This window comes from Ferdinandcohnia sp. SAFN-114, from assembly GCF_059415045.1.
Genome location: NZ_JBPFDQ010000048.1, coordinates 1 through 42,094, shown reverse-complemented (window position 1 = coordinate 42,094; position 42,094 = coordinate 1). Strand labels below are relative to the sequence as shown.

36 protein-coding genes and 1 pseudogene are annotated in these 42,094 nt (G+C 36.6%); all 37 read right to left on the bottom strand.

Annotated elements, in window-relative coordinates; translation table 11 throughout:
- Positions 1-104 precede the first annotated feature (104 nt).
- On the bottom strand, positions 105-1,052 hold the full coding sequence (gene spoVK, locus ACR65M_RS15925; RefSeq protein ID WP_341331830.1) for a stage V sporulation protein K: 948 nt from the start codon (positions 1,050-1,052) through the stop codon (positions 105-107).
- A 434-nt stretch (positions 1,053-1,486) separates the two neighbouring features.
- Positions 1,487-1,711 carry an RNA chaperone Hfq gene (gene hfq / locus ACR65M_RS15920; protein ID WP_057999880.1) on the bottom strand — a complete coding sequence of 75 codons (225 nt, stop codon included), beginning with the start codon at positions 1,709-1,711 and terminating at the stop codon, positions 1,487-1,489.
- Between the two features lie 93 nt (positions 1,712-1,804).
- Positions 1,805-2,752, bottom strand: coding sequence for a tRNA (adenosine(37)-N6)-dimethylallyltransferase MiaA (miaA, locus tag ACR65M_RS15915; protein WP_440273783.1), 948 nt, complete (start codon positions 2,750-2,752; stop codon positions 1,805-1,807).
- 194 nt (positions 2,753-2,946) lie between these two features.
- Positions 2,947-4,842 carry a DNA mismatch repair endonuclease MutL gene (gene mutL / locus ACR65M_RS15910; RefSeq protein WP_341331832.1) on the bottom strand — a complete coding sequence of 632 codons (1,896 nt, stop codon included), beginning with the start codon at positions 4,840-4,842 and terminating at the stop codon, positions 2,947-2,949.
- A gap of 53 nt (positions 4,843-4,895) precedes the next feature.
- Positions 4,896-7,493, bottom strand: coding sequence for a DNA mismatch repair protein MutS (mutS, locus tag ACR65M_RS15905; RefSeq protein WP_440273782.1), 2,598 nt, complete (start codon positions 7,491-7,493; stop codon positions 4,896-4,898).
- Between the two features lie 248 nt (positions 7,494-7,741).
- A complete protein-coding gene (locus tag ACR65M_RS15900) occupies positions 7,742-8,284 on the bottom strand; it encodes an outer spore coat protein CotE (RefSeq protein WP_121446652.1) in 543 nt (180 codons plus the stop codon).
- A gap of 343 nt (positions 8,285-8,627) precedes the next feature.
- A complete protein-coding gene (locus tag ACR65M_RS15895) occupies positions 8,628-9,059 on the bottom strand; it encodes a YlbF/YmcA family competence regulator (RefSeq protein WP_341331834.1) in 432 nt (143 codons plus the stop codon).
- Between the two features lies 1 nt (position 9,060).
- Positions 9,061-10,590, bottom strand: coding sequence for a tRNA (N6-isopentenyl adenosine(37)-C2)-methylthiotransferase MiaB (miaB, locus tag ACR65M_RS15890; RefSeq protein ID WP_440273781.1), 1,530 nt, complete (start codon positions 10,588-10,590; stop codon positions 9,061-9,063).
- A 303-nt stretch (positions 10,591-10,893) separates the two neighbouring features.
- Entirely contained in the window at positions 10,894-11,760 is an 867-nt protein-coding gene (locus ACR65M_RS15885) for a 2-oxoacid:ferredoxin oxidoreductase subunit beta (protein ID WP_121446649.1), read from the bottom strand.
- Positions 11,747-13,498 (bottom strand): 2-oxoacid:acceptor oxidoreductase subunit alpha, encoded by a 1,752-nt coding sequence (locus tag ACR65M_RS15880; RefSeq protein WP_440273780.1) that lies wholly within the window; start codon positions 13,496-13,498, stop codon positions 11,747-11,749. The genes ACR65M_RS15885 and ACR65M_RS15880 overlap by 14 nt, the downstream gene beginning before the upstream one ends.
- A gap of 325 nt (positions 13,499-13,823) precedes the next feature.
- Entirely contained in the window at positions 13,824-14,747 is a 924-nt protein-coding gene (locus ACR65M_RS15875; protein WP_341331838.1) for a dipeptidase, read from the bottom strand.
- A 108-nt stretch (positions 14,748-14,855) separates the two neighbouring features.
- A complete protein-coding gene (gene spoVS, locus ACR65M_RS15870) occupies positions 14,856-15,116 on the bottom strand; it encodes a stage V sporulation protein SpoVS (protein ID WP_003211281.1) in 261 nt (86 codons plus the stop codon).
- Positions 15,117-15,437: 321 nt separating this feature from the next.
- Positions 15,438-16,232: a 2',3'-cyclic-nucleotide 2'-phosphodiesterase gene (gene ymdB / locus ACR65M_RS15865; RefSeq protein ID WP_341331839.1), complete on the bottom strand. Its 795-nt coding sequence runs from the start codon at positions 16,230-16,232 to the stop codon at positions 15,438-15,440.
- Positions 16,233-16,363: 131 nt separating this feature from the next.
- A complete protein-coding gene (rny, locus tag ACR65M_RS15860; protein WP_121446645.1) occupies positions 16,364-17,926 on the bottom strand; it encodes a ribonuclease Y in 1,563 nt (520 codons plus the stop codon).
- A 409-nt stretch (positions 17,927-18,335) separates the two neighbouring features.
- A complete protein-coding gene (recA, locus tag ACR65M_RS15855) occupies positions 18,336-19,376 on the bottom strand; it encodes a recombinase RecA (protein WP_121446644.1) in 1,041 nt (346 codons plus the stop codon).
- 269 nt (positions 19,377-19,645) lie between these two features.
- On the bottom strand, positions 19,646-20,293 hold the full coding sequence (locus ACR65M_RS15850) for a DsbA family oxidoreductase (protein ID WP_341331840.1): 648 nt from the start codon (positions 20,291-20,293) through the stop codon (positions 19,646-19,648).
- On the bottom strand, positions 20,290-20,481 hold the full coding sequence (locus ACR65M_RS15845; protein ID WP_341331841.1) for a hypothetical protein: 192 nt from the start codon (positions 20,479-20,481) through the stop codon (positions 20,290-20,292). Before ACR65M_RS15845 ends, ACR65M_RS15850 begins: the two co-directional genes overlap by 4 nt.
- Before the next feature lie 136 nt (positions 20,482-20,617).
- Positions 20,618-21,532, bottom strand: coding sequence for a VOC family protein (locus ACR65M_RS15840; protein ID WP_440273779.1), 915 nt, complete (start codon positions 21,530-21,532; stop codon positions 20,618-20,620).
- 93 nt (positions 21,533-21,625) lie between these two features.
- Positions 21,626-22,873 carry a competence/damage-inducible protein A gene (locus ACR65M_RS15835; RefSeq protein WP_341331843.1) on the bottom strand — a complete coding sequence of 416 codons (1,248 nt, stop codon included), beginning with the start codon at positions 22,871-22,873 and terminating at the stop codon, positions 21,626-21,628.
- Between the two features lie 17 nt (positions 22,874-22,890).
- Complete coding sequence (pgsA, locus tag ACR65M_RS15830) at positions 22,891-23,469, bottom strand: CDP-diacylglycerol--glycerol-3-phosphate 3-phosphatidyltransferase (protein WP_121446639.1); 579 nt, start codon at positions 23,467-23,469, stop codon at positions 22,891-22,893.
- 89 nt (positions 23,470-23,558) lie between these two features.
- Complete coding sequence (locus ACR65M_RS15825) at positions 23,559-24,467, bottom strand: RodZ domain-containing protein (protein ID WP_121446638.1); 909 nt, start codon at positions 24,465-24,467, stop codon at positions 23,559-23,561.
- Between the two features lie 98 nt (positions 24,468-24,565).
- Complete coding sequence (locus ACR65M_RS15820; RefSeq protein ID WP_121446637.1) at positions 24,566-25,351, bottom strand: DUF3388 domain-containing protein; 786 nt, start codon at positions 25,349-25,351, stop codon at positions 24,566-24,568.
- A gap of 175 nt (positions 25,352-25,526) precedes the next feature.
- Positions 25,527-25,769: a DUF3243 family protein gene (locus tag ACR65M_RS15815; protein WP_121446636.1), complete on the bottom strand. Its 243-nt coding sequence runs from the start codon at positions 25,767-25,769 to the stop codon at positions 25,527-25,529.
- A gap of 98 nt (positions 25,770-25,867) precedes the next feature.
- Entirely contained in the window at positions 25,868-26,593 is a 726-nt protein-coding gene (gene ymfI, locus ACR65M_RS15810) for an elongation factor P 5-aminopentanone reductase (RefSeq protein ID WP_341331844.1), read from the bottom strand.
- A 50-nt stretch (positions 26,594-26,643) separates the two neighbouring features.
- Entirely contained in the window at positions 26,644-27,933 is a 1,290-nt protein-coding gene (yfmH, locus tag ACR65M_RS15805; protein WP_341331845.1) for an EF-P 5-aminopentanol modification-associated protein YfmH, read from the bottom strand.
- Positions 27,933-29,213: an EF-P 5-aminopentanol modification-associated protein YfmF gene (gene yfmF, locus ACR65M_RS15800; protein ID WP_341333546.1), complete on the bottom strand. Its 1,281-nt coding sequence runs from the start codon at positions 29,211-29,213 to the stop codon at positions 27,933-27,935. The genes yfmH and yfmF overlap by 1 nt, the downstream gene beginning before the upstream one ends.
- A 179-nt stretch (positions 29,214-29,392) precedes the next feature.
- Entirely contained in the window at positions 29,393-30,862 is a 1,470-nt protein-coding gene (locus ACR65M_RS15795) for a sodium:solute symporter family protein (RefSeq protein ID WP_440273778.1), read from the bottom strand.
- 251 nt (positions 30,863-31,113) lie between these two features.
- Positions 31,114-32,067 carry an ABC transporter permease subunit gene (locus tag ACR65M_RS15790; RefSeq protein WP_121446630.1) on the bottom strand — a complete coding sequence of 318 codons (954 nt, stop codon included), beginning with the start codon at positions 32,065-32,067 and terminating at the stop codon, positions 31,114-31,116.
- A gap of 1 nt (position 32,068) precedes the next feature.
- On the bottom strand, positions 32,069-33,133 hold the full coding sequence (locus ACR65M_RS15785) for an ABC transporter permease (RefSeq protein WP_341331847.1): 1,065 nt from the start codon (positions 33,131-33,133) through the stop codon (positions 32,069-32,071).
- Complete coding sequence (locus ACR65M_RS15780) at positions 33,130-34,656, bottom strand: ABC transporter ATP-binding protein (protein WP_121446628.1); 1,527 nt, start codon at positions 34,654-34,656, stop codon at positions 33,130-33,132. Before ACR65M_RS15780 ends, ACR65M_RS15785 begins: the two co-directional genes overlap by 4 nt.
- 136 nt (positions 34,657-34,792) lie before the next feature.
- Entirely contained in the window at positions 34,793-35,896 is a 1,104-nt protein-coding gene (locus tag ACR65M_RS15775) for a BMP family lipoprotein (protein ID WP_341331849.1), read from the bottom strand.
- Positions 35,897-36,001: 105 nt separating this feature from the next.
- On the bottom strand, positions 36,002-36,727 hold the full coding sequence (locus tag ACR65M_RS15770; protein WP_440273777.1) for a GntR family transcriptional regulator: 726 nt from the start codon (positions 36,725-36,727) through the stop codon (positions 36,002-36,004).
- Between the two features lie 203 nt (positions 36,728-36,930).
- Entirely contained in the window at positions 36,931-39,261 is a 2,331-nt protein-coding gene (locus ACR65M_RS15765) for a DNA translocase FtsK (protein ID WP_440273776.1), read from the bottom strand.
- Positions 39,262-39,551: 290 nt separating this feature from the next.
- Positions 39,552-39,761 carry a YlzJ-like family protein gene (locus tag ACR65M_RS15760; protein ID WP_341331852.1) on the bottom strand — a complete coding sequence of 70 codons (210 nt, stop codon included), beginning with the start codon at positions 39,759-39,761 and terminating at the stop codon, positions 39,552-39,554.
- Positions 39,758-40,513 (bottom strand): ClpP family protease, encoded by a 756-nt coding sequence (locus tag ACR65M_RS15755; protein ID WP_341331853.1) that lies wholly within the window; start codon positions 40,511-40,513, stop codon positions 39,758-39,760. The genes ACR65M_RS15760 and ACR65M_RS15755 overlap by 4 nt, the downstream gene beginning before the upstream one ends.
- Positions 40,514-40,628: 115 nt before the next feature.
- On the bottom strand, positions 40,629-41,498 hold the full coding sequence (gene dapA, locus ACR65M_RS15750) for a 4-hydroxy-tetrahydrodipicolinate synthase (protein ID WP_440273775.1): 870 nt from the start codon (positions 41,496-41,498) through the stop codon (positions 40,629-40,631).
- A 139-nt stretch (positions 41,499-41,637) separates the two neighbouring features.
- A pseudogene (locus tag ACR65M_RS15745) lies at positions 41,638-42,036 on the bottom strand (ACT domain-containing protein); the annotation flags it as partial.
- Between the last annotated feature and the right edge of the window lie 58 nt (positions 42,037-42,094).

Genomic DNA, 42,094 nt, shown 5'->3' with positions numbered 1-42,094 from the left:
TTTTTGTCTTCTGGTACGACTCTATAAGTTTCGTTTGCACACACGCAGAGCGTGTGGTTTAAAAAGACTAATTAAAATAAACCGCCTAATAATAGGCGGCACGTTTATTCTTTGAAAATCAAGTCTTGTGTTCTTATTGTCTGAAGGTCCTGTTTACTGTAAGTATCGTCGATTAATAATCTCATTGCTTGACTTCGAATTGATTTTTCGATGATATTCCGAACGTAACGCCCATTACTAAATTTTCCGGGGTAAGAATCCATTTTAACAGCAAGTAAATGCTCACGTAATTTTCTTTCTGCCTCTGGACTGAATTCATATTCACGTTCCACCATCATTTTTGCTGAAATTTCCATTAACTGTTCAACGGTATAATCCGGAAAATCAATTACAAGTGGAAAACGAGAATATAATCCTGGATTTAAAGATAAGAAATGGTCCATTTCTTTTGAGTATCCCGCTAAAATCAAAACAAATTCGTGCTGCTTATCTTCCATATGTTTAACTAACGTATCTATAGCTTCTTTTCCGAAGTCCTTTTCTCCACCTCTAGCTAGGGAATACGCCTCATCAATGAATAATATGCCACCAATAGCCTTTTTAATTAAATCCCGTGTCTTTTGTGCGGTATGACCAATATATTCCCCGACCAGGTCAGCTCTTTCTGCTTCAATGAGATGCCCTTTTGATAGGACATTCATTTGCAGAAATAATTTCCCTAATAATCGTGCAACAGTCGTCTTACCTGTTCCAGGGTTTCCTTTAAACATCATGTGTAATGCTTGTTTTCCTACCTTTAAACCCTGTTCTTCTCGCTTTTTATTAATATAAATCCAAGCATAGATTTCCTTTACCATTTTCTTCATTTCATCCATACCTACAAGAGCGCTCATTTCTTCCTCTATTTCTTTTAGAGCTGTATGTTTTGTTTGGATTTTCGTTGAAATAGCTTCTCTAGATGTAGAGTGCAGTACTTTTAATTTCTTTTTTTCTCCATTCAGAACGACATTTATTTGTCCATTGTTCTTCATTGTAATGGGTTGTTGATCCAAGAGCTCTCACCTCTCATTTCAGTACATTATACGTTGTTGGGTTAAATTCGTGACAAAAGCCCAAGGAAAAAACAAAAGTGCAAGCCTATAATATCTGAACATCGATGTCAACACATCATGTGCAAGTCCGACAAGCATAAGACGATTTAGAATGGATGGCGCTCTTTGCCTTCAATCTAAAGTGGCTTATGACCTCGACGGGCTAGGCGCTGGAACTAGTCGTAAATCGCAAGACTTTTCCTTTTCCCTTTTATTTCTACAATTTTCTCACTTTTATTACAAAAGACTCTTGCTTTTTGTCAAAGATTGCGCTTTCCCGGAAAATATTCCATAACACTATATGTATATGAGCCAATTTACAAATCTTGAAGAAAAATTAGACAAGATGAAAAAAACAACCTTACTTATCAAAGTAAGGTTGTTTTTTCGGTAATTTATTCAAGCTCTAGTTTAATGTTTTTTTGTGGAGCGAAAGTAGAAATTGCGTGCTTATAAATAAGTTGCTGCTTCCCTTCAGTTTCTAATAGAACTGTAAAGTTATCAAAGCCTTTCACTAATCCTCGTAATTGGTATCCATTTAATAAGAATACTGTTACAAATGTCCCATCCTTACGTAGAGTGTTTAAAATTTGGTCTTGGATATTGATTGCTTGTTTCATGAAATGTCCTCCTCTAGAATCTACGGCACAAAATGCCGAAACTGTCATTGCCCAATTTTGAACAATCGAATACATCTTATATTATCTATTCTCTTAAATTCCTAGCTTTCCTGCTATATATTTATAAATTTCATTAAATTTTTCTTTAAACTCATTATTTGCTGACATATCAAACCATTTTACATCGATTTTATTTCGAAACCATGTTAATTGTCGCTTTGCATATCTGCGTGTATTTTGTTTTAATTGTTGGATTGCTTCGTCTAGGGATGATGCCCCATCTAAATAACTATAAAGTTCTTTATAGCCAATTGCTTGGATGGATTGGCAATCTCGTAAACCTTGAGAATGGAATTTTGTTACCTCTTCAAGCAGTCCCGACTCTATCATCAAGTCAACCCTATGGTTAATGCGATCATACAATTTCTCTCGTTCCATTGTTAATCCAATTAGGGCAACATCATAGATAAGTTCATGCTTCTGTCCCTCCAAATATTCGGTCATCGTTTTCCCAGTTGTTTTGTAAATCTCTAAGGCTCGAATGACTCTTCTTACATTGTTGGGGTGAATCCGTTCTGCACTCTCCGGATCTATTTTTTTTAGTTCCTGATAAAGAGGTTCAACTCCCCTTTCAGCAACTTTTTTTTCAAGTATATTCCGATATTCAGGGTTTGAGGCATCATCTGTAAATTGATAATCATATAATACAGATTGAATATAAAGCCCTGTCCCCCCAACAATCATCGGTAATTTACCACGATTATGTATTTCCGTTATTAACTTTCTTACAACCTCTTGAAACTCTGCTACCGAAAAACTCTCATGTGGTTCCTTAATATCAATGAGATGGTGGGGTATCCCTTCCATTTCATCTTTAGTGATTTTGGCAGTACCGATGTCCATCCCTTTATAAATTTGCATGGAATCTCCACTTATAATTTCAGCATTAAGCTTTTTGGCAAGTTCTATGCTTAGTTTCGTCTTTCCAACTGCGGTTGGACCAATTAGAACGACAAGTTTTTCTTTTTTCAATTCTTCCAATCAATCACTACCTTTACCTCAATTCATACTATTATCGTAACATAGATAATAAGACGAATACTAAATTATTATAACCAAATTGACTTAGAAAATAACAATTTTCTTGAACCTTATCATAGTTTCCTACTACTTTTGTCTTATATAGGGAAAACTCGCCTATTTAGCGAGTTTTCCGCACTTTTTATATCGTTTATTTACATGACTCGTTTGAACATCTTTTCCATTTCATAGGTCGAATGGTGTATGATGATTGGTCGACCGTGAGGACATGTAAATGGATCACTTGTTTTACGGAGCGTTTCAAGTAATGCAAATATTTCATCGTTACGTAAATGGTGGTTCGCTTTTATAGAAGCTTTACAGCTCATCATAATCGCTGCTGCCTCTCTTAATTTCTTAATATCTATTTTCTTATCATTAAGCACTTGCTCGATAATTTCCTCAATGACTTCTTTTTCATCACCTTTTGGAAACCATTGGGGATGTGAACGTACAATGTAACTGTTATGGCCGAATGGTTCCAAGTAGATTCCAACCTGTTCTAAATCTTGCTTATGCGCATTTATGTTGATACATTCATCAGTTGAATATTCCAATGTAATCGGAAGAAGAAGTTCCTGAAGATCAGAAATATTTTCTCCTACTTTTTCTCTGAAATATTCATATTTAATTCGCTCCTGAGCTGCATGTTGATCGATAATATATAAACCTTTCTCATTTTGAGCAAGGATATATGTTCCGTGCATTTGACCGATGGGATACATAACTGGCACACGTTCATCTTTGTTTATGTTGATTTCAGTACCTTCAAAATCTGTCTCTTCAATCTCATCCAAGGAACCGGTAGTTGTGTAATCATTTTCTTCAATTACCAGTTTTTCCGTATCATATGGTTTTTCTTCATATACAGATGTAATGACCTGAGTTGGTGTTTCAATATTAAGTTCTTCTTTCCTCGAAGCCTGTTGAATGGTCTCAACAAATTTAGGGACAAAGGGTTGTTTTTCTTGTGGTTCAGTTTTTATGGAATGCTGAAATACAAATTCTTGCTGCTCCGATTTTTGAACTTCCTTCTTCTTTGGATTTATGGCATCCGGGATTAGTTGTTTATGTTTAAAAACATCCTTAATTCCTTGATCAATTAATTGATTTAGTTCTTGTTCTTTACTAATCCTAACCTCTAGTTTTGCTGGATGGACATTCACATCAACTAACAATGGGTCCATCTTAATGTCGAGTAAGACAATTGGAAATCTTCCAATCGGTAATAAGGTATGGTAGCCTTGCTGTATAGCTTTAACTAGTGGAAAATTTCTTATATATCTACCATTAATAATGGTTGATATATAGTTTCTTGATGCCCTTGTAACTTCAGGCATAGATATATAGCCTTCTACACTAAAGTCTAATGATTGCAAATGAATAGGGACCATTTGCTTTGCAATTCCTAAACCATAGATCGCAGCAAGTACCTGTCTAACATCCCCATTCCCACTTGTATATAAAAGGCGTTTTCCATTATGCAATAACCGAAAGGAAACTTCCGGGTGAGCAAGGGCAATCCGATTGACAGCATCGGTAATATTGCCAAGCTCTGTGTGAACGGTTTTTAAATATTTTAAGCGAGCTGGAGTATTAAAGAAAAGATTAGAAACTGTAATGTCAGTTCCTTTACGACTATTTGTTGCCTTTTTCTCCGCAATCTGTCCACCTTTTATGAGAATATGAGTACCTGAATTATCTCCCGTACTGGTCTTCATTTCTAGTTCAGAAACAGAGGCAATACTAGGTAATGCCTCACCTCTAAACCCTAATGTCCGGATTCGAAATAAATCATTTTCGTCCTTTATTTTACTTGTTGCATGACGATGAAAGGCATTCACACAATCCTCACTATCCATGCCATCACCATTGTCAATAATTCGAATTTTGGAAAGGCCCGCTTCTTCTATTTCAATTTCGATAACAGTACTGTTTGCGTCAATGGCATTCTCAACTAATTCCTTTACAACTGAGGCTGGCCTCTCCACTACTTCCCCTGCTGCTATTTTATTTGAAAGAAGGTCATCTAGTTGGACGATTTTCCCCATGCCTTCACCTCATTCTCTTTTAAGAAAATCAAAAATTTATTGAACCTTCGTTTTTATCCTTTTAATTGTTTTTGAATTTCGTATAACTTATTGATTGCCTCTAAAGGTGTAAGTCCTAAAATATCCATATCTTTGATGGATTTCAAGACATCCTTTTCCTTAGAAGACACATACTTTTCTTCTTTTTGGTAGGTTGACTTCGTTTCCCCAAAAAATGAAAGCTGTAAATTGTCTGTAAGGTCAATCGATTCTTCTTTTGTTACAGCTATTTCTTTTTCACCTTGCTCAAGATGATTTAATATTTCTTTTGCACGTTCAATTAAGTTCTCAGGAAGCTCAGCAAGTTTTGCTACATGAATTCCATAGCTTTTATCTGCTGCGCCTTCTTTAATTTTATGAAGGAAGACGACATTATCATTTTCCTCTATCGCACTCACATGAACATTCACTAAGTTTTCCAGACCTGTTTCTAAATCGGTCAGCTCGTGATAATGAGTAGAGAACAATGTGTGTGCTCCGATATTTTGGTGAATATATTCAATAATAGCTTGTGCAAGCGCCATTCCGTCATAAGTAGATGTTCCACGTCCAATTTCGTCAAATAATAATAAGCTTTTCGATGTTGCGTTGACAATGGCATTTTTTGCTTCAAGCATTTCTACCATAAAAGTACTTTGTCCAGAGATTAAGTCATCTGCGGCACCGATACGAGTGAATACTTGATCATATATTGGTAGAACAGCTTCACTTGCTGGAACAAAACAACCAATTTGTGCCAAAATTGAGATCAGTGCAATCTGTCTCATATACGTACTCTTACCAGACATATTTGGTCCTGTAATAAGAAGCAATGACCGTCCTTGCTCCATCACACAATCATTTGGAACATATTCCTGTGCCTGCATCACTTTCTCAACAACCGGATGACGTCCATCTTTAATAAAGAGCTTGTCCTCAGAAAAATGAGGCATACAATAATGGCGTTCTTCACTTATCGTTGCAAAGCACTGCAGTACATCAAGCTCACTTATGACCTTTGCTAATGTCTGAAGTCTTGGAATATAGCTCTTAACTTGTTCGCGAATATCAAGAAAAAGATCATATTCTAATTGGACAATCTTTTCCTCTGCTTCAAGAATTAATGTTTCTTTTTCTTTAAGCTCAGGGGTGATAAAACGTTCTGCATTAGTTAGAGTTTGTTTTCTTTCATACAGACCCTCGGGTAAGTACTGTAAATTGGACTTTGTTACTTCGATATAATATCCAAAGACACGGTTATATCCAATCTTTAAAGACTTTATTCCTGTTTTTTCTCGTTCCTGTTTTTCTAAGGATGCAATCCATGTTTTACCATTTCGGCTTGCATCACGATATTGGTCAAGGGTGGCATTGTAACCATCTTGAATAATATCTCCTTCTTTAATAGACAAAGGAGCTGACTCCTTAATGGAACGTTTAAGAAGGTCGGTTAATGATTCGCAAAGATCCATTTGCTTGCTGAGATTGTCCGCATATGGGTGCTGCAACTGTGTTACAAGTTGATAAATTCCCGGAACCTGCTCAAGTGATTTTTTGAGTTGTAATAGGTCTCTTGCATTTACATTTCCGAAAGCCACACGTCCCGCCAGTCGTTCAAGATCATATACTTCCTTCAATAAATCCCTTAATTCTAATCTTTCAAAATAGTGATCAATAAAGGTTTGAACCATGTTAAGCCGGGCTTCAATTTCAATTTTATTTAATAACGGTCTGTCGATCCAGTGTTTTAACAGACGACCTCCCATTGCAGTAACTGTTTGGTCCAGAAGCCAAAGTAATGAACCCTTTTTCCCTTTATTACGGATCGTTTCAGTAAGCTCAAGATTACGTTTTGAATAAAGATCAATTTTCATGAATTGATTAATATAAAAAATACGAACCTGTTGAAGGTGATCAAGTGAGCGCTTTTGCGTTTTTATTAAATAATTTAATAATCTTCCAAAAGTAAGAATCAATTTCTCATCCTCAAGCCTCTCGGTAAGCTGTTGAAAATGTTCAGCAATTGTGCAATTATCTTCATACGAAATCGTTACCTGGCAACGTTCAATCATTGCTTTTTTATACTGATCGTCAAAATCTGTCGAAACAACAACCTCTTTTACACCATTTGCATAAATTTCTCCGATAACTTCTTCAAACTGGGAAGACAATAATGAGACGCGGTTTTCACCTGTTGTTAAGTCAGTTAATGCAAATCCGAAAGAATTATCGGAAAAGTTTGAAACGGTTGCTAGAAAATTATTTTCTTTATCTAGTAGGTTTTTACCTTCCATTACAGTTCCAGGTGTAATTAATTGTATAACTTCACGTTTTACGACACCTTTTGCCTGTTTTGGGTCTTCTGTTTGCTCACAGATCGCAACTTTATATCCTTGATTCACTAATTGTTCAATATATCCTGCAGCTGAGTGATAAGGGACCCCGCACATCGGGATTTTTTCTTCAACACCACCATCTCTAGCCGTTAACGTTATTTCTAAAATTTGTGATGCATTTACTGCATCATCAAAAAACATTTCGTAAAAATCACCTAGTCTAAAAAATAAAAAGGCATCTTGATAATCTGCCTTAATCGTTAAATACTGCTTTATCATCGGCGTATACTCTGCCATTTAAAATCCCCCAACAACAATCAAATGCGCCTCGGCGTATTTGCGCCCGATTTTTTTCGAACTTGCTCGAAATGTTACCTTTGAAAAATCGTGGCATCCGCCGGAGGCTTTGACTTTACTTAGTCGGTCGCCCGACTGAGTAAAGTTTTATCTTCCAATAGTATAACATAACTTAAAAAAGGAAAGGGCAGGACTTGTCTCCCATTACATGAAAAAAAAACTAGGAAGTCATGCCTCCTAGTTTCCAATTATTCTTCTAAATCGCCAACTAAGAAGTCAGGATTTAAATCCTCGAATTCTTCGTCGTCTACATCCCAATCCTTATCATCATCATAGCATCCATCTGGATTCACATGTACGCAAACCTTTGTTTCCCCAATAATTTCTGCCATTAGCTCTCTTTCAACCTCAACTAAAATTTTGTTCCCGTTAGGTGAGATCGTACATTCTAAGCAGTTTGGCTGTTGCAACACATTAACAATCACGTCACAGTCATCATCTAGGAAATTCTCGTCTCTATACTTTAGCTTGATGTGGTCTGTGTATGAAAGTGTTTCAGTAACAACCTCTGTTTTGGTATTGTTACCAAAAGAATACCACACGTTGACATCAAATTTTCCGTATACTACTATTTTATTACCTTCTTTCTTTGCTTCATACTTGTGGTTAATAATCCAGCATCCCAAAATGCTTGATGGGTGGTGAGGTGGAGAAATGGTATAAGTAGACTGTGAAAATTTACGTCCTTTACCTACAACAGCTTTTGTGATAATCTCTCTGTATTCAGACATTCGAACAAACCCTCCTCAATCAATCTTCAATTCATCCTATGCGGGACATTTGACTAGTGTGCTAAAGACTGATTTCTTTTTACAAACTTTTTTCAATTTACTTTGTTGTTTCCTTATGAGTACACGAAAAAAGTTGAATAAACCAATCAAAGAAAATACTAAAAAAATGCATTGTCGTTCTCTTTATACTTAACCTTACGAGTACCGTATAGTTCATTGTATGCGGGTTCGCCCATTTATGTACCTTTTTTTCAAAGCCGTACAAGCAAAAAATAAAACCTGATGAGAGACATGCTTTACAAATAAAAAAAGACAAAAGCTTAAGCTTTTGTCTTTTTATTAATTAGTGGCAGCCACAGCCCTTATTGTTATTCACTTTTGAGCCAGTTTCTCCCGCTAACAAATCTCCACCAGTAGATGTAATAATCTGATTAGTTACATTGTTAGAAATGGTATGTGCCACAAGCTGTAAAAGATCATTCACTTCAATCTGTGAATTCTTAAATTCTTCTACAACCGGAATACTATCTAGTTCTGCTTGAAGATTATCAATCTTTTCTTCAACTTGTTTTAATGCTTCAGACTTTCCAAAATGCTGAAAATTAACTGCTTGTTTCTGTAAGCTTTTGATGCTATCAATAATTTCTTGAACTTTTTTATTCTGGTTTATTTGTGCTTCTGCACGCTTAAAAAAGTCAACCTCTTGTGTTTCTGCAATCATTTTTGCTAGTTCTGTTGCGCGTTCTACGATTTGTTCTTTTGTAAATTGTGCCATTTTAGTTCACCTCTACCGCTTCTTCGATCATTTCTCCATCTAGTGTCCATGTCTTTGCTTGGATAATTTTCACTTTTACAATTTTACCAATTGCAGATTTTGGACCTTTGAAGTTAACCAATTTATTTTTACTTGTATATCCAGCAAGTACTTCTGGATTGTTTTTACTTTCACCTTCAACAAGAACTTCTACTGTTTGACCTTTATAGGCAAGGTTTTTCTTTGCAGAAATCTCATTAACAAGTGCGTTGAGACGTTGAAGTCTTTCCTTTTTAACTTCCATTGGAATATTATCTTCCATTTTGGCAGCTGGAGTTCCTTCACGTGGTGAATATATGAAGGTATAAGCCGAATCAAATTCTACTTCTTTATATAAGGAAAGTGTCTCTTCGAACTGTTCATCCGTTTCATTTGGGAAACCAACAATGATATCAGTTGTAAATGAAGCGTTCGGAATTTGTTCTTTCATTTTGCGAACTAGCTCTAAATATGTTTCTCTTGTGTATTTACGTGACATTAATTTTAATACTTGTGAGCTTCCAGATTGTACTGGGAGATGAATGTGCTCCATAAGATTTCCACCTTTAGCGAGCACTGAAATTAAATGATCATCGAAATCACGAGGGTGACTTGTTGTGAAACGAATACGCGGGATATCAATCTTACGTAACTCGTCCATTAAGTCTCCTAAACCATATTTCACATCTTCAAAATCTTTACCATACGCATTTACGTTTTGGCCAAGTAAGGTAATCTCTTGATAGCCTTGTCTAGCTAAGTGACGTACTTCTTCAATAATATCCTCTGGGCGGCGGCTACGTTCCTTACCACGAGTATATGGAACGATACAGTACGTACAGAATTTGTCACATCCATACATAATGTTTACCCAACCCTTGATATTTCCTTTACGTACTTTTGGAAGGTTTTCAATGATGTCCCCTTCCTTAGACCAAACCTCAACAACCATCTCTTTACTAAACATAGCTTCTTTAACAATATAAGGTAGGCGATGAATATTATGTGTACCGAAAATCATATCAACGAATTGATGTTTTTCAAGGATTTTATTCACAACTGATTCCTCTTGGGACATACATCCACAAACACCAATTAAAAGATTAGGATTTTCAAGTTTTAAAGGTTTTAAATGACCGATTTCACCAAATACTTTGTTTTCAGCGTTTTCACGGATCGCACATGTATTAAGTAAAATGATGTCGGCATCCTTCGTATTTTCAGTTGGCTCATAGCCCATTTCCATAAAAATACCAGCCATTATTTCCGTATCATGTTCATTCATTTGACAGCCATACGTACGGATTAAAAAGCGTTTTCCTTTTCCTGCATTCTTCATGTCCTCAGGAATCGAAAATTCTTTTAAGTAATTGACTTGTTCTTTACCGCGCTTCTTCGCATCTTTTAAAGAAGGTGGTTGGTAAACGGATTGAAAATACTTACTGTAATCCTTTTCGGATTTTTTGTCCGCAGGTTTTACTTGAGTACTTTCAAGACGTTGTTTTTCGTTCATGTTGTATCTCCTTTCTTTATCTAAAAACTACATTTTCAAAAAAATAAAATTCCATTTTACTAGTATAAGGTTTAACAAGTATTAATACAATAAAACCGTATAAATGTAGAAAAATGTACAATTTTAGCAGTTTTAAGTAACTAATTCTACTAACAGACACACATGCCTATTTTAACATTCAACAATTAACGAGTAAAGATATAAAGAATTGTAAAAGACTCGTGCAGCCATAAGGCCGATTTTGACTGAAACTATATTAAAAACCCTACTAAGAGAATCGTTCTTAGTAGGGTTTTGTTTGTATTACATAAATTCTGCAACTAGTTTATTAAACTTTTCTTCATCTAAATTCAAGTCTGCATGTACAAGCGGCGCTTCACCATAACCGTGAACAAGTTCTTGATAAGAAGGCTTTTCTGTATTTTGATAGATGAGCCCAGTAACAAGACTATTATGCTTCATCAACGTTTGCATAGCTACTGAACGGTCTGATGGATCATATCCCTCAACATCGCCAAGTTTTGTTAGGTTTTCTTTAAACCAGTCATATGTATTGACTTTATTATAAGTTACACATGGGCTAAACACATTGATTAAAGAGAAACCTTTGTGCTTGATTCCAGCTTCGATTAGAGCTGTTAAATCTTTAAGGTCAGTTGAGAAGCTTTGTGCAACAAAAGTAGCACCAGCTGTTAATGCCATTTCCATGACAGAAAGAGCAGACTCGATAGAGCCTTTTGGAGTGCTCTTTGTTTTAAAGCCCATTTCACTTCTTGGAGAAGTTTGACCTTTTGTTAAACCATAGATTTGGTTATCCATAACAATATATGTGATGTCTATATTACGACGAATTGCATGGATTGTGTGGCTCATCCCAATTGCATATCCGTCACCGTCACCACCAGATGCAATGACTGTTAAATCACGGTTAGCCATTTTTACACCTTGAGCGATTGGTAAAGAACGGCCATGAATTCCGTGCAATCCATAAGCATTGATATATCCAGAAATACGTCCAGAACATCCTATCCCTGAAATCACAGCTAGCTGTTCAGGCTCAAGACCAACATTTGCAGCCGCACGCTGAATCGCTGCTTGTACGGAGAAGTCTCCACATCCTGGACACCAGTTAGGTTTTACATTATTCCGAAAGTCTTTAAATGTTGCCATATTCGAACAACTCCTTACATTTTGTGTGAACTTCATGAGGTAGGAATGGATTACCGTCATATTTTAAGAAGTTAGTAATCTTGTCTGCATGTCCTACATTCATCTTCATAATGTTTGCGAGCTGACCAGTAGCATTATTTTCAACCACTAATACTTTCTTAGCTGATTGAATTAACGGTAAAATTTCTTCAGTTGGGAAAGGATGGATTAAACGAACTTGAGCATGATTCACTTTAATACCATCATTTTCAAGACGAGTCATCGCTTCTTCAATCGCACCACGAGTTGAGTTAAAACCTACAACTAATAGGTCCGCCTCTTCATGTTTAGCGTTTTTATGAACAGGTGTATTGAAACGAATATTTTTAGTCTTTTTAAGTCGTTTCTCCATTTGATCCTTACGGTTGCTTGCAGCCTCAGATGGCTTACCTTGTTCGTTATGTTCAACACCAGTTACATGGTGAATTCCATTCTTTACACCAGGTACAACACGTGGAGAAATACCACTTTCTGTAACTTCATAGCGTTTAAAGTATTCTTTATTCTCTAATTCTGGTAATTCGTCATCAAGAAGCAGATTGCCACGTCTGATTTCAATTTTTGAATAATCAAGAGGTTCAACAGTTTGCTTCCCTAATGAAAGCTGTAAATCTGTTAGGAAAATTACCGGGCACTGATATTCTTCTGCAAGATTAAATGCTTCAATAATGTCATAGAATGCTTCCTGAACAGTACTTGGAGCCATAACAATCTTAGGTATCTCACCATGTGTACCATAGATCATTGCTAGTAAGTCTGATTGCTCTTGCTTTGTTGGAAGACCAGTACTTGGACCTCCACGTTGTGTATCAATAATAACAAGCGGTGTTTCAGTAATACCTGATAAACCGATTGATTCCATCATTAACGATAATCCTGGCCCTGCAGATGCAGTAAATGCACGAACACCCGCGTAGTTAGATCCAATTGCCATTGTACATGCAGCAATTTCATCTTCTGTTTGGATAACTGTTCCACCAAATTCAGGTAACTTGCTAATTAAGTATTCCATGATTTCAGAGGCTGGTGTGATTGGATATGCAGGCATAAATCTTGCTCCACCCGCTAAAGCACCCAGAGCGATAGCGTCATTTCCAATCATGAACATACGTTGCTTTCCGTCTGCTTTATCTAATTTCATTATTACATCTTCACTAAGTAGATTAGTAAGGAATTCTGCACCGGCTTTGATTGCTTCCATATTCTTCTCAACAACTTGCTGTCCCTTACGTCCAAAGATTTCATCTACCACATTTAGATACACATTTAAATCAAGATCTAGTAATGAGCTAGTAGCTCCAATTGCGACCATGTTCTTCATTAGGGACGTGCCAAGTTCAGTTGCAATTTCAGTAAAGGGAACAGAATACAGATGAACTTTCGTATTTTCAGGAATGGTTGGTTTGAATTTAGCATCTGCCAATACTACCCCGCCATCGCGTAACTCATGAAAATTAAAATCAATTGTTTCTTGGTCAAAAGCTACTAAAATATCAAGATCATCAGATATTGCACGAACTTGAGTTGTACTTACACGAATTTTGTTATTTGTATGTCCACCTTTAATACGTGATGAAAAGTGACGATAACCGTATAAATAGTAACCTAAACGATTCAGAGCGATGGAAAAGATTTCCCCCGTACTCTCGATTCCTTCCCCTTGTTGTCCGCCAACTTTCCACGAAAGTTGATTGATCATGACTTACACCCCTTTGGAATACGTTATATATAAGATTTTTATTAATTTATAAGCATAGCACTTTCCAACTGAGTTGTATTGAATTGTAATATGTATATTCTATTGAATGAAAATGGACCATTTCTTACGACAAATCAGGAAGAAAATTCCAATTTTGAAGTCTAAAATGCTATCCAATTTTATATCGTTGGATATGTACTAAACGCTTTCAATTCTAGACCTATCAACGAAAAAAAGCAACCCTTAGCAAGCAAATTATGGTGAAAAATGCATATTTTTTTATTTTTCAATTAATTTTAGATTAAACCAATATAAAATGATTAATTTATGCTGGTAAATTCTCCACAAAATTTTGATACAAAAATTTTTTCACTTGGATTTCAGAGTAATATTTCAACAAACTGTTTACAAGTCCTTCATACCCTGAAAAGTTTTCAAGTCCAATAGTTGTATCTGTTATTCCATCAAAATCAGACCCAAATCCAACATGATTTTCTCCGCCTAATGAACAAATATAATCAAGATGTCTGATTACATCGTCGATAGTTGCTGTTTCTCGATTGCTTAAAAATTGAGGGACAAACGTTATTCCAATCATACCTTTCTTTTTAATTAATGCTAGAATTTGTTCGTCTAGCAAATTACGGCGGTGATTACAAATTGTCATTGCATTTGAATGAGATGCAATTGGGTAATCTGCCACTTCCATGACATCCCAAAATCCTTTTACCGATAGATGTGATACATCTGTCCATATTGATGCCTTATTGTGTTCTTTTACAACTTCTATACCAAAACTTGATAACCCTGCTCCACGTGGTTCACCAACGCCATCTGCGACAAAGTTGGCATAATTCCATGTTAAGCCAACAGAGGATACTCCCAGCCTCAATAAAGTTTGTAACTTTACAATACTTTGATCAATTGCATCGCAGCCTTCCAACGTTAAAAAAGCACCAATTTCATCCTCTTTCAAAGCTAAAATATCATTTCTTGTCCTTACTACCTTTAATAAAGGAGAGGGCTTAACTACTTTATTATAAAAAATTTCTACCATCTCTAATGCCACTTCAAATCGACTTTCGGGGTTTACTTCTTCTGGGATGTATATCGCAAAACTTTGCACTTTGCTGCCAGATGCTTTTAATTGATTGTAGTTAATATGTAATTTTGTTGAATTTGCAAAATCAATAGTAGGGTCCATCCACATTTTATATAAAACATCTGAATGGGCATCAAATATCTTCATACAAATCAGCTCCTTTACGTTTATTTTACACAAAAATACCTGTCTGTCACATTCGACAAACAGGCCACTTATCCACTACTTAACCACTTTATATAAAAGTACATAGTATTATCGTGGTTCAACGATTAATTTTATAGCCGTTCTTTCTTCACCATCAATTAGAATATCAGTAAACGCCGGAATACAAATTAGGTCCACTCCACTCGGTGCCACAAATCCTCTAGCTATCGCTACTGCTTTCACTGCCTGATTCAATGCACCAGCACCAATCGCTTGGATTTCTGCAGCTCCTCTCTCACGTAAAACACCCGCAAGTGCCCCTGCTACAGAGTTAGGATTAGATTTTGCTGAAACTTTTAATATTTCCATTTCTACTTTCCTCCTTGTTCTTTACAATGTTCCCTGAGTGACCGGTAGAACCATACAAATGAATCACCACCGTTACATTTGCGATCTTGCTTTAATACTCTCTTAACTTTTAAAATAATCGCAAACCTTCCAGAAGCTAGCTTTATTCAACCAGGGATTACCCTAGTCTGAATTGAATAACGAATAATGATCCCATAACTACTATATTCACTAGAAACTACCAGTATTCCTGCTTGTTTCTAATCTTTTTCTAAAAATTCAAAAACTTAGCGAAATCAAGAAAAAACCAAGATATCTCTTTGATACCTTGGTCAGAAATAATTAATCAAAAAATGGATGATCATCATTAATAAGAATTCGTTGAATGCCCTTAGCAGTCCCACTTTTAGGATCTACATCAATAAGTACTCCGTTTAATTGAGTTCTTCCTTCAACGACTTCGAAACGAACAGGTAATGCCGTTTTAAATTTGTGAAGCACAGCTTCTTTATCCATCCCTAGTATTCCATCGTACGGGCCAGTCATTCCAACGTCAGTGATAAATGCAGTACCTTTTGGCAATACACGGTTATCAGCAGTTTGAACATGTGTATGCGTGCCAACAACTGCTGTTACCCGTCCATCAAGGTACCAGCCCATAGCGATTTTTTCACTTGTAGCTTCCGCATGAAAATCTACAAAAATAACGGAGGTTCGCTTCTTTGCTTCCTCAATCAACTCATCGCACTTTTTAAATGGATCATCAATAGCTGGAAGAAATGTGCGCCCTTGCAAATTAATTATGGCAACCTCCTGTCCATTTACCTTGCTATACATGATCCCTTGACCCGGAGTTCCTTCAGGGAAGTTCGCAGGCCGTATCATGTTTTTAGCCGTATCAATAAACTCAAAGATATCTTTGTTGTCCCATGTATGATTACCTAATGTAATGGCTTGTGCACCATTCTCTAAAAATTGATTATATATTTTCTTAGTTATTCCCCTACCAGACGCTGCATTTTCCCCATTAATTATGGTTAGTGCTGGATGGAATTTTGCCTTAAGTTTCGGAAGATATTCCCGAATCATGCCTCTTCCTGGTGAGCCAACGACATCACCTATAAATAAAATCTTCATGTAAAAGCCCCTTTCACTATAAAGTGAAGCACAAAAACAAAAAAATCTCAATGTCCTTGTCGATATTTATGAAATAATTCAACAAAGTACCTGTTAATAAAATAAAAAAAGTGGTCAAAAATTGACCACTTTTATTTTGCGTATTCAACTGCTCTAGTTTCACGAATTACAGTAACCTTAATATGGCCCGGATAATCCAACTCTTCTTCGATTCGTTTACGGATGTCACGAGCTAATCGATGTGCATTTAAGTCATCGATTGCATCAGGTTTTACAATAATTCTAACTTCACGTCCTGCTTGAATTGCAAAGGATTTTTCAACGCCTTCATATGACTCTGAAATTTCCTCTAGCTTTTCTAAACGGCGGATATAGTTTTCAAGTGTCTCACTTCGTGCACCTGGTCTTGCAGCAGATAAAGCATCGGCTGCTGCAACCAATACAGCTATAATTGATGTTGGTTCTGTATCACCATGGTGGGAAGCAATACTATTAATTACAACTGGATGTTCTTTATATTTCGTTGCGAGTTCTACACCGATTTCAACGTGACTACCTTCCACTTCATGGTCAATTGCTTTACCAATATCATGCAGTAGTCCAGCACGTCGAGCCAATGTTTCATCTTCACCTAACTCAGCAGCCATTAAGCCTGCTAAGAACGATACTTCCATTGAGTGTTTTAAGACATTTTGGCCGTAGCTTGTACGATACTTCAAGCGACCTAAAATCTTAATTAAATCCGGATGGAGTCCATGAACACCAACCTCGAAGGTTGTTTGTTCACCCACTTCACGAATGTATTCGTCTACTTCACGTCTTGATTTGTCTACCATTTCTTCAATACGTGCAGGGTGAATACGTCCGTCTTGAACAAGTTTTTCAAGTGCGATTCTCGCTGTTTCACGTCGAATTGGATCAAAGCCAGATAAAATAACAGCCTCCGGTGTATCATCGATGATAAGGTCAATACCCGTTAATGTTTCAAGTGTACGTATATTTCGCCCTTCTCTTCCAATAATACGTCCCTTCATCTCATCATTAGGCAAGTTAACTACAGATACCGTAGTTTCTGCGACATGATCAGCGGCACATCTTTGAATAGCAAGAGAAAGTACTTCTTTTGCTTTCTTATCAGATTCTTCCTTTGCACGATTTTCTGCTTCTTTTACCATCATAGCTATATCATGGGAAAGCTCGTTTTCAATACGTTCAAGGATGATTTGCTTTGCTTCTTCACGTGTTAAGCTAGAGATTCGCTCAAGTTCGGCTTGTTGCTTGTGTACCATTTCTTCCACTTTGCTTTCCATCTCTTCAATATGCTGTTGTCTTTGAGCGAGAGAATCCTCTTTCTTTTCTAGCATGGATTCGCGTTTATCTAATGTTTCATCCTTACGATCAAGGTTCTCTTCTTTCTGCAATAAACGATTTTCTTGTTTTTGTAGTTCGTTTCTTCGATCACGGATTTCCTTTTCTGCCTCTGTACGAAGTTTGTGAATTTCATCCTTTGCCTCTAACAGTGCTTCCTTCTTTAAAGAATCTGCTTCTCTATTTGCATCTTCAATAATTTGTTCGGCAACACTTTTTGCACCAGCAATTTTAGTTTCGGCAATAGACTTACGAACATAAAAGCCAACAATCGCACCGACGATTAGGCCAAACAAAGCGGAGATGATTATAGAAATGGGATCCATCTTCTTCACCTCCTCTTGCTATAAACTTTTTCTTGCTAGATCAAAATGTCGGCATGTACATTTTACAATATACAGCACAAAGGCTTTTTAAGCTAATCAGATTCTTAGGTTACGACCGAAAGCAGCTCAGACTACTCCGGGTCTGAATAGCAAAAGCTCAAACCGAGTTTTGCTTCTAACGTTTTAATTCTAACAAAATGTAAAATATACATTTTAATTGTAAATCTGTGAATTTTTATTGTCAAGGCCTGTCAGAAATAGTATTACATGAAAATGGAAATTTTATTGGGTAACCATGTGATTATAAAGGCTTTTTGGTAAATAATGAGGTTTATCTATCGTGTTGAAAAAAGTAAGTTAATGGGGAAAATAAAGAAGAGACACATTAACTGTGCCTCAACTTTGATGATTAGTCTAGTAAATCAAACTCTTCTTGTTCCTCATCAGCAGGTGCTACTTTAACACCGTCAAGTCCATAATGATTTCTAATTTGCTGAAGGATTTCATTTCGAACATCTGGGTTTTCTTTTAAGAATTGTTTTGCATTTTCGCGCCCCTGGCCAACTCTTTCTTCATTATAAGAATACCAAGATCCACTCTTTTGAACGATATCAAGTTCCGAACCGATATCAATGATTTCGCCCTCAATTGAAATTCCTTCTCCGTACATAATGTCTACTTCGGCTGTTTTAAATGGTGGGGCTACTTTATTCTTAACAATCTTCACTTTGGTTCTATTACCAACAAGTTCATTGCCTTGTTTTAATTGTTCCGCACGACGAACCTCTAGTCTTACAGAAGAATAGAATTTGAGCGCGCGTCCGCCTGGAGTTGTTTCTGGGTTTCCGAACATTACCCCAATTTTTTCACGGACCTGGTTAATGAAAATTGCAATTGTATTTGATTTATTGATTGCACCTGAAAGCTTACGTAATGCTTGTGACATTAGGCGGGCTTGTAGACCCATATGGGAATCTCCCATTTCACCTTCGATTTCTGCTTTTGGAACAAGTGCAGCAACAGAGTCAACTACTAAAATATCGACTGCACCACTACGTACTAATGCTTCAGCTATTTCTAATGCTTGTTCACCAGTGTCAGGCTGCGATAATAATAGTTCATCAATGTTTACACCCAATTTTTGTGCATATGCTGGATCAAGCGCATGTTCCGCGTCAATAAATGCCGCTTGTCCACCAGTTTTTTGTACCTCAGCAATCGCATGAAGTGCTACCGTTGTTTTACCAGAGCTTTCTGGTCCATATATTTCAATTATCCGTCCTCTTGGATATCCTCCAACACCTAATGCTACGTCTACTGCTAGTGAACCACTTGAGATAGTGGAAATTCTACGATCTGTTTGTTCTCCAAGCTTCATGATTGAGCCCTTACCAAACTGTTTCTCTATCTGCTTCAATGCCATTTCTAAGGCCGCTTGACGATCACTCACTATATTTCCTCCTTTATTCGTGAAACTATTATTACTATACAATGTTTTGTTCGATTTGCCAAGCAAAAAGTCGAACATTTATTCGCTTATTTTTATTAATAGTTTTTTCCCATTAATCCAATTTCTGATAGTCAAAAATCATATTTTCAAAGAGATAGAAACCAACAAATTTGAATTTTAGCTCTTCATAAATAGTTAATCAATAATAAAAAGTGACGTAAGCATTTGCACACTTACGCCATTTTTATAAATATTACAACTTAATCATTCTATTTATTGGAATGCTCTTCATCCCATACCTTATCTAGAACTTGATTAAACACTTCAACTGGTTGAGCACCAGAAACAGCATACTTGTTATCAATAACAAAGAAAGGAACACCTTGTACACCAACCGACCGTGCCTCAGAGATGTCATTCGTCACCTGGTCAGTATGTTCTTTACTTTCCATAATTTTACGTACTTGTGCTCCATCAAGACCTACCTCTTCAGCCAAACGAACTACTGTATCTGTGTCGCTTAAGATTTCACCTTCTGTAAAATGGGCCGCATAGAAACGATTGAAAAACTCATTACCTTTCCCTTGCTCCTTTGCATATTGAAAAACACGATGTGCATCATATGTGCTTGTAAGTTTAGCTCTATCGTAGTTGATCTCAACACCAGAATTTTTGGCCATGTCTGTCACTTGTTTAAGCATTACTTCAGCCTGTTCTAATGGAACTCCCTTCATACTAGAAAAGGTTTCAGCATAATTTTGACCAGGAACGTATTTCGCATCTGGCATAAGTAGAAAGCTTTTATATTCTATTTCAACTTCTTTTGCATGTGTAAAATTTTCTAATGCTTTATCCAAATGGGACTCCCCTATAAAACAGAACGGACATACAAAATCTGACCAAATTGTTATTTTCATTCTTTTCCCTCTTTCTTTTGATTTACGGGACCACAAATTCCAGTATTAATATCACAGACGAATCCTGAGGAATTGTCAAAGTCTAAGCTTATTAATTTCTTTATGCCATTTAGTTCTTTAAATGCCCCATTAACATCTTTGCCATCTGTTGAGGATGCTTCAGATTTAAACTGCTTGTCATTTAACATCATGTATTCCTCCTTTTCAAACAATATGATTATTGTAAATGATATATCATTTGATTTCTAATAATTGAACTGAGATGTAAGTCTAATAAACATGAACTAGCGCTTCTAAACAAATATGTTACTTGTTGTATTTACATTAATCCTTGTATACTTTCTGTATCTCTTCAAGATCTAGTTTTTTCATTTTTAGAATTGCCATATTAACACGTGCAATTTGTTCAGGTCTACCACTGCTCATCATCTTGTCCATTTCTCGAGGTACAATTTGCCATGACAATCCATTCAAATCTTTCAACCAGCCACATTGCTCGGCTTCTGGAACCGAAGACAGCTTTTCCCAATAATAATCAATTTCTTCTTGTGTATCACAATAAACCATAAACGAGATTGCTTCGTTGAAATTGAATTTATGTTCTTCAGCACTGTCCATTGCGGCAAACCACTGGTTCTCAAGCATGAAATCAGAAAACATGATTGTTCCTTCTCGATTAGGTTCCATATTCTGAGGATAGCGGACGATTTGGCCCTGCTCTGAGTTCTTAAATACCGATAAATAATAATTAATTGCCTCCTCGGCTTTTCCACACTTATCTCCAACAAACAATAACGAAGGCACGATTGAAGGCCGTTTCTCACCTTCTGGATTGGTGAGATTTAACTGCCATGACAAACCAAACTTATCTTGAACCCAGCCATATTTCTCACTAAATGAATACTTATCAAGTGGCATTAATACCATACCACCTTCAGATAATTTGATCCACACTTCATTCATCTTCTCGCTTGCGTCTTTTTCTTGTGCAGGATCAAAATTGACAAAGAATGATATCGATGGATTGAATTTAAAAAAAGGTCCAGCACTTATTGCCATAAACTTCTGTCCTAACAGCTCAAATGAAACTAAATCGGCATCTCCTGAAGGTGTATCGTGAAGTGTTATTATATTTGTAATTCTTGAGTCTGGAAAAACGGAAGCATAAAACTCTGCTGCTTCTTTCGCCTCCTTGTCATACCATAAATGTGGAACGATTTGTTGGTTAGTTCGTATCATTGTCTTTTCTCCTTCATCTTTTTCTCTATATATTACCTCATTTGATTCTATAAAAAAAACGATCCACCAGGATCGTCTTGTTAAAGCAAAAAATCAGTTTCTCTGTTCATTTAATAATTGCAGTAAATAATAAAAACCATATTTAACCGTTCTAGTTCGAATTCCTTTACGGGAACCCGCTAATTGCAACGGAAATACCTTAGTCGGTTGATCTAAATAAGAAATCCCAATATATACTGTCCCTACTGGCTTTCCTTCCGACTCACTTGGACCTGCTACACCTGTAAAACTAATCCCTATATCAGCTTTTAAAAGTTTCTTTATGTTCTTCGCTAGTTGTTCTGCTGTAGAACTGCTAACAGCACCTTCTGTATCTAGGGTTTCTTTCTTTACATGCAGCACCTGTTCTTTTACTTCGTTTGTATAGCAAACTATTCCACCCTTCACAACTGCTGACGAACCCGCTAGATTGGTAAGCTCCTCAACAAATAAGCCACCAGTTAAACTTTCCGCACTTGCAATTGTAAGCTTTGAAGTTTTAAGCTTATTCATGAGTTCATTTACTAGGGAAGTCGAGTCATACCCATATAAGAACTTCCCTACTCTTTTTACTATTTCAGCCTCTGTATGATCTAGCAGTTGATTTGCAACATCTAGCGAGTTGTGTTTAGCAGTAAGTCTAAGTGTAACTTCACCATCGCCAGCCAATGGGGCTATTGTAGGGTTTGTTTGATTGTCAATTAAATCTTCAATCTCTGTTTCAAGTTGTGATTCGCCAATCCCGAAGAAACGCAGCACCCTAGATTCAATTCGTTCAACAACACCCAGTGATCTTAATAAGAATGGTGCACCATATGATAGGAACATTGGATTCAGCTCTTTGGGAGGTCCAGGAAAGAGCAAATATGTAATCTTATCAACTTCAAATCCCATTCCAGGAGCCATCCCATGGTCATTTGGAAGGATTTCAGAACCCTCAAGTACAAGTGCTTGTTTTTTATTATTCTCGGTCATATGGCGATTTGTTTTCTTAAAGTAATCTTCAATACTCCGTAAGGCTGCTTCATCAAATATAAGCTGTTTTCCTAATACCCTTGCAATTGTTTCTTTTGTTAAATCATCCTTGGTAGGCCCCAAACCACCAGTAAAAATGATTAAATCCGAACGAGATTGAGAGATTTTTATTGCGTCCTCTAAACGGTTGGGATTATCTCCAACAACTGTATGGTAATACACATTGATTCCAAGCTCAGCTAGCTGTTTGGAAAGAAACTGCGCATTCGTATTTGCGATTTGACCTAAAAGAAGCTCAGAACCTACAGCAATTATTTCAGCATTCATTGAAATACCACTCCATCCTATTTAGAGTTTGCAAAGACACCTTTGTTTTTCGCAAAATAATCCCAACCAGACACAATTGTAAATATAACTGCTACCCAGAGGGCAATCATGTCAAATGGGATAGAAAGAAATTCAAACGGCCAGTTATGTAATAATAATGCAGAAACAGCTACTACTTGAGCCCACATTTTTATTTTCCCGAGCATTTTTGCAGCTGAAACCTCTCCGCCTTCGGCTAATAATAAACGTAAGCCAGTTACAGCAAATTCCCTACTAATAATAATTACAACCATCCAGGCAGGTGCTAGTCCAAACTGAACTAAACTAACTAATGCAGCTGATACAAGTAACTTATCTGCAAGAGGGTCTAAAAACTTTCCAAGGTTCGTTACTAAGTTATGCTTTCTTGCCAAGTGACCGTCAATCCAATCAGTACTAGAAGCAACTATAAAAATAATCGCTCCAACTAAATGGGCAACTGGTATGGACATTGAGCCAATCCCAACATCACCCCATCCAAACGGAACAAACATGACAATTAAAAAAAGTGGAATTAAGCAAATTCTTGCTACTGTAATCTTATTTGGTAAATTCACAATCTTATACCTCCAACATTTACTAAATTCTTATAATAGTGATAATACCACCTATACGAAACAAAAAGCCATCATAATGATGACTTTTGTTATTCTTCAGTTCCTGGAGTATACTTTATCGTAATTATTTGACGAACAATTTGGCCTGTATCAAACGGATACGTAAAAGGTTCCCCATTGATTTCGACTTGAAGATCAGACGACCTTCCAACTGTTAAAATCACTTCAGATTGATTTGTTAAATCAACTTCTTTTGTTGCACCATTCGCAATGGTTTCATAAATAAATCTTTCGTTTTGACGATTTTGAAGTGTGACCCATGATTGACCAGCATCAGCCGCCGTTACTTTCACCTTAAATGAATCTGCATTTTTCAACTCAAAGGTTGCAGTACTCGATTGTTTTTCAACCTCTACAAGCTCTTGGGCAGGAGTTTCTTCCACAGATTCCTCTTCTTTTGAAGGGGTATTATCTGTTTCACCTGCAACCTGTTCCTCTTCTTTAGAGTCTTCTTTTTGTTGATCTTTAACAGGAGGCGGCTCATTTGATTCTTCATATTCCGTTTCCTGACTCTCTAGTTGTGTTTCTGGTTCTTCGGCAACATCCTTTTTAGAAACAAACCAGTAGATTGTCATTGCGCCACCAAGAAGAAAAAGAGCCAATATGATGATTGGTACTTTATCAACAATTTTCGAATTTGTGGTAGAAATTTGTCTTCTTGATTGGACTCTTGATATTTGTTCAGGAATTTCATCGTTATATGTACCAGGGATTTCTGACTTGTACTCTTCAAATAATTCTTCAGGGTTAAGTCCAACAGCCTCAGCATATTGCTTAATAAATGCACGGACATAGAATTTACCTGGCATAACATTATAATTTCCTTCTTCAATCCCAACCAAATACCTTTTTTGGATTTTTGTAATTTGCTGTAAATCATCAAGGCTTAAATCTTTTTGCTCTCTAGCTTCTTTAAGCCGAGATCCTAATTCAGTCATTTATTTCACCTACCAATTCCGGGATACCTATTGGTCTATTCGCGTTCATAATACTAGCATTTTTCTCATTTTCAGTAAAGGATTAATTCATAATAAATTCAAAAATTAAAACCGGAAAAATCAGAACTAGAAAACTGTTGGTCTTCTATATCATATGTAATTTCCTCTTCAGGATTATTTCGAAGTTCAATAATATAGTCAAAATCATTCAATGTATACTCTGTATGACGTACAAATATATCCGGATGCTCGACTAATTTAACAGCGGGCAGTCTCATAATTTCCCTAACAAGCTGTAGATGCCTTTCAGTTGCCCTTCTAGTTGAAACAATGCCGTCAATAATAAAAAGATTATCAGCATTGTATTCATCCTGAATTAATTCATTTCGCATCGTTTGTTTCAATAATGTCGATGACACAAACAACCACTTTTTATGTGCACAAACACTAGCAGCAACAACTGATTCGGTCTTACCGACCCTTGGCATACCCCGAATTCCAATCAACTTATGCCCCTCTTGCTTAATCAACTCTGCCATGAAATCAACAAGCAAGCCCAATTCATCACGCGTAAAACGGAATGTTTTTTTATCATCAGCATCGCGTTGAATATATCGTCCATGTCTAACAGCAAGCTTATCTCGAAGCTTCGGTTCCCTAAGCTTTGTAACGTTTATCGTATCCATTGTATGTAAAATTGATTCAAGTCTCTCAATTTGTTCATTGCTATCACTTAATAAGAGCATGCCCCTTCTGCGATCGTCTACACCATTTATTGTAACAATATTTATCGAAAGCATTCCTAGCAAGGAAGAAATATCCCCTAGGAGTCCTGGGCGATTTTTTGCTATTTCATATTCCAAATACCACTCTTTTTTCTCCAAGTGTCCCAGCCCCTCATACAATCCGTGGTTAAAAATTCCAACTATGAAATATTGCATCAATATTATTATAAACTAATCAATCCATATTTTATAGAGGGGCATAGAAAATTTAAGGGAAATTTACTTAAATAAAAAAGAGAGGAAAATCCTCTCTGCATTCAACCTACTACCAAACCTATTGGACAAGTTTAATCATTACATTTGCAATCGCTTGTTGCTCTTCTTCAGAAGCAACGGTCCAAAGGTCCCGTAATACTTTTTCTTGAGCATTTTTAGGCTCTACTTCGTTAGCTAGGTAATCACCTAATTGTTGAGCCATATTACTGATAACTTGTTCATCCATTCCCTCAGATTTAGCATGCTGCAAGCGATCACCTAAAAAATCTTTCCACTCTTCAAAATTGTCTAGTACTGACATAAGTGACCCTCCTTATAAGGTTAATACAATGTTAGTTTGTCGATTGTAAGGTAAATTATTCATTAAAATTTTTGACTTGTTTTACACTTGTACATAAACTAACAATGCCAACCACCATTTACAGACAAAACCTGTCCAGTGATATAAGAAGCCTTGTCGGAGAGTAAAAAACCAACCGTATTTGCTACCTCAATTGGTTCACCTATTCTTCCCATTGGAATCTCTCCACTTATACCTTGTAAATCCTCTTCAGTGAACTCCTGTAGCATGTTCGTATTAATCGCACCAGGTGCGACCGCATTCACTCGTACTCCACTTAACGCAACTTCCTTCGCTAATGCTTTTACAAACGAGAGTTGGCCACCCTTTACCATGGAATAAAGCACTTCACAAGATGCCCCCGTTAGTCCCCAAATTGAAGATATAACGATGATATTCCCGCTTTTCTTCGTTATCATAGTTGGAAGTAGGGCTTGCGTTAACATATAAGGTGTAGTTACATGAAGCTGCACCATTTGATCGACCGTTTTTTGATTAAAATCAGTCATTAATCCAAACACACTTTTCCCTGAATTATGAACAATGGTGTCAATTGGATGCTGTATTTGAGTTACCACAGATTCAGCACTGGTTCTTTGACTTAAATCAGCATTTACCAGATATGATTCTACACCTTTGCTCACCAATTCTTCCGCTAAACTCTTCACTGCCTTTTCATTTTCGTTGTAATGTAAATATAACGAATAACCTAGATTGGCAACTTCTTTTGCAATAGCACTTCCGATTCCTCCACTCGCACCTGTGATTAATGCATATTTTTTCATATTCATTTCCCCTTAAAAAAGCATCCTTTTGGAAAAGGATGCTTTAGCATTTACTTCTTTTTAGGAATAACCTGACATTCTGTCATTCTTACTTCATCAAAGATTTCATTCCCAATTTTCGTAATATCATCAACAGTTAGACTTTCCATTACAGGAACAACATCAAATAAATTCATATCATTAAATGCATATCTTGTAAACTGGTTTGCAATATAATCAGGTGAGTTTAAAGAGCGTAAAAATGCTCCAATCTTTTTCTTTTTAACACGGTCCAATTCTTCAGAAGTGATACCTTGTTTTTTACTTGAGAGCATAATATTACGTAATTTTGCTGATAATTCATCGGGTTTAGAGGTATCTCCTCCCACAATTGCAAAACCAAAACCTTGTTCTTCTGTGTAATCATATGAGAAAGTATCATCTATTAAGCCTTCATCATACAATGCTTGATAATGCTTAGAACTCTTTCCAAATAGCCAATCCAAGAGAATGGTCATCGATAATTCCTGTTTAAGTAATTCATCACCTTTACGTGAAGGATTTAAGGCCTTCACACCAACCATACACTTTGAAGATTGGACGTTCATTTCTAGAACTTTCTTCTTTTCGTTTACTTCAATTGGTTCGTCTTCAAAATGACGTTCGATTTCAGACTGGTCTTGATAATCTTTTTTGGCTTGATTAGATTTGATTTGCGCCATTATTTTTTCTGGGTCAATCGGACCAACAACAAATAGAACCATATTACTCGGATGATAAAAGGTTTCATAGCACTCATAGAGCATATCTTTTGTAATTTTGGCAATGGAATCAATGGTTCCAGCAATATCAATTCGGACCGGATGATTTTTGTACATATTTTCAATTACACCGAAATAAAGTCTCCAGTCAGGGTTATCATCGTACATTGTTATTTCTTGACCGATGATGCCTTTTTCCTTTTCAACTGTTTTTTCAGTAAAATAAGGACTTTGGACAAAGTCAATTAATGTTTCTAGATTTAGTTCAACATTGGATGTACTCGAAAAAAGATAGGCTGTTCTTGTGAATGAAGTGAAAGCATTCGCAGAGGCACCCTGTTTACTAAAGTCCTGAAACACATCTCCATCTTCTTTTTCAAATAACTTGTGCTCTAAAAAATGAGCGATCCCATCAGGTACTGTAGTTAATTCAGTTTTCCCTAATGGTACAAATTGGTTATCAACTGAACCATAATTAGTCGTGAATGTTGCATATGTTTTATTAAATCCTTTTTTAGGCAGGATGTAGACGTTAAGACCATTATCAAGCTTCTCGTGAAAAAGTACCTCTTGAAGTTGATCAAATGTGATTTTATCCATTATGACCGCCCCTCCAATCCAGTAAGGAAGTAAATCGTATCAAGTTCAACTTTCTTGGCAACATTAACTACTTGCTCCTTTGTGACTGCTTCAATTCCAGCTATCCAATCCTCAAGCCTTCTTGATTTCTGAGAAATAACATTATGATATAAAACTTCAGCGATACCACGGGATGTATCGATTGTTTCAAGTAACTGATTTCGGATGACCGCTTTTGTTTGAGCTAGGATTTCCTCTGTAAAATCACCATCAATCATTGCTTTCATTTGTTCTTTAATAATGGTTACTGCTCGGTCATAATTATTTACATCAATACCGGACATCACCATAAGAAGACCCTTATGACTTTCCACCCTAGATGCAGCATAGTATGCAAGGCTTTCTTTTTCTCGGACATTTATAAATAATTTTGAGTGTGAAAAACCACCATAAATTCCGTTAAACACTTGAAGTGCATCATAGTCTGGGTCACTAAAAGTTGTATTTGTCCGGTAGCCAATATTGAGTTTACCTTGTTTTACGTCTTGGTTTTCGATTACTTCATTAACTGTTTCAACCTGCTTGGTTTTAGTTTCAATTTCAGGACGTGTATTGCGCTCAGAAAACGTGAATGTAGATGAGACGACTTCTTTTACCTTTTCAGGTTCAATGTTCCCGATTATATATAAGTCAATCTCATCTTCAGCCAATGCTTTTTGATAATAGGTGTATAGAGATTCTGCTGATATGCTGTCTAGATCTTCAATTCTTCCGTTCACATGGAGGTGATACGGTTCATCCTTACACATTTCTTCAACTAAACGTAAATTCGAATATCTCATCTTATCATCATAAACAGCTTGAATTCGTTGTTTAAGGCTCCGTTTTTCTTTTTCCACGACTGTGCTTTTAAAAGCGCCATTTTCAGTTACTGGAGATAATACAATTTCCTTCAACAAAGTGATTGCTTTATCAAGAAGTGGTGTTTGGTCTTTTAAAAATAGTTCGTTTGCTATTTCCACGAAAAAGGTAATAATATGGTGTTCTCCTTTTTTCGCAAGATCCACATATAATACAGCACCATATAATTCATCTAAATAGGAACGTAAACTCGTTGTTGAGGGGTAGCTAGGTGTTTCACTTTGCAATACATATGGAAGTAATGCTCTTTGTGTAACATATTCCTCTTCCAGAGGGGCTTTCATTCTAAGTACAATTGTATTCGTTTTAAATTTATCTGTTTTAACCGTATGGAGCGTGAAGCCGTTTAATTTATGCTCATTTTCATCCAATAAAAACATCTTATACATAGCCTCCTTTTTGGTCATAGCAAAACACTATATGGCTATATTTTAACCAAAACTAATTTTTAATCTTAGAATCACTATAACCTCAAATTAGTAATAAATTCAAGTTTCGTCTCCTAAAATTTTCTTAATAAAGAAAAACAAACCAGTACATTACTGGTTTGCTAAACTAATTATTGATTTTTTGATAGTTCACTTTTTAAATACGATAAAAATTCATTCGCTTTCCTTTCAGGGGGTCTAGTTGCAAGACTCACTCCTACAAATAACACAATAGAAAGAAGCAGTCCCCATACACCAGAACCATAGCCGAATGGTTTATACTTCATAGCTTCAAGTAGTATTACTACTAATCCACTTATTGTAACACTAGACATAACACCTGTTGCGGTGCCTCTTTTCCAAAAGAAGGCTCCAATAATTGCTGGAACGACAACGATTAAGCCTGCCGACGATGCAACTGAAAGAACTGCAATTAAATCTAACTGCATCTCTGCAAAACCATAGGCAAGAATTGCGATAATCGGGATTACAAATTTACCTACCTTTAATTGTTGTCGTTCATTCTTAGCCTTACTCGACATTCCATACACATCTCTTGCAAATAACGATGAAAGGGTCAATAAAATAGAATCAATTGTAGAAATAGCAGCTGCCATAATTGAAACCATGACGATTACACCTAAAACTACAGGAACATGTACAGAAGATAAAAGATTTGGTGTTGCTACATCCGGATTCTCAAGACCCGGGAATAATAATATCGCTGAATATCCCCACATTACTGATACAATTGTATATATAAAGCCGAATACAAGAAAACCTAATAACATTTTTCGTAAACTTCCTAAAGACGAAGGCATATATAAACGCTGACTTACCTGAGGATTAGAGAGACTAAAGAAAATCCATGGAATGGTTAATGACAAAAAGGTTGGAAAACTAAAATATCCATTACCCGGAACTGTCAAGGTTTGTGGATGACTTGTCCGTAATTCGTTAAAAAGGCTGCCAAAACCACCTAATGCATTTACTAATAAAATAACAACTAGGGACGAGGAAACAATCATCACAAGTGCCTGAAGGGAATCCGTCCACATCACAGAGCGAATTCCAGAAATATATGTAAAAATAAGTGCTAAAATAGTTGCTAAAATTGCCCCAGTAGTAAAGCTTATTTCCCCATTTGTAATCCCTTGTAATAAATAGCCGACACCAGCTAACTGAACAGCGCTATACGGGATTAGAAAAATACAGCTTGAAATCGAAATAATAGCTGCAACCCTTTTATCATCGTAACGATCCCCTAACATCTCAGAAGGTGTCACATAGCCAAATTTCTTTCCTACAATCCAAAAACGCGGTCCAAAAAAGGCAACAAGGGTAACCCCCATAAAATAAATAATTTCAAAGCCTAATGCACCTACACCACCACGATAAGTTAAACCAGCCAGTCCAACCATCATAAAAGCACTGTAAGTTGTTGCACTATAACTTAAGGCGGACACAAAACCGTTCATTTTTCGGTTACCTAAAAAGTAGCCCTCCATATTTACTTGCTTTTCACTTCTTGATAAATAGGCGATAAAGATTGACATCACAATATAAATGGCAATTCCCCACCAAACATAAGTAGCACTCACTCATACTCACCTCCAGTCCCTTGTTAGTATGTAATTAATAATAATAATGAGTAATGCCAAAACAATCCACAATAGAAAACTACCGTACCATGCGGTAACATCTCTTAAAAAGACATAAGGAACGATATAAGCCAACAGCACTAAGATGAGGCATAATATCCCCCAAAACGTTTCTTTTTTGCTCATTATTGTCCTCCCATTTCAATTTAAAAAAGGAATGACACTTCTGCCATTCCTTTAAAAGTATAATCTTATCGTTTCCCAGAATCAAATGGTTCTCCCGCTGCTTTAGGTGCTTGAGAAGATTTTGAGAAGATAACCAATGCAATTAAAGTTACCACATAAGGGAATATCTTTAATAAAATTGGTGGTATAACTGCAAGCTCTGGTATTACCTGGGATACGTTTGCAATAGTTGTTGCAATCCCAAAGAACAAGGTAGCTCCTAAAATTCCAAGTGGCTTCCATTGTCCAAATATTAAGGCAGCAAGTGCCAAGAAACCTAGTCCAGAAACATTCCCAGTAAACTCTCCAGCGTACGTAACTATAATAATAGCTCCACTTAAACCGGAAAACGCACCTGAAAGAATTACTCCAAGATAGCGAATGCGTCTTACATTTACACCAGCTGCTTCTGCTGCCTGTGGAAACTCACCACAAGAACGCAAACGCAATCCCGTTTTTGTTTTATACAACATAAACGAGCTAATTAATAAAATAAGTAAGATTAACCATGTTGTTGGGTAGGTTCGAGTAAAAAACAAATCACCTATTATTGGAATGGAAGATAAAAATGGAATATCATCTGGTACAAATCCACTAGTAATACGGATATTCCCACTACCTGTCATATTTCGCGCGAGAAATACAGTCAAAGCCCCGGCGATCATATTGATTGCAGTACCGCTAATAATTTGATTCGCATTTAGGTTAATACTAGCGAATGCGTGTAAAAGTGAAAAAAGAATTCCCATCAACGCTCCGGCAATTAACCCAATCCATAAGACTAAAAGTTGATTCGTTATATCATCTTGAAGAAAATTGATAGTAAGTGCCCCTGCGAATGCACCAAAAATCATAAGTCCGTCTAAACCTATGTTTACAACACCGCTTCGTTCACTAAATAATCCGCCTAGCGCCGTAATTAGCAGAGGGATTGTATAAGCAATTGCGTATGGAAAGATTTGCTCAATAATAGACCACATATTACGCACCCTCCTTTTTCACATTAGTTTCGCTAGTTTTTCTTTTTTTGAACTTATTTAATAGGCGTTCGATTAAGATGCTTGTTGCAGCAAAATAAATGATAATGGCAATTATTGTATTCGCAATTTCCGGAGGGATTTCCGTCATTGCATTCATAAATCCAGTTCCTGAATAGAGGATTCCAAAAAATACTGCTGCAAAGAATACCCCAATCGGACTGTTTGCCCCTAATAGAGCTACTGCAATACCATCAAAACCTTGTGATGGTAAAACACCAATTTGCATGCTTGTTGCATTACCGGTATACATCGCTACTCCACCTAGACCAGCTAATCCACCGGAAATTACCATGGATAATACAATATTTGAATTTACACGCATACCAGCATATTCGGCAGCATGTCGATTAAAACCAACGGCTTTTAATTCAAATCCGAGTGTTGTTTTATTAATGATAAAACCAATAACGATAACAGCAATAATTCCTAAGAACAATCCAAGGTTAATATAAGAGCCTTGGAACATATCGCTTAAAAATGGTACTCTTAATGTTGCTTCATCTGGTAATTTTTTTGACTCTGTCTCAAGGTACTCACCCTTAAAATAACCTGGAATGACATAATAAACAGTCCAGTAGGCAACCCAGTTCATCATAATGGTTGAAACCACTTCATGGACGTTAAATCTTGCCTTAAGTAATCCGGGAATAAATGCCCATAATGCTCCACCCAGAAAACCCGCTAAAATCATCACGAGTAAGAGCACTGGTCTTGACCAGTCAAAAGTTAAGCCAACAGCGGTCGCAAGTAAACCTCCGATTAGCACCTGACCAGAAGCCCCGATATTAAATAAGCCAGTACGGAATGCAAAAGCAACTGATAGACCAGTAAAGATTAACGGTGTTGCTGTCGCTAATGTATCACCCAGTCTAGAAATATTTTTTAATCCTCCTTGAAATAGATAAAGATACCCTTCAAAAGGATTGCTTCCAATAAACAACATTAACAATCCGCCAGCAATCAGACCAAAAAGTACTGCAATTAATGAAATTATTGTATTTCTCATACACTTCTCTCCTTACTTACACCCGCCATCATGAGACCAACCTCATTTTCATTTGTTTCAGAGGCATTAACAATCCCAATGAGTTCGCCGTTATTTACGGCGGCAATGCGATCAGAAAGCTGTAAAACTTCATCAAGTTCTAAAGAGATTAAAAGTACAGCCTTTCCTTTATCACGGTGCTCAATTAATCGTTTATGGATATACTCAATTGATCCAACATCAAGCCCCCTTGTAGGCTGAACGGCAATTAGTAAATCAGGGTCTAACTCAAGTTCTCTCCCAATTATCGCTTTTTGTTGGTTCCCACCGGATAAGGTTCTTGCAATTGATACTTCTCCCTCTCCTGAACGCACATCAAATTTTTCTATAATATTTTTTGCATATTCTTTCATAGCAGAGAATTTCAACAAACCATGCTTTGAAAATGGTGGTTTTTTATAGACCTCTAACACCATATTAGATTGGAGAGAATAATCCAAAACAAGACCACGTTTTTGTCTGTCTTCTGGTATATGAGCAATCCCTTTTTCAATACGTTGTCGAACTGGTAGAGTAGTAATATCCTCACCATTCATGAGAATTTTGCCTGTCTCTGCTTTTCGAAGACCTGTAATTGCTTCTACTAGTTCGGATTGACCATTTCCTTCAACACCTGCTATTCCAACGATTTCGCCTTTATTAACTGTTAAAGAAAAGTTTTTTAACCCCATGACCTTTCGGTTATTTTTAACAGAAAGGGAATCTATTTCTAATACCACATCGCCTGGTGTACTTTCATTTTTATCTACTTTAAAGGACACATGTCTACCAACCATCATTTCGGCTAAACTTGCTTCGCTTGCTTGGGCTACATCCACTGTCCCTATATATTTTCCTCGGCGTATAACTGTACATCGATCTGCTACAGCTTTAATTTCCTTCAATTTGTGTGTGATGATAATGATTGATTTTCCTTCTTTGATTAAGTTCTTCATGATCTTCATTAATTCATCTATTTCACTTGGCGTTAACACAGCGGTAGGCTCATCAAAAATGAGCACATCTGCTTCACGGAAAAGCATCTTCATGATTTCAACACGCTGCTGCATACCAACAGAAATGTCTTCTATTTTTGCATGTGGATCCACATTTAGTCCATAATATTTTGATAACTCTTCAATTCGTTTAGCGGCACTTTGTATATCTAGGACAACCCCACTCTTTAGAGGTTCACTTCCTAGAATAATATTTTCTGTAACTGTAAAATTTTCAACTAACTTAAAGTGTTGGTGTACCATACCAATACCTAAACGATTTGCAACGTTAGGATTGGTAATGTGTACCTGTTTCCCATTTACTTTAATCATTCCTTGCTCAGGCTGGTACATACCAAATAGCACACCCATGAGTGTGGACTTGCCCGCCCCATTTTCTCCAAGTAAAGCGTGTATCTCCCCTTTTTTTAAAGTAAGAGTGATATTATCATTTGCTATAATACCCGGAAATTCCTTCCTGATATTTAGCATTTCCACAACATATTCCATAGTAGCACTCACCTTTTTTTAGACTCAAATATCCTTTTATTAGGAGTCCCCAATCATCATTAAATAATGTGTCTCCTCTTGATTAAAGGTCATACCAAAAGAGACGGATGAAACCGTCTCTTTATCAGCAAAATTATTACTTGATTAAGTTACCTTGTTCACCTGAGACTTCAATTTCACCAGATTTAATCTTTTCATAAACTTCTTTAACTTTCGTAACAGTTTCTTCGCTTAGGTTCGGATTTTCATCTGGAATTCCGACACCATCATTTTTCACATCATAAGTTATGGTTTCTCCCCCTGGGAATTTTCCATCTAGCTCTTGTTTGATTAAATCTTTTGTGGCATTACCAATTTTCTTCATCGCTGAAGTCAAGATAACTGATTTTTCACCTTCATAAACTCCATCAGCATATTGGTCTACGTCTACACCTAACATCCAAACTTCTTCTCCTGCTTTAGCACGGTTTTTTGCTTCAGTAATAGCACCAAAACCTACACCACCAGCAGCTGCGAAAATAACATTTACTCCACGATCATACATTTGAGCAGCGATTTGGCCACCTGCTGCTGTATCAGTAAAGCTACCTTGGTAGATAACATTTTCCGCTTTAATTGTAAGGTTTGTTCCTAGATTCTCATTAGCATAGGCTAACCCCTGCTGGAAGCCCCAATTGAATTTTTGAACAGCAGGCATTTCCATACCACCAATGAATCCTGCTTCTCCTTCTTTTAATTCTAAAGCAGCAGCAACACCAGCTAAGAAACCAGACTCATGCTCAGCGAAGAATACTGCAACTGTATTGTCAGCTACTTCTGGAACAAAGTCACCCTTATGTGGGTTACCATCTAAAATAATAAATTTAGCATCTTCGTATTTAGACTGTGCTTGATAGATTGCTGTTTCGAATTTGAAACCAGGTGTTACAATAAATTTGTAACCTGCATCGTATAAGTTTCCAATTTCTTTGAGATAATCTGCTTCTGTTTCGCCTGCTGGTTTAAGATACTTTTCTTGAATGCCATATTCTTCTTTAGCAGCCAAAATACCTTCCCATGTACCTTGGTTAAATGATTTATCGTCGATTGAACCTGCATCAGTAGACATACCTACTTTTAGGTCAGCGCCTTCGCCGTTACCGGCACCAGTACCTTCTTCATCTGCGCCTCCACATGCACCTAACAATGTGCCAGCTGCAAGAAGAAATGCAAGACCAAAACCTGTCTTCTTTTTAAACATGGAATTACCCCCTGAAAATTTATTATTTTACAAATCCTTAACTTATATTTCTCTTAGTAATGGATTACTTATTCACCTCCTTAAATTTTGCATTTATTCACAAATTTATAACACACGTTTTCTCACGACATGGAATGAAAATTTATCAGCCCGAAAATAGTTTTGTGAAAAAAGGATCGGTTCATCATTTTCATCGTAATGCATCTGTTTTAACAACAATAAAGCTGTTTCAGGGTCGCAATTTAATATTGGCGAAATTGTATCGTGATACCCAATTGGCTCAATATAGGTAACCGCGTAAGTAATTTTTCTTCCTGCTTTTTTTTCCAATAGATCAAAGAGAGATTCCTCATGTGAATAATTGGCTGGTAAATTTTTCGAAAGAATTTTGTCTATACAATACACAACAGGCTCAGCATTTGCTGTACGTACTCTTTCTATCTTTGTAATTTCTTCAGTTTCCTGACAACCAAAACCCTTTATGTCATTATCCGTAGGTTCTTTTACCGTTCTTGATAAAAAGATCGTACCAGGGGACATTCCAGCTTGAATAATCATATCTGTTATACTACTTATTTGCTCAATTCCTGAATTAAACAGAGGTTTCGCATTTACAAAGGTACCTACACCATGTCTTCTAATAATCACATTTTCCTCTTCAAGAATTCGCAAAGCTTCTCTTAGAGTTGCTCTACTAACTCCTAATTGCTTTGCTAAGAGAAATTCTGATGGTAGTTTTTCCTTTTCTTTGTAAACACCATTTTCGATATCAAGTCTGATTTGATCTATTACTTGCAAATACAATGGTCGATTATCTAACTTGATAGACATCTGCTACTCCTCCATTTTTATGTATAGTCATCAGACCTCTGATGTTAGACCGATGTTAATCCGAAATTAAATATATCATCTTTTCTGAAAGAAATAAATAAGAATTGCGTAATTTGTCGAAAAAAAGAAGAGCAACAGCTCTTCTTTTCTTAGAAATAAGTCAAATGCCGCTTGCTTTTGAAAAAAAGCTTTACTGCATAAAACTAACTTCCTACTTCTTCATTTTTTGATGTAACAAGGACAGCTCTTGGCTTGCTACCTTCATAAGGACCGACTACACCCCTTGCTTCCATAGCATCAATCAATCTTGCAGCTCTCGTATAACCAACTCGAAATCTACGCTGTAACATTGAGACAGATGCCGTTTGCATTTCAATTACGAGCTGTACAGCATCATCATATAATTCATCATCCACTTCTTCCGTTGTTTCAACAGTATCGGTAGGAATCATTTCTTCTTGATATTGAGCTTTTTGCTGGGCAATTACAAAGTTAACTACCTCTTCGACTTCATCATCTGATAAAAAGGCTCCCTGAACACGTACAGGTTTTGATGCTCCAACAGGCAAAAATAGCATATCACCTCGCCCTAACAGTTTTTCTGCTCCACCCATATCTAAAATGGTTCTCGAGTCAGTTTGAGACGATACACTAAAAGCAATTCGGGAAGGGATATTGGCTTTAATTACCCCTGTGATAACATCTACTGATGGTCTTTGTGTTGCTATGATCAAGTGTATTCCAGCAGCACGTGCCATTTGTGCTAGACGTGTAATAGAATCTTCAACTTCTGATGAAGCGACCATCATAAGATCTGCTAATTCGTCTACGATAACAATAATATATGGGAGAGTTGGTTGTTTCGCATCTTCCTCACTATTATGGCGACGAATATATTCATTATAACCTTCAATATTTCTTGTATGGGTATGGGAGAATAATTCATATCTTCGTTCCATCTCATTTACGACTTTCTTTAGAGCTTGTGACGCCTTCTTAGGATCTGTCACAACAGGAGCCAATAAATGTGGTATTCCATTATAGACATTTAACTCAACCATTTTCGGGTCAATCATCATCATTTTTACTTCATGTGGTTTCGCCCTCATAAGAACGCTGGTAATTATGCCATTAATACAAACACTCTTACCACTACCCGTTGCACCAGCTACTAACAAGTGAGGCATTTTGTTTAGTTCAGCAAATTTTGCTTCACCTGAGATATCGCGGCCAAGTCCGATTAACAATTTAGCGTCTGATCGCTGCGGTTCAGTATCTTCAAGTACTTCACGTAAAGACACTACAGCAATTTCAGAATTAGGAACCTCGATTCCAACTGCAGATTTTCCAGGAATTGGCGCTTCAATCCGAATATCTTTTGCAGCTAATGCGAGGGCTAAGTCATCACTTAAATTTACGATTTTACTAACTTTAACTCCAACATCCGGATACACCTCATATTTTGTAACAGCAGGACCAAGGTGGACTTTTGTAACCTTTGCTTTTACACCAAAACTATGGAATGTTTTCTCTAGCTTTCTAGCATTTTCATAAATATTTTCATGTTCTGCACTTTGACTTGTCTGCTTCGGTGGATGCAACAGCTCAATGGGTGGCAGTTCATAATCAACATTCTCTAATTCACCTTCTGTAAAGGTGATTGGCATCTTTTCATCACTATCTTCTTCTGTAACAAGTTGTTTTTGCTGATGTTTTTCAGTTTGAGCCACTTGTTCTTTTGTATAGGCCTTATCGGCAAAGTTTGAAATAATAGGTTCAATAGGAATCTCAACAGGTACATCATCGATATTATCATCTGCTGATGCTTGAGTATCCTTTATTTTAGGCTCCTTATTCTTTTTCTGCTTTTCTTTTTTAGGCTGACTCTTCCGTTGCTGAAACCAATTCACCATGTCATCCATAAATGCAATCCACTGATTGCGTATGAATGTAACAATCGGACCTAAGATTTTCGCAATTGTATCATGAAGTGATTTTCCTGTAACAAGTACACCGCCAATTACAATTAAAAAGACAGAAATGATTTTTGTCCCCGCTTCATCAAATAAAAAATAAGAGGCTGCAAAAAGAATAGAACCAATCATTCCTCCGCCTAAATCTGTAGTACTTGTATCACCATTTACAACAGCCCAAAACATGCTCCAAGTATTTTTAATAACACTCGGGTCAGTAAATTTGCCTTCGTTTGTTTGCAAATTGAATAATGGAATATGACTTAATAACAGCATTGCGCTTATTATTAAGTAGACACCAATCAATTGCCTAGTAATCATTTTCGGTAGAGATCGATTCCAAATGATATACAGTGAAATAAGCAATAATCCAATTAATCCAAGAATGTCCCAATTCCCAAGGAAAAATCGAAATAAATAGACAAGACCTGTTCCTACTGTGCCAAGTCTTGCTAAACCAATACAAGCTAAAGCTAGTAATAATAATCCTAGCAATTCAAATTTAAGAGTTTTTTTCCACTCATCTTTCCGCTTCGACTGTCTACGTTTTCGTTTTGCCATACTACACCTACTCTACCTATCAATAATAAGAAAGAAGCAGCCACAACCTGGCTGCCTACGCGATGAAATTAGTTAAATTATAGCACATTATACCAATTTAGGACAATTGATGAAATGATAGGATCAATACTACACTTTGTCATTTTAGCCCATTTGTCAAAAAGACAATGTAGTCAGGGACAAGCTGCTTGCCCTTTAACTCATTGACTTTTTTGACAACCTCTCAGCCAAAGCTGAAAGGTTTGTGGAACCCAATGGTTTCACAAGAATGAGCAAAAAATGTTTGTAAACTAAAATCTAATTTTTTGACCGGGAGAGTATCTTCCGTCTAAAAAGTGCTGTGGGTCGGTGCTCATGACTCTTTCAATTGTGTATTCACCATTCCCAACTTGGCTAACGGCAAGTGAAACACCGTTAATATCAACATACTTAAAATTACTTTCTTCCATTTCAGTTTGTGGATAAATTAGCTCTTGTGGCATCATAGTGTATAGAATCATTGAATCATCTGCCCACTTTCTTCAGTTACATTTCTCTCATCAATTAACTCATTTAATTTCTTAATGGCCTGTCCAATTCCACCAATTTCATTAATTAGCCCATATTTTACTGCATCAGAACCTATTACATTAGTACCAATATCCCTTGTTAAATTACCTTTTGAAAACATCAATTCCTTGAATTTATCTTCGGTTATTTGCGAGTGCCCAATTACAAAATTAACCACGCGCTCTTGCATTTTATCCAAGTACTCAAATGTTTGAGGTACACCGATAACTAGACCGGTTAGTCTTACAGGATGGATTGTCATCGTCGCCGTTTCGGCAATAAAAGAATAATCACACGCCACGGCAATGGGAACACCTATCGAGTGACCGCCCCCTAAAACAATTGAAACAGTTGGTTTTGAGAGTGATGCAAGCATTTCTGATATGGCAAGCCCTGCCTCAACATCCCCCCCAACTGTATTTAAAATAACTAATAAACCTTCAATTTTTGGGTTTTGTTCAATCGCAACTATTTGAGGTATAACATGTTCATATTTAGTTGTTTTATTTTGGGGAGGTAATTGAATATGACCTTCAATTTGACCAACAATTGTAAGGCAATGTATTTTACTGTCATTTGACATTTGAGGGACATTAGTTTGTCCTAATTGTTGAATCTTATCAACTAATGATGAACCCTTGGTTTCATTTTTATCCTGATCCCCTTGTGGTTGATCTGCATTTATGTATTGATTATTATTCATTGTATTCTCCTTTCAACCCATTTACCATTTAGTATAAACACATGGTTCTATTTCATTCTCGAAAGTGGGCGAAAGAAAAAAGCCAATCAGTTTGATTGACTTTTTAGCACGTTTTTTATTTTCCTATTAATTTTGTTAATTCAATTCGTTCTTGTTCGTTTAATGGAACTAATGGTAAACGAACTGAGCCGACGTCTAATCCCTTAATTTGAAGAGCTGTTTTTACCGGAACCGGATTTGGTGCAGTAAATAGTCCCTTCATAATTGGTAAAAGTTTTTGATGATGTATAGCCGCTTCCGTATTGTTTCCTGTTAAATAGGCTGTAACCATCTGTTGCATTTCATTACCAATCACATGGGCAGCAACAGAAACAATACCTTTTGCCCCAATTGAAAGAGCCGGCAATGTAATTCCATCATCCCCACTGTATAAATCAAAACTCTCATCAGTATTAGCAATTATTTCAGTCATTGCTTCTAGGCTTCCACTTGCCTCTTTAACAGCAACGATATTTTGTATCTTTGACAATTTAATAATGGTTTCTACTGACATATTAATAACCGATCTACCTGGAATATTGTAAAGCATAATAGGTAGTTTTGTACTTTCAGCAATTGTTTTAAAATGCTGATAGAGTCCTTCTTGACTTGGCTTATTGTAATATGGGACAACAAGCATTATGGCATCAACACCGGCTTCTTGTGCTTTTTTTGTTAACTCCATGGATGCATACGTATTATTGCTACCTGTTCCAGCTATTACTGGAACCCGACCATCCACAACTTTTACAACGTGACGGAAAAGAGCTACTTTTTCCTCGGAAGATAATGTAGGAGATTCACCAGTTGTCCCTGCTACCACCAAAGATTCAGTTCCAGTATTTATTAAATAATTAATCAACTGAGTTGTTTTACCGAAATCGATATTTCCTTTATTATCAAATGGTGTCACCATAGCTGTAGAAATTCTTCCAAAATCAATCATGCTTTTACACCTACCCCCATCAATTGCGCTAGGCTTATTTCCAAAAAACCTAGGCTTGCTTAAAAAAATTATACATGAAATGAAACGATATGTTAAAGAAAGGGACTCCTCCATTACGGAGGTTCCCCTAATTGTCCCCTTAAAAGTCTACCACTTCTGCTCCAACAGGTCCATCAGATAAATGGAATGCTTTATGAAGAGCGTTTATGGCTTCCTTCATTTCAGATTCTTTAACAAGTACCCAAATGGTCGATAGACTATCTGCTGATTGCAAGATTTGAATTCCTTTTTCTGAAAGTGCTGTAACAATTCGAGCAGTCACTCCAGGTACGCCGTTCATTCCCGCACCAACAGTCGCAACCTTCGCACATTTTTCAGTTACCTGAGGTTCATAACCCAATTCTTTCAATTTATTAACTGCACGGGCTGTCATTTCCCCCGAAACCGTATAAACAACACCATTTGGTGTGATGTTGAAGAAATCCACACTTATTTTTTCATTGGCCATCGCCTTAAATACTTCTGATGCTAGACTAAAAAGTAGACACAGATTGTTATAATAAATATATCAACTATAACGAGGTGTGTCTGTATGG

Excerpts from the sequence above, each read along its gene's own strand:
- hfq (WP_057999880.1), bottom strand. The coding sequence starts at position 1,711 with ATGAAACAAGCAATCAATATCCAAGACCAAATTTTAAACACTCTACGT.
- mutL (WP_341331832.1), bottom strand. The coding sequence starts at position 4,842 with ATGGGGAAAATCGTCCAACTAGATGACCTTCTTTCAAATAAAATAGCA.
- mutS (WP_440273782.1), bottom strand. The coding sequence starts at position 7,493 with ATGGCAGAGTATACGCCGATGATAAAGCAGTATTTAACGATTAAGGCA.
- ACR65M_RS15900 (WP_121446652.1), bottom strand. The coding sequence starts at position 8,284 with ATGTCTGAATACAGAGAGATTATCACAAAAGCTGTTGTAGGTAAAGGA.
- ACR65M_RS15895 (WP_341331834.1), bottom strand. The coding sequence starts at position 9,059 with ATGGCACAATTTACAAAAGAACAAATCGTAGAACGCGCAACAGAACTA.
- miaB (WP_440273781.1), bottom strand. The coding sequence starts at position 10,590 with ATGAACGAAAAACAACGTCTTGAAAGTACTCAAGTAAAACCTGCGGAC.
- ACR65M_RS15885 (WP_121446649.1), bottom strand. The coding sequence starts at position 11,760 with ATGGCAACATTTAAAGACTTTCGGAATAATGTAAAACCTAACTGGTGT.
- ACR65M_RS15880 (WP_440273780.1), bottom strand. The coding sequence starts at position 13,498 with ATGATCAATCAACTTTCGTGGAAAGTTGGCGGACAACAAGGGGAAGGA.
- ACR65M_RS15875 (WP_341331838.1), bottom strand. The coding sequence starts at position 14,747 with ATGAAGATATTTGATGCCCATTCAGATGTTTTATATAAAATGTGGATG.
- spoVS (WP_003211281.1), bottom strand. The coding sequence starts at position 15,116 with ATGGAAATATTAAAAGTTTCAGCAAAATCTAATCCTAACTCTGTAGCA.
- ymdB (WP_341331839.1), bottom strand. The coding sequence starts at position 16,232 with ATGAAGATTTTATTTATAGGTGATGTCGTTGGCTCACCAGGAAGAGGC.
- rny (WP_121446645.1), bottom strand. The coding sequence starts at position 17,926 with ATGGATCCCATTTCTATAATCATCTCCGCTTTGTTTGGCCTAATCGTC.
- ACR65M_RS15850 (WP_341331840.1), bottom strand. The coding sequence starts at position 20,293 with ATGAAAATAACAATTTGGTCAGATTTTGTATGTCCGTTCTGTTTTATA.
- ACR65M_RS15845 (WP_341331841.1), bottom strand. The coding sequence starts at position 20,481 with ATGTTAAATGACAAGCAGTTTAAATCTGAAGCATCCTCAACAGATGGC.
- ACR65M_RS15840 (WP_440273779.1), bottom strand. The coding sequence starts at position 21,532 with ATGATACGAACTAACCAACAAATCGTTCCACATTTATGGTATGACAAG.
- ACR65M_RS15835 (WP_341331843.1), bottom strand. The coding sequence starts at position 22,873 with ATGAATGCTGAAATAATTGCTGTAGGTTCTGAGCTTCTTTTAGGTCAA.
- ACR65M_RS15825 (WP_121446638.1), bottom strand. The coding sequence starts at position 24,467 with ATGACTGAATTAGGATCTCGGCTTAAAGAAGCTAGAGAGCAAAAAGAT.
- ACR65M_RS15815 (WP_121446636.1), bottom strand. The coding sequence starts at position 25,769 with ATGTCAGTACTAGACAATTTTGAAGAGTGGAAAGATTTTTTAGGTGAT.
- ymfI (WP_341331844.1), bottom strand. The coding sequence starts at position 26,593 with ATGAAAAAATATGCATTAATCACAGGTGCGAGTGGAGGAATCGGAAGT.
- yfmH (WP_341331845.1), bottom strand. The coding sequence starts at position 27,933 with ATGGATAAAATCACATTTGATCAACTTCAAGAGGTACTTTTTCACGAG.
- yfmF (WP_341333546.1), bottom strand. The coding sequence starts at position 29,213 with ATGTTTTTATTGGATGAAAATGAGCATAAATTAAACGGCTTCACGCTC.
- ACR65M_RS15790 (WP_121446630.1), bottom strand. The coding sequence starts at position 32,067 with ATGTGGTCTATTATTGAGCAAATCTTTCCATACGCAATTGCTTATACA.
- ACR65M_RS15785 (WP_341331847.1), bottom strand. The coding sequence starts at position 33,133 with ATGAGAAATACAATAATTTCATTAATTGCAGTACTTTTTGGTCTGATT.
- ACR65M_RS15780 (WP_121446628.1), bottom strand. The coding sequence starts at position 34,656 with ATGGAATATGTTGTGGAAATGCTAAATATCAGGAAGGAATTTCCGGGT.
- ACR65M_RS15775 (WP_341331849.1), bottom strand. The coding sequence starts at position 35,896 with ATGTTTAAAAAGAAGACAGGTTTTGGTCTTGCATTTCTTCTTGCAGCT.
- ACR65M_RS15770 (WP_440273777.1), bottom strand. The coding sequence starts at position 36,727 with ATGTCTATCAAGTTAGATAATCGACCATTGTATTTGCAAGTAATAGAT.
- ACR65M_RS15765 (WP_440273776.1), bottom strand. The coding sequence starts at position 39,261 with ATGGCAAAACGAAAACGTAGACAGTCGAAGCGGAAAGATGAGTGGAAA.
- ACR65M_RS15760 (WP_341331852.1), bottom strand. The coding sequence starts at position 39,761 with ATGATTCTATACACTATGATGCCACAAGAGCTAATTTATCCACAAACT.
- ACR65M_RS15755 (WP_341331853.1), bottom strand. The coding sequence starts at position 40,513 with ATGAATAATAATCAATACATAAATGCAGATCAACCACAAGGGGATCAG.
- dapA (WP_440273775.1), bottom strand. The coding sequence starts at position 41,498 with ATGATTGATTTTGGAAGAATTTCTACAGCTATGGTGACACCATTTGAT.